Raw genomic sequence first — 55,815 nt, 5'->3', positions numbered from 1 at the left:
GCCAGTAGCGCGTCATCGACATGGATTCTGTAATTTGGGTCGATGCCGACCAAGCCGGCATCGTAGGCTCGGTGGTGGAGGCCCGTCAGCAATACTCCGTTGCTGACCTCCGCGGTACTCGCCTGATGGCTGTCGGGGATGATGTGGGCAGCCTCCAGCAACTGAGGGACAGGTAACCCCGTCATGGCACAGCGGCTGGAATAGGCTTGCATGACGCGGGCACGAAATTCCGCCTGGTGTACTCGCGTTTTGACCTCTCGGATGAGGTGGCGTTTTTCCAGCCCATCGACTCGGTAGGCGGCCGTTGGCTCAGCGACATCACGTAACACGTCAGTATGGTCATGCATGCTGACGTGACATATTTCCTGTTGGGTGTCGACGCTATCGATAATGCACGGCCACAACGGGAAATAGCGTCCAGGCGCCACTCCTATGAGGTAAATGATGGGATCTTTTCTCTCGTAGCTGATCATCAGCTGACGATTAGCGGATTTCGTCAGACCGCCAGCCTCTAGCGAGTACCAGAACCCACCCTCATCGCTAGTCCCATCGGCATAGATGTTGGTGCGGCCCTGTTTGGGCACGACCGTCTTGATGCTCAAGATGCCGTCTGGCATCTGTTTGGGCTTAAAGATGCCGATGGCGCGACTGGCAAGGTAGATAGCGCCATCATCGAAGGGCAGCGGTTCGGCAATCGCATTCCAGGACACATCACCGGACGGTGCTTGAGATATGGCCTCCAACCTCTTGAATGCGGCTTGTCGAATACGGAGATCGATATTCAGCAAGGGGGCGTCCTGAGAAGCAGAGTTAGTATCTACAAATACTAATCAAGTCCTCGTGATTTAACACTCCTCCAATAGCTGCAGCACCGGCGTCAGCTGGCTCTCGTGCAGCAGCAGCAGGCTGTCGGCTTTCTCATTCTCGCGGGGCGCCACCACGGCGAATTCGCCCTCCTCGAGGTGGAACTCGTGGATCTCACGTTGCCCCTGCGGCGTCTGGCAGCGAATCGCGCGGTAGGCATCATCTTCGCTGTAGGTGAGACGGTGGTAGACCTTGAAGAAGGTGTAGAGGGTCAGGCCCTGGCGGAAGGCGGGCCAGCGCGCGGGGATGGTGCGGGTCTCCTCGTCGAGGGCCTGGCCTTCGGCCTCGGCGGCGGCGAGGGCCCGGGCCAGGGGCTTGGCGAGCAGCTCGGTGCCGTCGCAGGGCAGCGGCTGCCCACCCTCGAAGGCCCGGCGGTAGTCGTCGGCCACCCGGCGCAGCGCGGCCAAGGAGTCCAGCCGATGGTCGCTGTGGCAGAGCTCGGCGGGCTCGAAGCTGCCGTTCTGCCAGCCGTGGATGACGCGCAGCACCAGCCGACCCTCGTGCATCGGCGCCAGGATCAGCGCCTCGGTCGCCACGCGCAGATGCAGCAGGCGCTCGGTGGCGGCGTTGTCGAAGGCGCTGTAGGGATCGACGAAGATCCCGTGCAGGCGTCCGGGGGCGTGTTCCTTGGCTTCGGTGTAGGGCATCTCGGGGCTCCGGCACGGGTGGTCGTCACGCTGGGGCGACGTTATGATGCCCCTTGATCCTGTCTCTATCGGCCGTTACGGCGCGGGCTTGAGTCGCGATCCCACAATCCATTCACTGTCGCCAGGGGAGTCTCGCTGCCGCACACGTCGGCCGGGGCTGAGAGAGCGCATGGCGCTGACCCTGGAACCTGATCCGGTTCATACCGGCGGAGGAAGTGCGACATGCCTGTCCTGACGTCTGCCGTGCTCGGCGCGGCGCTGCTGTGCTTTGCATTCCTGGGCCTCAAGGCCCGCCGGGCCGATGGCCCCCTCGACGACTACGTCACCGCGCGCAACTCCCAGAGTGCCTCGACCCTGGGGCTTTCCTTCCTGGCCTCGGGGATGGGCGCCTGGATCCTCTTCGCGCCCCCCGAGATCGGCGCCTTCGTCGGCCCGCTGGCGCTGGCCGGCTATGCCGTGGGCTCGGCGCTGCCATTCATCGTGCTGGGGCTCTATGGCCCGGCGATCCGCCGCCACCTGCCGGAAGGGCGCAGCATCGGCGAGTTCGCCGAGGCCTGCTATGGCGCCGGGGTGCGGCGCTGGGTGTCGCTGGTCTCCGTGCTCTACATGGCCTGTTTCCTGGCCGCGGAGCTGACCGCCGTCGGGGCCATCACCGCGCTGCTCTCCGAGGTGCCACCGGCGCTGGTGGTGATCGGCGTGGCGATCTCCACGCTGCTCTACACCGCAGTGGGCGGGCTGCGGGCGAGCCTTGCCACCGACCGCTGGCAGGCCTGGCTGCTGATCGCCCTGCTGGCCCTGGTCGGCGGGGTGGCGCTTGCGCGCCTGCCCGAGATGCCGGTGGCGGCGGCCCTGCCGTCGATCCCGGCGGGCGATGCGCTCTCCGTGGCGCTGACCCTGGTGATCGCGGTGACGGCGGCGAACCTCTTTCATCAGGGCTACTGGCAGCGGGTCTGGGCGGCGCGGGACGACCGTGCCCTGGGCCGCGGCGCCTGGCTCGGCGGCGGCATCACCGTGCTGGTGGTGATGGTGATCGGCGGGCTCGGCATGCTGGCCGCCATGGCCGGCGTGGCGCTTGGCGAGCCGCCGATTCCTTTCTTCGCGCTGCTTTCCGAGGCGCCGGACTGGCTGGCGCTGCCGGCGCTGGTGCTGGCGGTCACCCTGGTGGCCTCCAGCGTCGATACCCTGCAGAACGGCATCGCCTCGCTGGTGGTGGCGGGGTCCGGTCGCCGCGGCCTCTCCATCGGCGCGGCGCGCCTGGCCACCGTGGCGCTGATGGTGCCGGTGGTGATCGTGGCGCTTCAGGGGCTCTCGGTGCTGCGCCTGTTCCTGATCGCCGACCTGCTCTGCGCGGCCATCGTGGTGCCGGTGCTGCTGGGCCTGTGGTCGCGGATGAGTGCCACCGCCGCGGTGGCCGGCGGCGTGGCGGGCATGCTCGGCGCCATCCTGCCGGGCTGGGTGGCCCAGGGCAGCCTCGCCGCCGGCGTGCTGGCGGCGAGCTTCCCCGGCAGCATTCCGACCCTGCCGCCATTCCTCGGCGCGCTGCTGCTCTCCAGCCTGGTCAGCCTGCTGATCGCCGGGCTTCGGCCGGCACGGCGGGCGCGTCCGGCCTGAGACGTTGCCACTTCGCGGGCGGGCGCCCACCCTGAGAGGGTCGATCCGCGTTGTCGAGGAACCGCCCCATGCCAGTCTGGTCACCGGTGCGCCTAGGGGGGCTCGTCCTGTTCGGGCTGCTGACGGGCTGTGCCGCCGGCCCCGATTGGCGTTCGGAGATGGCCTTCCGCGACCCGTTGAACGCCCGCTGCCTGGAGCGGCTGACCGCCTTCGATGCGGTAGTGGCCGACGCCGGGGTGAGCGATGCCGGGGCGGCGCGGGTGGCCGGCTTCCCCTACCTGCGCGTCGACCGGCTGCTCGCAAGCTTCGATGACGAGCTCGACACCCCCGCGGCCTTCGCCGACTGGGTGACCCGGATGCGTGAGCTGGACGGCGAGGCGCGCGTCATCGAGGCCGCCAACCTGCCGGCATCCGACCGGCACGCGCTGTCGCCTCCCTCCGGCGCGGCCGCGGCCGTCAACGCCTGCGCCACGCGCCTGATGGAGCGTGAGCTGCTGGCCGAGCAGGGCACGGGGCTTGCCCGCGAGCGGCTGCGGGCGGCGGTCGAGGCCCCTGACCACTACCTGACCTGGCGCCGGGCGCTGGGGCTCTATCCCCTTTCCCGCCTTGGCCTGGCGGTCGGTTACAACCGCTGGAAGGCGGGCTATCTGGAGACCTTCGAGGCACCATTCGCGACGATGCCGGCCGAGGCGCCCCTGGTCCGCTATGCGCCGCCCGGCCGGCTCCGGGAGGCCGCCGTCGCCGCTCGGTGGCTGCGCGAGGCGCCGCGCAGCCCACTCGGCTTCGTCGAGCTGGATCGCGAGGCGCTGCTGCGCCTGGCAGCGCACCATGCCCCGGTGTTTCTCGTCGAGACCCGGGGGCACGACGACCGGTTCGGCGCGCCCTACTGGTTTGCCGGCCCAGAGGGCCCATTGCCGCTGGTGGACACCACCCGTCCCGTGGCCGACGTGCGATTGAGCCATACGCGCTTCGAGGGTGAGCTGCTGGCCCAGCTGGTCTACACCCTGTGGTTCCCGGCGCGAACGCGGCAGGGCGCGCTGGATCTGCTCGGCGGTCGCCTCGACGGCCTGGTGTGGCGCGTCACCCTCGATGAACGGGGACGACCGCTGATCCACGACAGCATCCATCCCTGTGGTTGCTACCACCTCTTTTTTCCCGTGCCGCCCCTCGAGCGTGTCGCGGTGGCCGCGGACGCGGACCTGCGCGAGGCGCCGCTGACGCCCACCGAGGCCCCCCGACTGGTGGCGGGGCAGCGGCTCGCGGTGCGCGTCGCCGCCGTCAGCCATTTCGTGGAGAACCTGGGGGTGGCGGAGCCCCGGGTCGACGTGGCTGAGGCGCGCCGCTACGCGCTCGAGGCGGTGTCCACACCGCCCGACCATGGTCGGCGCTCCCTGGCGCTGCCCGGTGGCGGACGACGCAGCCTCTATGGTCCCGAGGGTCTGGTGTCGCATACTGGGCGCCTCGAGCGATTCCTGCTGTGGCCATCGGGCATCCTGAGCCCCGGCGCCATGCGCCAGTGGGGGACCCATGCCACCGTTTTCGTGGGCCGACGCCATTTCGATGACCCCCGGCTGTTCGAGGCGGCCTTCGAACGGCCGGCCTCGTCCTTCGCCGCGACGAGCGACACTGCCGCACCCGACGACCACCCCCGGGGCGAATCCCCGACACTGCAAGAGGAAACCCGACCATGAGTGACACACCGGACGATCCCCGCCGCCGCCATTCCGCCCCGGTCGTGGATGGCGTCGGCAAGTCCGCCAGCCGCGCCATGCTCCGGGCGGTGGGCTTCACCGACGCCGACTTCGCCAAGCCCCAGGTGGGCATCGCCTCGACCTGGAGCAACCTCACCCCCTGCAACAGCCACATCGACGAGCTGGCACGACGGGCCAGCGACGGCGCCGATGCGGCCGGCGGCAAGGGGGTGATCTTCAACACCATCACCATCTCCGACGGCATCGCCAACGGCACCGAGGGCATGAAGTACTCGCTGGTGTCGCGGGAGGTGATCGCCGACTCCATCGAGACGGTGGCCGGCTGCGAGGGCTTCGACGGCCTGGTGGCCATCGGCGGCTGCGACAAGAACATGCCGGGCTGCCTGATGGGGCTGGCGCGGCTCGATCGCCCCAGCGTCTTCGTCTACGGCGGCACCATCCTGCCGGGCGAGGGCCACACCGACATCGTCTCGGTGTTCGAGGCCATGGGGGCCCACTCTCGGGGTGACATGGACCTGATCGAGGTGAAGCAGATCGAGGAGACGGCGATTCCCGGACCCGGCTCCTGCGGCGGCATGTACACCGCCAACACCATGGCCTCGGCCATCGAGGCGCTGGGCATGAGCCTGCCGGGCAGCTCGGCGCAGAACGCCGTCTCCCGTGACAAGCGCGACGACTGCCATGCCGCCGGCGAGGCGGTGCTCGAGCTGCTCGAGCGCGACATCAAGCCCTCGGACATCATGACGCGCCAGGCCTTCGAGAACGCCATCACCGTGGTGATCGCGCTGGGCGGCTCCACCAACGCCGTGCTGCACCTGATCGGCATGGCCAGCACCCTCGGCGTCGAGCTCTCCCTCGAGGACTTCACCGCCATCGGCAAGCGCGTGCCGGTGGTCGCCGACCTGCGCCCCAGCGGCCACTACATGATGAGCGAGCTGGTGGCGATCGGCGGCATCCAGCCGCTGATGAAGACCCTGCTCGAGGCCGGCCTGCTCCACGGCGACTGCCTGACGGTCACCGGCCGCACCCTCGCCGAGAACCTGGCCGAGGTGGCCCCCTACCCGGACGACCAGCAGATCATCGCCCCGCTGGACCGGCCCGTGAAGAGCGAGAGCCACCTGCGCATCCTCTTCGGCAACCTGGCCCCGGAAGGCTCAGTGGCCAAGATCACCGGCAAGGAGGGCACGCGCTTCTCGGGCAGTGCCCGGGTGTTCGGCTCCGAGGAAGAGGCCCAGGCGCGCATCAACGACGGCACCGTGGTGGTCGGCGACGTGGTGGTGATCCGCTACGAGGGGCCCAAGGGTGGCCCCGGCATGCGCGAGATGCTCACGCCCACCTCGGCGATCATGGGGCGCGGGCTCGGCAGCGATGTGGCGCTGATCACCGACGGGCGCTTCTCCGGCGGCAGTCACGGTTTCGTGGTCGGCCACGTCACGCCCGAGGCCTTCGATGGCGGCCCCCTGGCGCTGGTGGAAGACGGCGACCTGATCACCATCGATGCCGAGGCCGACACCATCGACGTCGCGCTCTCCGACGAGGAGCTGATGCGCCGCCGCGCCGCCTGGCGCCAGCCGGCCCCGCGCTATACCCGCGGAGTGCTGTCGAAGTACGCCCGCACGGTGAGCTCGGCCTCCACCGGCGCGGTCACCGACCTGCCGGAGTGACCTACCCCGGCCTCCGCTGCCTCCCCGCCCGCGGCCTGCGTCGTCTGGCCGCGGGGTCCCGCCAGGCATCGCGCGGCCCCGGCACCGCCGCGCAGTGCTCTCCTGTCGTCGGTTGACCTGCGGCATCGCCGGGCATCGCGCCCGGCGGCATCGACTATCCTTCGTCAAGGCAAGCTCGGGTCGGCCAGTGCCGCTGCCCGGCTGCGATGCCCGGCGACAAGGAGTCCACCATGCCTGAGCCCCCCCGGGAGGTGCCGTCTGAACCGGGCGTGTATTCCGAGACCGGCACCCTGCGCCAGGTGATCGTCTGCCGTCCGGGCCTGGCCCATCGGCGGCTGACCCCCTCCAACTGTGATGCGCTGCTCTTCGATGACGTCTTCTGGGTCAAGCAGGCCCAGAAGGATCATGACGTCTTCGCCGAGGTGATGCGGGGCAGGGGAGTGGAGGTGCTCGACGTCAACGCGCTGCTGGCCGAGACCCTCGATATCCACGAAGCCCGCGCCTGGGTGCTGGACCACCGCATCACCTGGAACCACATCGGGGTGGGCATGGTGTCGGACCTGCGCGCCTGGATGGATGAGCTGCCGAGCGGGACCCTGGCCGAGTTCCTGATCGGCGGCCTGGAGGTGGGAGATCTGCCCTTCGACCCGGTGGGGCTCTTCGGCAACCATCTCGGCCACTTCGGGTTCGTGCTGCCGCCCCTGCCCAACCTGCTGTTCACCCGCGACAGCAGCGCCTGGCTCCATGGTGGCGTCACCCTCAACCCGATGTTCTGTAGCGCCCGCAAGCCGGAAACCCTGCTGATGGCCGCCATCTATGCCTTTCATCCGGCCTTCGCGGGCCGAGTGAAGGTGCACTGGGGGGATCCCCTGGCGGACCACGGCCTCGCCACCCTCGAGGGCGGGGATGTCATGCCGGTGGGGCACGGCACGGTGCTGGTGGGCATGGGCGAGCGCTCCTCGCCCCAGGCCATCGGTCAGCTGGCGAAGGCGCTGTTCGAGGAGGCCCGGTTCGCGAAGGGCGGTGTACACCGGGTGATCGCCTGCCAGCTCCCCAAGACCCGGACGGCCATGCACCTGGACACGGTCTTCACCTTCTGTGGCGGCAACGTGGTGACCGCCTTCAAGGAGGTCGCGGACGCGGTGGCCTGCTATGACCTACGTCCCGGCGAGGGGGGCAGGACGCTGGCCTTCCGTCGGGACCCGCGCCACCTCTTCGAGCTGGTCGCCGAGGTCCTGGGGGTCGGGGCGCTGGAGGTGGTGCCCACCGGCGGCGATACCCCGGAGGAGCGCGCGCGCGAGCAGTGGAACGACGGCAACAACGTGCTGGCGCTGAGCCCCGGCGTCGTCGTGGGCTACGACCGCAACGACGACACCAATGCGGCACTGGCGGCGGCGGGCATCGAGGTGCTGGCCATTCCCGGTGCCGAGCTGGGCCGGGGGCGCGGCGGCGGGCGCTGCATGAGCTGCCCCACCCGCCGTGATCCGATCTGACGTCGACGCTCGACGGCATCCACCATGATCCATCGAGGTGATTCTCGTCGCGAGCCTGGGAGGCAGACATGCTGGTGGTGGCGGCACTGGGCGGCAACGCCCTCCTCAAGCGCGGCGAGCCGCTGACGGCCGCGGCGCAGCGCGGTAACGTGCAGGTGGCGGTCCGCGCGCTGGCCGAGATCGTGCGCGCCGGGCACCGGTTGGTGATCACCCACGGCAACGGCCCCCAGGTGGGCCTGCTGGCGCTGCAGGGCGCGGCCTATCGGCCGGACGAGGCCTACCCGCTGGACGTGCTGGGCGCCGAGACCGAGGGCATGATCGGCTACATGATCGAGCAGGAGCTGGAGAACGCGCTCGATCACGATCGCCCGGTGGCCACCCTGCTGACCCAGGTGGTGGTGGATCCCGAGGACCCGGCCTTCGGCCATCCGACCAAGTTCGTCGGGCCGGTCTACGAGCGGGACGAGGCCGAGCGTCGCGCGTCGGCGGCCGGCTGGCACATCGCCCGGGACGGCGACAGGTGGCGTCGGGTCGTGCCCTCGCCGACGCCGCTGGAGATCCCCGACCTGCGGGTATTGCAGCTGCTGCTCGCCCAGGACGTGGTGGTGGTCTGCACCGGGGGCGGCGGGATCCCGGTCCTGCGCCGGGAGGATGGCAGCATGATCGGCGTGGAGGCGGTGATCGACAAGGACGCCGCCAGCGCGCTGCTGGCGCGCCAACTGGGCGCCGACGCCCTGCTGCTGCTGACCGATGTCGACGGGGTGTACCGCGATTACGGCACGGACGCCGCGACCCCGGTCCACGCCCTGACGGTGGCCGGGGCCCGGGAGATGGCCCTGCCGGCCGGTTCCATGGGGCCGAAGCTGGCGGCCGCCTGTGACTTTGCCGAGAATGAGGGCATCAGCGGCATCGGCCGGCTGGTCGATGCCCTCGCCATACTGGAGGGAACGGCAGGCACGCGGGTGTCGGCCGACGCCTAGGACGCGCTGATGACGCAGCATGAAGCCCATGTGGAGGCCGAGCAGGCCACCGGTTCCATCGTCGCCATTCGCGGTGGCGTCGTGGACGTCAGGTTTGCCGGGCAGGTCCCCGGCATCCGGGAGCTGCTCTACGCCGGGAAGATCGGCCTGGAGGTGGCCGGCCTGGCGGACGGTGGGGTGGTGCGCTGCATGGCGCTGGGGCCGGTCAGGGGGCTGGGGCTCGGCATGCCGGTGCGGGCCACCGGCGCGCCGATCATGGTGCCGGTCGGCGACGCCGTGCTGGGACGCATGCTCAACGTGTTCGGCATGCCGATCGACCGCAAGCCCGCCCCGGCGAGCGCGGGCCGGCGCTCCATCCACCAGCCCTCGCCGCGGCTCGAGGACCGGGTCGTGCGCAGCCGGATCCTCGAGACCGGCATCAAGGCCATTGACCTGCTGTCGCCCATCGAGCGGGGCGGCAAGACCGGCCTGTTCGGGGGCGCCGGGGTGGGCAAGACGGTGCTGATCACCGAGCTGATCAACAACACGGTGCAGCAGCACAAGGGCGTGAGCCTCTTCTGCGGCATCGGCGAGCGCTCCCGCGAGGCGGAGGAGCTCTACCGCGAGATGGGCGAGGCCGGCGTGCGCGACAACACCGTGATGCTCTTCGGCCAGATGAACGAGGTGCCCGGGGTGCGCTTCCTGGTCGGCAAGACCGCGCTGACCATGGCGGAGTACTTCCGCGACGATCAGCAGCGGGACGTGCTGCTGCTGATCGACAACATCTTCCGCTTCGTGCAGGCCGGCTCCGAGGTCTCCGGGCTGATGGGCCGCATGCCCTCGCGGGTGGGCTACCAGCCGACGCTGGCCACCGAGCTGGCGGAGCTGGAGGAGCGCATCACCTCCACCCGCCAGGCCGCCATCACCTCGGTCCAGGCCGTCTACGTGCCGGCCGACGACTTCACCGACCCCGCGGCCGCGCATATCTTCTCCCACCTGTCGGGCTCGGTCGTGCTGTCGCGCAAGCGGGCCAGCGAGGGCCTGTACCCGGCCATCGATCCCCTGGCCTCCTCCTCGGTCATGCTCACGCCGTCGGTGGTGGGACAGCGGCACTACGACATCGCACGCAAGGTGCGCCGCACCCTGGCCGAGTACGAGGAGCTGCGGGACATCATCGCCATGCTGGGCATCGAGGAGCTCTCGGCCGCCGACCGGGCCACCGTCGCCCGCGCCCGCCGGCTGGAACGCTTCCTGACCCAGCCCTTCTTCACCACGGGCTCGTTCACCGGGACCGAGGGCAAGCGCGTCTCCATCGACGATACCCTCGAGGGGTGCGACACCATCCTGACCCAGACCCGATTCGAGCATGACGAGGGCGACTACTACATGATCGGGGCCCTCTCCGATCTGGAGGGGAAGACATGAGGGCGGAGACATGAAGGGGGAGGCATGAGCCTGTCGGACGAGATGCAGGTGACCCTGCGCCTGCCGACCCGGACCCTGTTCGAGGGCCCGGCGACCCGGCTGTTTGCGGAGGCGGAAAACGGGGCCTTCGGGATGCTGCCGAACCATATCGACTTCGTCACCGCGCTGGTGCCCTCCGTGCTGATCCTGACCCTGGCGGACGGCGAGGAACGGATCTTCGGCATCGACGAGGGCATCCTGGTGAAGAAGGGGCATGACGTGGACATCGCCATCCGGCGGGGCGTCCAGGGCAGCGACCTGGCCTCGCTGAGGGAGACCGTGCAGGAGAGCTTCGTCGAGATGGATGAGGACGAGCGTGTGGCCCGCTCCGCCCTGTCTCGCCTGGAGGCGGGCATCGTGCGGCGCTTTGCCGACCTGCAGCGGCCCAAGACGCCATGACCCGGAAGCGCAAGTCTCCGGTGGAGGACATCGGCCGTCGCGCCCGGCGCCGGGAGAAGGCGCGGGACGACCCCGGGAGCAGCCCGCTGCGGGGGCTCGGGGTCTTCGGCATGATCGGGTGGTCGATCGCGGTGCCCACCGTGGGCGGCGCCTTTCTCGGGCTGTGGCTCGACCGCCACCTGCCACAGGCGTTCAATTGGACCCTTGCCCTGATCCTGGGGGGCGTGGCGCTGGGCAGCTTCATTGCCTGGGCCTGGGCCAGCAAGGAAGCCAACGACAACGGGAGCGAGCATGATGACGATTGACTGGCACGCCGTGATCACCGGCTTCGGCGCCGGTATCGCCGTCAGTATCCTGTACTTCCTGGGCCTGGCCCTGAGCGTCCGGCTGGCGCTGCGACGGCCCCGGCCCGTCGTCGTCCTGCTGCCCAGCGCCGCGCTGCGGATCGGGGGGCTGCTGGCGGCCGGCTGGTGGGTGACCGACGGGGGCACCCTGGGCGGGGCCTTCGTCGGCTATGCGCTCGCCTTCTTCCTGGTGCGCTTCATCGCCACCCTGATGGCCCGGACGCCCGGGGCGAAGGAGGCAGGATGCAACTGACACCCGACCAGACGACGGTCTTCACCCTCTGGGGCCTCGGGATCAACGAGACCGTGGTCAACACCTGGATCGTCATGGCCATGCTGACCGTCGCCTCGATGCTGGTGACCCGGAAGCTGCGGCCGGACGTGCCGCCGAATCGCTGGCGAACGACCCTGGAGGTGATCGTCACCGGGATTCAGCGACAGATCGAGGACATCTCGCCGCAGTCGTCGCGCCACGTCCTCTACTTCTCGGGCACGCTGTTCCTGTTCATCGCGCTGTCCAACCTGCTGCTGGTCGTGCCGGGCTTCACGCCGCCCACCTCGTCGCTGTCGACCACGGCGGCCCTGGCCCTGTCGGTGCTGATCGCCGTGCCACTGTTCGGCATCAGCCGCCAGGGCATCGGCGGCTACCTCAAGACCTACATCCAGCCCTCCATCGTCATGCTGCCCTTCAATATCATCAGCGAATTCTCCCGGGGGATCTCGCTGGCCATCCGCCTCTACGGCAACGTGATGAGCGGGGCGGTCATCGCCGGCATCCTGCTCGGCGTGGCGCCGTTCTTCTTTCCCGTGGTGATGGACGTGCTGGGCCTGCTGACCGGCCTGATCCAGGCCTACATCTTCGCCATCCTGGCGACCGTCTATATCTCGTCGGCCACGGCACCCGTCAACAAGCCCGTCAACAAGCCCGTCAAGACGCCCGACCGCGATCTCGACCGGAATCTCGACCGCGATCTCGATAATAAGGAGCAAGAGCGATGACCGATGCAGCCTTCATTGCGGCCATTTCCATCTTCACCGCAGGCCTGACGGTGTCCTTCGGCGCGCTGGGCCCGGCGCTGGGGGAGGGGCGGGCCGCGTCCGCCGCCCTGACCGCCATCGCCCAGCAGCCGGACTCGGCCTCCACCCTGTCGCGCACCCTGTTCGTGAGCCTGGCCATGATCGAGTCCACGGCGATCTACTGCTTCGTGGTGGCGATGATCGTGCTGTTTGCCAACCCGTTCATCGACACCTTCCTGCAAGCCACCCAACCGGCGGCAGGCTGAGCCATGTCGATTGACTGGGTCACGGTCCTCGCCCAGATCGCCAACTTCCTGGTGCTGGTCTGGTTGCTGAAGCGCTTCCTCTACAAGCCGATCCTGAAGGGCATCGATTCCCGCGAGGCCGAGATCGCCGAACGCATGGGGGAGGCCAGGCGCGCCCAGGAGAAGGCGGCCGCCGCCGAGGCGGACTTCGTGGCACAGCAGCAGAAGCTGCAGGCCGACCGGGACGCCCTGGCGGAACGGGTGCGCGAGCAGGCGAAGCAGCAGCGGGACGCCCTGCTGGCCGAGGCCCACGAGAAAATGGAGCAGGAACGCCAGGACACCCTGGCGCACCTGGCCCGCGAACGGGAGCGCTTCACGTCGGAGCTCTACAAGGCGAGTGCCGAGACGCTCTACCAGCTGGCCGGCCGGGCGCTGCACGACCTGGCCGACGAGCGCCTGGAGGAGCACATCGCCCTGCATGTGATCAGCAAGCTTGAGCCGCTGTCGGACGAGCTGGCCTCGGCGGCCGAGCATGCCGAGGAAGCGGTGGCCACCACCCATGCCGCGTTGCCGGAGGGCGCCCGCCACGAGGTCGAGGCCGCCCTGGAGGCCCGGGTGCCCGGCCTTCCCCTGCGCTTTGCCACCGATGACAGCCAGTCCCCCGGCCTGGTCCTGCGCATCGGCAGCCTCCAGCTCGCCTGGACGGTCGACAGCTACACCGACGAGCTGGTCGAGCTGCTGGAGGAGCGCCTGGCCAGCGGCGAATCGGGCAGGGTGAACGCTCATGGCGGATGAGTCGCACCGGCCCGACGTGCAGGACTTCATCGACGTCCTGCTGGACAGCCCCGCCCCCTCGCCGGTTCTGGTCGAGGTGGGCACGGTCGCCGCGGTGGGCGACGGCATCGCCGTGGTCGCCGGGCTCGGGCGGGCCCTGTCGGATGAGCTGCTGGTCTTCGCCTCGGGGGTTCGCGGCGTGGTGCTGGACCTCGAGCCGGACCGGCTCGGGGTCGTGCTGCTGGGCCCCTCGGAGCGGGTGAGCGCCGGTGAGGATGTCTGGCGCACCCACAAGGTGATCAGCGTGCCGGTGGGGCCGGGCCTGGTCGGCCGGGTGGTCGACGCCACCGGCCAGCCCCGGGACGGCAAGGGCCGGGTCACCGCCGTGGCCGAACGGCCGGTGGAGGCTCGGGCTCCGGACATCCTCAGCCGCGGCGCCGTCACGCGCCCGCTGGCGACAGGCCTCAAGGCAGTGGATGCGGCGGTGCCGGTCGGCCTGGGGCAGCGGGAGCTGATCATCGGCGACCGCCAGACCGGCAAGACCTCCATTGCCCTGGATACCATCCTCAACCAGGCCCGCTCGGAGGTCCTGAGTATCTATTGCGCCATCGGGCAGCGCGGCGATGCCGTGGCCAGGGTCATCGAGGCGCTCCGGGAGAGCGGGCAGCTGGCCAACACCATCGTGGTCGTCGCCGGCGACGAGGACCCGCCGGGCCTGGCCTATGTCGCGCCCTACGCGGCGATGACCATGGCGGAATACTTCGCCGACCAGGCCCGGGACGTGCTGGTCGTCTTCGATGATCTCACCCACCATGCCCGCTCCTATCGGGAACTCTCGCTGCTGCTGCGACGACCGCCGGGGCGCGAGGCGTTTCCCGGCGACATCTTCTACGTGCATGCCAGGCTGCTCGAGCGCGCCGGGCAGTTCACCGAGGACGCCGGGGGCGGGTCCATCACCGCCCTGCCCGTGGTGGAGACCCAGGCGGAAAACCTGTCGGCCTATATCCCGACCAACCTCATCTCGATCACCGACGGCCAGATCTACCTGTCGCCGCGGCTGGTGCGCAAGAACCAGTTCCCGGCGGTGGACCTCGGGGTGTCGGTGTCGCGGGTGGGCGGCAAGGCCCAGCACCGCGCGTTCCGGGACGTCGCCGGCAACCTGCGTGTCACCCTCTCCCAGTTCGAGGAGCTGGAGGACTTTGCCCGTTTCGGCACCCGGCTGGATGACGCCACCCGGGCTCGCCTGCACCGGGGCGCGGCGGTCCGGGCGGCATTGCGCCAGCCCGAGCGGGACCCGGTACCGGCCGTGGAGCAGCTGCTGGTGCTGCTGGCGGCGATGGAGGGCATGTTCGACGGCCTGTCGGAGACCGAGGTGGTGGCCGCCATGGACACCATCCGGGCGTCGGTCGGGGACGTCCTGACGGGCGTCGCCACGCGCATCGCCCGCAACGAGCCACTGGACGAGGAGGACCGCGCCGCCATCCTCTCAGTGGCGCGGACCGCACTCGGGAAGCCGGAGGATGGCCGTGACGCAGACGCTTGAAGCCCTCTCCCGCCGCGACGAGACGCTGACCAGTATCCGCGGGATCGTGCACACCATGAAGACGATCTCGGCCATCAATGCCGTGCCCTTTGATCGTGCCGCCCGTTCCATCGAGGCCTATCACCGGACGGTGCGCAGCGGACTCGAGGCCTTCGTCGCCCGAACCGGCCCCATCGCCATGCCGGCCGTGGAGCCGGCCGAGAGCATCGTGGTGGTGTTCGGCTCCGACCATGGCCTGTGCGGCAACTACAACGAACTGCTCGCCGAGAAGGTGCAGGCGGAGCTGGTGCCGACCACGGCCGGGCGCGCCGCCCTTCGGGTGCTGTGCGTCGGCGCCCAGATGAATGACGCCCTGACGGGCCAGGGCCTCCGCCCCGAGAGCGCGCTGCTGCCGCCGGCCTCGGCGGATGGCATCGGGCGCCTGGCGGGCAGCATCGTCACCCGGCTGGACGACATCGGCGGCAGTGAACCCCACCACCGGAAGGTCACGCTGGCCTTCACCCAGCGCGCCGGACGAGGGCAGCACGAGCCGGTGCTCGTGCCGCTGCTGCCCCTCGGGCGGGAATTCCTGGCGGAACTGGCCGACCGGCCGTGGCAATCCCGCTCCCTGCCCGACTACTCGATGCCCAGCGCCGAGCTGTTTGCCGCCCTGTTGCGCAGCCATATCTTCGCCAGCGTCTTCCGGGCCTCGGCGGAGGCCATGGTCACCGAGAATGCCGCGCGGCTGGCCCTGATGCAGCAGGCCGAACAGTCGGTGGACGACCGCCTCGACGAGGTGAAGGGCCAGCTTCGATCGGTGCGCCAGGATGACATCACCACCGAGCTGCTGGATGTCATCATCGGCTTCGAGGCGCTGCGCCAGTCGCGGTGACAGACCCGAGGCCGGCGCTCATCGTGCGCAGGTGCGAAAGCCGGCCAGCACGTCGTGGCGATCCGGGGTGAAGAAGTTGCGGTAGGCGGTATGGATCAGCCGCGAGCGAGTGGCCCAGGCGCCGCCGCGCAGTACGTAGCGCCCCTCCTGGAACCAGGGGGCGGAGTAGTCGCGGTAGAGCTCGGGCGCGAAGCCCGGGAAGGGGGCGAAGGGCGAGGCCGTCCACTCCCAGACGTTGCCGAGCATCTGGCGACATCCGAAGGCGCTGTCGCCCTCGGGCAGCGCGGCCACGTCAACAGGGCCCAGCCGCCAGCCGTCCAGGTTGGCGAGGCCGGCATCCGGCGTCGCCTCGCCCCAGGGGAAGCGTCGCTTGCCGGGCGCCAGAGACCGTCCGTCGTTGCTGGGCGCGCGGCTGGCGGCCACTTCCCATTCCGCTTCGCTGGGCAGGCGTCGCCCGGCCCAGCGGCACCAGGCCTCGGCCTCGTGCCAGCTGACGTGCACCACCGGCTGGTGAGGGGGCAACGGCTGCCAGCGGTCGAAGCGGCGGGTCTCCCAGCGGCCCCGGGCGTCCCGGCGCCAGTAGACGGGCGCCTCCAGTCCCTGACCCTCTCGCCATTGCCAGCCGGCCTCGCTCCAGCATTCGCGCCGTGCGTAGCCGCCGTCGTCGACGAAGGCGGCGAACGCGGCGTTGGTGACCGGCGCCCGGGCGATCGAGAAGGGCGCCACCTCGACCTCCATGGGCGGCTTCTCGTTGTCGAAGCGGAAGGGCAGGGTCTCCTCGCCGCCCAGCCGGTGGCGCCCGCCGGGAATGGCGACGTCGCCGGGCAGGGCGCCGGTTGCGGCCTCGCCGGGCGCCTGGCCCGGCGGCGGCGTGCCGAGTGCTGGGGCCGGGTCGCCCAGCGTCTGGCGGGTGTAGAGGAAGGCCTCGCCGTGCATGTCCTCGTGCAGGGTGGTGAGCTGGTAGACATAGCTCTGGGCGGCGCCGGCCTCCCCCACGGGCAGGCGTGCGAGCATCGCCTCCTGCACCCGCCACAGGTAGTCCAGGGTCTCGTCCCGGGTGGGCAGCGGTAGCGCCCAACGGTCGTCATGGGCGATGCTGCCGGAATCGAACAGCCGCTCGGCGCCGGCGAGCCGGTAGTCGGGCAGGCCGAAGAGGCCCCGCAGCGCGAAGTGGTCGTGGAAGAAGCCCAGGTGGCCGAGCTCCCACAGCGGCGGGTTGACGATCGCCAGCCGCGGGCCGAGCTCGCGGATATCGAGGGTATCGTGCATCAGCGCCAGGCTGCGCTGGCGGGTATCGACCAGCATGTCCGCCAGCTCGGAGGCGGCCCGCGGTGGCGTTGGCGGTGTGCTGAGTGTGGTGGAGTGCATGCCGACCTCGTTGAGGAGAATCCCTGTTGTTGACACTAGCCCTGATCACCCCGGCGGGTCGAGGCTCCCACGCCGGCAACCGCGCCACGGCGACCCGTTGGGCGGGCCTGCTGCGCGAACTGGGCTGCCGCGTGAAGGTTGTCGGCCCGGAGGAGGCCCCGGAGGGCTGCCGTTTCGACGGCAAGCCCCCCGACCTGGTGATGGCGCTGCACGCCTGGCGCAGCCACGCGGCCATCCTCGCCTGCCGCCGGGCCTTTCCCGGATGCCCCCTGGCCGTTGTGCTGACCGGTACCGACGTCTATCGCTTCCAGCACAGCCATCCCGAGACGTTCGGGGAGAGCCTCGCGGCGGCGGACGTCCTGGTCGGCCTGCATGATGACCTGGCCGAGGATCTGCCCGCGTCCGTGCTGCCGCGCCTGCGCATCGTCCACCAGTCGGCGCTGCCGCTGCCGCCCGGTGCCCCGCGGCCGGGCCGGCGGCATCTGGATGTGCTGGTGGTGGGCCACCTGCGCGAGGAGAAGGATCCGCTGCGCGCGGCCCTCGCGGTGCGTGACCTGCCGCCGGGCTCGCGGCTGCGGATCATCCAGCTGGGCGGCGCCCATGACGAGGCCTGGGCCAAGGCGGCCTTTGAGGAGATGGCGGTCAATCCGCGCTATCGCTGGCTCGGCGACCTGCCCCGCTGGCGGGTGCGCCAGTGGATGGCGCGCGCCCGACTGATGGTGATCAGCTCGCGCATGGAGGGGGGCGCCAACGTGGTCAGCGAGGCCTGCGTGGCGGGCCTGCCGGTGCTGGCCTCGGCTATCCCGGGCAACCGCGGCCTGCTGGGCCGCGACTATGCCGGCTATTTCCCGGTGGCCGATACCGCGGCGCTGGGTGACCTGCTGCGTCGCGCCGAGGCGCAGCCGGCCTTCGTCGAGGCGCTGCGCCGCCAGGTATCGGCCCGGGCGCCGTGGTTCACGCCCGCGGCCGAGCGCGAGGCGCTGGCCCGGGTGATCACCGCCTGCGGGCTGGACGCCTGACACCTCTGCATGGTGAGTAGGCGCAGGGGCAGGTCCCGGCGAAGTTCATTCGACCGCCTTCATCCCTTGAGATGGATGGGCTCCAGCGCCTCGCCGGCGGGGGTGATGCGGCCGATGATCGCGGCGTGGGCATAGCCCAGGGCGTGCAGGGCCGCGAGGCACGCCTCGGCGCGCTCGACGGGCACCCCGGCGAGCAGCCCCCCGGCGGTCTGGGGGTCGAAGAGCAGCGGGTAGCGGGGGTGCTCGACCCAGGCCGCCTGATCGCGGATGGCGCGGCGCAGGCGCACGTTGGCGGGCTGCAGAGAGCTCAGGATGCCGGCGGCGACGGTCTCCTCGGCGCCCTCGAGCAGCGGCAGGGCCGTGAGGTCGAGCTCGGCATCCACCCCCGAGGGGCGCGTCATCTCCACCAGGTGCCCGAGCAGGCCGAAGCCGGTGAGGTCGGTGCAGGCGCTGGCGCCGTGCTCGTGCAGGCAGGCCGCCCCCGCGCGGTTGGACTGGACCATGCTCGCGAGCGCCGCATCGATCCAGCGCCCCCGGGCGGCGAGCCTCGCGTGGGCGGCGAACAGCGTGCCGGTGCCGATGGGCTTGGTGAGGATCAGCACCTGGCCGGGGCGCAGGCCGCCCTTGGTCATCAGGGCGGTGCCGGCGCGGCCGTCGTCCTCAGGTCTTTCTCCCTTGCTTGCGCTGTCGATCAGGCCGTTGACGGCGAAGCCCAGCGCCAGCTCGCTGCCCTCGCCGGTGTGCCCGCCCACCAGGGCGCAGTCGGCGGCGTTGAGCACCTCCACCGCGCCGCTCATCATCTGGAAGACAGTGTCCTCGACCTTGGCCTCGAGCCCCTGGGGCACCGTGGCCACGGCGGTGGCGGTCTGCGCCTCGGCGCCCATGGCGAAGATGTCGCCGAGCGCATGGTTGGCGGCGATCTTGCCGAACACGTAGGGGTCGTCGATGAAGGCGCGGAAGAAGTCCACGGTGTGCACCATGTCCTTGCCGGGCGGCACCCGCACCACGGCGGCGTCGTCCGGGGCATGCAGGCCGACCAGCACTTCCTCGCGCGCGACCGGCTCAAGCGTCGAGAGCGCCCGGGAGAGGGTGGTGGCCCCCACCTTGGCCCCGCAGCCGCCGCAGCGCATGGCGAGCGCCGAGATCGCCTGAGCGCTCTCCTCCTCATCCAGCGCCACCCGACTGCGGGCCGGGGCCTTCATGGCGTCCTGGGTCATGGGCGGCAGGTCGTTGAAGCGGGACATGAAGCGCCGGTCGATCCAGTCCTTCCAGCGCCAGGCCCAGTCGCCGGCGAGATAGAGCCCGCCGCGGGAGGCCACGGCGTGGCGGTCGCCGGTGCTGATCAGCGCCAGCCAGTCGCGCTGCGGGCGATAGGGCGACAGCGGTCGGCCGGTCACGGCGGCGCGCAGGTTGTCGGCCAGCGGACGGCCCTGGCGCACGGCGAAGACCCCGGCCTTCTCGCGGGGGTGGTCGACCTGGTGGGCGATGTCGCCGGCGGCGAAGACCCGCGGGTCCGAGAGCGACTGCAGGGTCTCGCCGACCTCGATGAAGCCGTCGTCATCGAGCGCCAGCCGGGTGCCCTTGAGCCAGTCGGCCCCGCCGGCGTTGGTCACCCAGACGATCTCGTCGGCGCCGTGCCAGGTGCCGTCGTCGCTCTGCAGCCGGCCCTCCTCGACGGCGACCACCTCGGTACCGGTATGCACCTCGACGCCCCGGCGGCGCAGCGTGGCCTCGAAGTGCCGGCGCACCCGGGCGTTATGGGTCGGCAGGATCCGCTCGCCGCGGGTGAAGAGCGTAAAGACGAGCTCGGCCGGATCGCGTCCCCGGGCGGCCAACTCGCGGCCCAGCCGGTACTGCATGGCCAGCAGCAGCTCGACCCCGCCGGCGCCGCCGCCGACCACCGCCACCCGGGTGGTGCCGGGGTGCGCCTCGATGCGCGCAAGCAGCTTAAGCCAGCGGTCGTTGAAGCGGTGGATCGGCTTGACCGGCACGGCATGGGCGTCGGCGCCGCTGACCGTACCGACGCGGGGCGTCGAGCCGATGTTGATCGACAGCCAGTCGTAGGGCACCGGAGGGCGCGAGCGGCAGAGCACCTTGCGCTCGTCGTGGTCGATGCCGATGGCCTCGTCGCCGAAGAAGCGCGCCCCGGCGTATTCCGCCAGCCGGCGCAGGTCGATATGCACGTCGTCATAGCCGTAGTGCCCGGCAACGTAGCCCGGCAGCATGCCCGAGTAGGGGGTGTGGGTGTCGCGGCAGATCAGGGTGAGCCGCACGCCCGGTTCGGGGCGCATGGCGAAGCGCTTCAGCACGCCGACGTGGGTATGGCCGCCGCCGACCAGCACGATATCGCGTAACGCCTGTAACCCCGGGGGCTGCTGCGGTTGCTGCATGAGGGGGCTCGCTCTAGATTGGTGAGAGGGTGGCGCGAGGGATCCAGGGCTCGCGCCGCCGCCCAGTCTAGCCGGATTCCGGCGCGGGAATCTCCCCGGCGTCGCCGCCCGTCGTTCGTGAGGGATCTCGATGACCATCGCCGTGCACGTCCACGATCAGCACGTCGGGCAGGCGCCAGACGCCTTTCGCGACGACGTCATCGACGGCCTTCGCGCCGCGCCGAAGGCGCTTTCGCCCAAGCACTTCTACGACGCGCGGGGCTCGCGGCTCTTCGAGGCCATCTGCGCGCAGCCCGAGTACTACCTGACCCGCACCGAGGAGGGCATCCTCGCCGCGGCCGCCGATGAGATCGCGGCGCTGGTGGGGCCGAATACCCTGCTGGTCGAGCTCGGCAGCGGCGCCAGCCGCAAGGTGCGGCGGTTGCTGGAGGCGCTGCGCCCCAGCCGCTACCTGGGCGTGGACATTTCCCGGGACTTCCTGCTGCAGAGCACGCGCCGCCTGGCGGCCGACTACCCCTGGCTCGAGGTGCATGCCGCCTGGGGCGATTTCTCCGCCAGCGTGCGGCTGCCGCCGAGCCTTGCGGGGCGCCGCGCGGTGGCCTTCTTCCCGGGCTCGAGCATCGGCAACTTCACGCCGGCCGAGGCCGAGGCCTTCCTCGCCCGCCTGCGCCGGGCGCTGCCGCCGGGCAGCGGGGTGCTGATCGGCGTCGATCTCGTAAAGTCCCGCGACCGGCTGGAGGCGGCCTACAACGACGCCGCCGGGGTCACCGCGGCCTTCAACCTCAATCTGCTCGAACGCATGCGCCGCGAGCTGGGCGCCGAGGTCGATCTCGCGGCCTTCGGCCACCGCGCCGTCTTCAACGAGGCGGCCTCGCGCATCGAGATGCACCTGGTCAGTCGGCGGCGCCAGGCCATCGTGCTCGACGGGCGGCGCTTCGCCTTCGAGGCGGGCGAGACGCTGCATACCGAGAACTCCTGCAAGTACCGCCTGGAGGAGTTCCAGGCGCTGGCCGCGCGGGCCGGGTACCGGTCCGGCGCCGTCTGGCTCGATGACCAGGCGCTGTTCAGCGTGCACTATCTCGTCGATCGCTGACCCCGGCTCGTCGATCACTGATCCAGGTTTCCCGATCACGGCTCTCGTCGATCACTGGCGCCGGATCCCCATTATCGTCGCCGCACAAAAAACGCCCCGCCGGGAAGGCGGGGCGTAGGTGCGCGTCGGCGTGGCGGCCGCTCAGGCCTCGACGCGGGTGACCCGGATCGGCAGCCCCTGACGCACGGCGGCGCCGCTGATGGGCTCGAGCCAGGTGCCGGCCACCCGACGGGTCGGGTCGGCGAAGCCCAGGTCGTTGATGTTGATGCCGGCGCGCAGCCACTCGAGGTCCGGCTGGGACTCACCGTCGATCACGTGGGGCGTGGCGCCCAGGTCGCGGTGGCCGTAGCCGTGCTCGATGGCCAGCGCTCCCGGTGCGACGCCCTCGCCGACCAGCGCCAGCGCGGTCACGCTGCCGCCGGGGCTCTCGATGCGAATCACGTCGCCGTGAGCGATGCCGAAGCGCTCGGCGTCCTCACGATGCAGCATCACCGGGTTGTAGGGCTTGATCATGCGCAGCCGCTCGAGGCCGATGGCGTAGGAGTTCATCAGGTTCGACTTGAACGAGAACGCCAGCAGTGGCCACTCCTCCTCGGTGAACACCTCGCGCATGGCGCGGCCATCGGCCAGGGACGGCAGGCCGTGGCAGGGCACGCCGCGGTTGGGCACGCCGGTCTGGGTGTTGATGCTGGTGCCGACCCGCTCGTTGTAGACGCACAGGGTGCGCTTCCAGGCGCTGGTGAGGTTCTCGCCCTTGAAGTGATCCGAGAAGTCCTCGAAGCGCCCGCCGCGGGCGTAGAGGTAGGCCACCGGGCCGTGCTCCTCGGGCGGCAGGGTGCGCACGAGCTTGGGTATCAGCGGCGCCAGGCCGGCGTGGTCGATGTCGCTCTGTTCGGCGGCCGGCAGCGGCTCGCCCTGGAAGGCGACGTTGGCCGCGGCGCGCAGGAAGAAGTCCTCGGCGCGATTCAGCGGGTGCAGGGTGCCGTCGGCGGCGGGGATGGCGCCCTCGCCGAAGCCCGGCAGGCCCAGGCGCTTGGCCACGGCGATGAAGAAGCTCTCCATGGAGACCGGCTCGCCCTCGTCGGTCTTCTCCTGGCGCGGTTCCACCACCGGCCAGCAGGCGGTGGTCATCTTGCCCAGGGTGCCCCGCCAGGCGCCGGTGAAGCCCCACACCTCGTACATCACCGAGTCCGGCACGATGTAGTCGGCGTAGCGGTTGGTCTCGTTGATGAAGCCGTCCACCGCCACGTAGAGACCCAGGCGCTTGGGATCCTTGAGCTTGTCGGCGATCAGCCCCTCGAGGCCGGCCTGGCCGTAGATGGGGTTGGCCATGCAGCCGATCACCGCCTTGATGGGGTAGGGGTAGCCGTCCAGGGCCGAGGGCAGGTGCTCGGTGAGGGCGGGCGGCGCCAGCGAGCGCCACGGCGCCCGGGCCGGGTAGGGGGCCTCGCCGGCGGCCACCTTGCGCCGGTACTCGGAGGACTTCTCGTAGGGGAAGCGCGAGCGGGAGAGGAAGATGCCCTTCGGGCCGCGCTTGCCGGGGAAGTTGGCCAGGTCGTAGCGCGGACCCTGGCCCACGCCGTTGAACTGGCCGCCGCCCGGGGCGCTGCCGCCCTTGCGGTTGTGGTTGCCGGCCAGCAGGTTGAGCATCTGCACGGCGAAGGCCGAGTAGAAGCCGTTGCCGGACATCATGCCGCCGTGGCAGTTGACCACCGCGCGGCGGCCGTGACGGGCGTAGCGCTCGGCCAGCTCGACGATGGTCGCCTCGGGAATGCCGCAGTGCGCGGCGTAGTCGGCGAGGCTCTGCTCGTGGGCCGCCTCGCGCAGCAGGGTCAGGCTGCTCTTGACGCGCACGCGCTCGCCGCTGCCGTCCTGGGCGGCGCCGAGCTCCACCTCGCGGTCGACGAAGAGCTCGGCGGCCATCACCGACTCGCCGTCGACCAGCTCGCCGTCGGCGATCACCAGCGGCGCGTCGTCCTCGGCGCCGGCCTCGGCCTCGGCCCGGCCCAGGTCGCTGGCGCGCAGGAAGTGGCCGCGGCGCGGGTGGCCCTCGCTGTCGATCACCAGATGGGTGGCGTTGGAGTGGGTGGCCTCGCCGGCGGCGTCGGCGGCGGCCTGGCCGGGCATCTCGAGGAACTCGCTGGCGTAGCCCTCATGATCGAGCAGCCAGCGGATCAGCGCCATGGCGAAGGCGCTGTCGGTGCCCGGGCGGATCGGCACCCAGCGGTTGTGGTCGGCGGCGTGGGAGGACGAGGCGTTGAGCGCCGGGTCAACCACCACGTACTCCAGGGTGCCGGCGGCGCGTGCCTGGGCGATCAGCCGGCCCTGGCGCTTGAAGGGGTTGCCGGCCTGGCTGGGCGCACAGCCGATGTACATGATGAAGCGCGCGTTCTGGATGTCCGGTTTGACGTGGGCGAACTTCTTCATGTCGTTCATCACGGCACCGGAGCCCATGCGGAAGGCCAGCCCGCAGTAAGAGCCGTGATGGCCGTAGTTGCGGGTGCCGTAGGCGTTGAAGGCGAAGCGCTTGAGGATGGCCGAGCGGCCGTAGTCGGTGGCCTCCATCAGCATCAGCTGGTTGGCCTTGGGGCCGTACTCGGGGTTCGCCGGGTCGATCGGGGTCTCGACGTCGTGGATGGCGCGCAGGCCCTCCACCTGGCCCTCGCCGAACAGGTCGCCGCCCTCGCAGATCTCCTCGATCACCTGGGAGAAGGGCACCCTCTGCCACTCGCGGCCGCCGCGTCCCCCGACCCGCTTGAGGCAGTGCGTCACCCGGAAGGGGCTGTCGATCTGGCTCATCATGGCGTTGCCGCGGGCGCAGGCGGTGGAGCGGTTCTGCTGGCCCTGGTCGCCGTAGGCGCTGAGGCCGCGCAGGGCCTCCGCCACCGGCGTGCGCATCGGCAGGTGCTCGTCGGCGGAGAGCGGGTGGTAGGGGTTGCCGGCGACGCGCAGCACCTGGTCGCTGTCGTTGTCGATCCGCACCCGCACGCCGCACTTGGTGGTGCAGCCATAGCAGACGGTGAAGGCTAGGCGCTGGTCGGGATTCAGGGTCAGCTCGCCGCTGGCCGGGTCGACCCTGTATTCCGGGGCCAGGGAGTTGCCGTGGATGCGGTGCTCGGGCGTCTCGCCGGCGCTGCCGGTGAGGCCCTTGCCCATCTTGAGCAGCGGGTCGGCGTAGCCGGCGGCGAAGGTGGCGGCGCCGCCGGCGGCGACGGCGCCCTTCATGAAGCGACGGCGTGACGGATCTGCGGACGACTTAGCCATGATGGGGCGCTCCTTCGGGGGCATGATCGTGAGAGGAGTCGGGTGAGGAACCGCTGGCGGGCGTGGGGGAGACATCATCGGCACGGCCGCCCTGGCACGCCTGGCGCCACGGCACGAAGAGCTCGATCAGCATGAGGGCGGCGAGCCACAGGCCGAAGGTGCCGACGATGCCGAGCACGCCGGAGGAGCCGGCGGGGATGCCGTAGTGGTGGAAGCCGGCGCTGTGGCGGGCCACGGTCTGCACGTCCATCAGCACCACCCAGCGGAACATCCAGCCGACGTGCAGGGCGACCAGGCCCAGCAGCCAGGCCCAGGCGTAGAGCGCCGGACGTCGCGCGGCGGGACGGGTGAGCAGGAAGAGCACGGCGCCGAACAGCAGCACGCCGGTGAGCGCGCCCCACTGCGCGGTGCGCCGCCACTCGGGGCTGCCGCGCACCGATTCCAGGGCCGCGGCCACCGAGCCGACGTGGGCGTTGATGCCGTCGAGGAACCAGCTGCCGGCGACCAGGCCCGCCGCCAGGCAGGCGACCAGCATCACCCAGAGCAGCTGGCCGACCACGCTGGCGTCACGCAGGCCGCTGGCGCGATTGAGCACCAGCAGCAGGCCCGCCGCGGCGATGAAGCCGGTGGCCACGAACATCGGCGGCAGCCAGACGGTATGCCACAGCGGGCGAGCCTTGACGATGGCCACCTCGGCGCCGGTGTAGAGCATGATGCCGGTGGAGAGCGCGAGGGCGACGAGGCCCACCACCACCGGCAGCGCTCGCGGGGTCGGCGACGCGCCCAGCGATGCCCAGCGGGCGATGAAGCCCGAGAGGCCGGGTGCCTGACGGTTTGCCTGCAGTGCCGGGCGCCAGGCCAGCCAGGTCAGCACGATCACGGCGACCACGTAGAGCGGCAGGATCAGGCTGCCCACCGACATCCAGGAGTGGCCGTTGGCGTAGGCGTAGAAGTGCCAGAAGCGCAGCGGCTGATGGAGATCGGCGAGCAACGCCACCGGCGCCACCAGGGTGGTGGTCAGGCAGGCCAGCAGTGCCAGGCGCGCGGTGGGCAGCCAGCGCGACTTGCCGAACACCAGTGCCGGAGCGGCCAGCCACAGGCTGGCGTAGGAGAGGGCGATCATGAAGAAGTACTGCACCGCCCAGGGGTACCAGGCGATGTCGTAGCGCGGGGCGAGCAGCTCAATGGCCGAATTCATAGCCCATCTCCTTGCCGTGAGGGTCGAGGACGTCCAGGGCCACCGGCTCGGCCTCGGGACGCGTGACGAAGCGTTCGTCCATGCCGAGGTAGAAGACCTGGGGCAGGGTGTTCTTCTCGGGCTGCAGCACCATCAGCGCATCGTGGTGCTCGTCGAGCATGCGGCTGATCTGGCTGTCCGGGTCGCGCATGTCGCCGATGATCCGGGCGCCGCCCACGCAGCTCTCGACGCAGGCCGGCAGCAGGCCGGCTTCCAGGCGATGGGCGCAGAAGGTGCACTTGTCGGCGGTCTGGGTGCGCTCGTTGATGAAGCGGGCATCGTAGGGGCAGGCGTTGACGCAGTAGGCGCAGCCCACGCAGCGGTCGCTGTCCACCACCACGATGCCGTCCTGGCGCTGGTAGGTGGCCTCCACCGGGCAGACCGGCACGCAGGCCGGGTTCTCGCAGTGGTTGCAGAGCCTCGGCAGCATGAAGGTGGCGACCTCGCCGGTCTCCTGGTGCGCCACCTCGTACTGGGAGACGGTGGTGCGAAAGCTGCCCAGCGGGGCGGCGTTCTCGATATGGCACGACACCGTGCAGGCCTGGCAGCCGATGCACTGGCGCAGGTCGATGAGCATGCCGTAACGCTTGCTGGGATCGCCTTCACGGCGGGGCGGCTGCTGGTTGATGCCGGCGCGGGCGACGCTCGAGAGCGGCACCATGGCGGCGCCCGCGCTGAGGCGGGCCAGCTGGCCGAGAAGGGAGCGGCGAATGGGGTCCATGGCGCCTCCGGTGGCCTGGATGGGGCGGGATCTTCCGCACACTGGCGGAAGGAGCTTTCCGGAAGGCTACCCGTGACCCGAGGCGCGCCACTTGACGTCGATCAAGGGTTAATTAGCAAGCTCTTAATGTTGGCGTAATGTTGGCGCAGGTCGTTGAAATAAATAGAGATTAAGCAGGCGGTCCAGGCAACAAAAAACGCCCCGCCGGTGGGCGGAGCGTTCGCTGTTCGTGGCCGGGGCGGTAGCCCGAGGCGGTCATCGATCAGGGCGGCGTGGGTGTCCCGCTCGTGTCGATGCTGTGATAGACCAGGCGCAGCTCGTCCACCGAGAGATGTTCCAGCTTCCCCGAGAGGAGGTCGCTGATCTTCTGCATCGGCAGGCCGGCGCGGCGAGCGATCTCGCGGCTGCCCAGGTCAGACACGGCGATCAGCCGTGTGATGATACGCATGAGACGCGTACGTTTTTCCAGATCCCTGACATCGAGGCCAGGGCTACTTCGAGGAGGGTCGGTCGGTTCCGCGTAGGCGGGAAGACGTGCCGTGCTCATGATGCTCCAGTTGGCAATTGCGACAAGCACACTATGGCGGCTGAAGAACGTTTTTGCCAGTGTCCATTCGGGGAATTTTCGGGGAAAAAGCGTCCAGGCGGCAGGACCCGGCGAGGCGCCGGTCGTGTGGAATATCGAACGTTCCCGGGCGGCCGTCGCTTGGCCCCTCGCACGGCGGTTCCTTCGTGTGGCGAATTTCTAACCATCTGTATTAAAGAGATTTATTCCATTTTCTTCCCGACCTTCCTGTGGCGGGGCGCCGCCGGTCGCGACAAATGTCTAGGTCGATGGCGTTTCATATCCCTTGAACGTTTTTCTATCGTTTACTACTTTGTAGACGTTTTTAGGAAAAATCGTAAATTACCATAACGACAAACGACGACGAGGCAGACATGAACAACGAGACGTCGCATGAGACGCATCTGAAGCGAGTGCTGGCGCGCAAGGACGTGCTGGCGCTGGCCTTCGGCGCGATGATCGGCTGGGGCTGGATCGTGCTGACCGGCAGCTGGATCCAGTCGGCCGGCAGCCTGGGCGCGATCACCGCCTTCCTGATCGGCGGGCTGATCATCGTGCTGGTCGGGCTGACCTACGCGGAGCTCGCCTCGGCGATGCCCCAGGTCGGGGGCGAGCACGTCTACAGCTACCGGGCGATGGGGCACTTCGCCTCCTTCCTCTGCACCTGGGCCATCACCCTGGGCTACGTGAGCGTGGTGGCCTTCGAGGCCGTGGCGCTGCCCACCGTGGTGGAGCATCTCTTCCCGAACTATGCCGTGGGCCAGATGTGGAACATCGCCGGCTGGGACGTGAAGGCCACCTGGGTCGCCGTCGGCGTGGCCGGCTCGGTGCTGATGATGGCGATCAACTACATCGGCGTGCGCACCGCCGCCCTGGTGCAGAAGGTCGTGACCCTGCTGATCCTGGCGGTCGGCGTGATGTTCATCACCGGCGCCCTCTTCCAGGGCAGCACCGAGACCATGCAGCCGCTGTTCAGCGTCGAGGAGGGCGTGATGGGCGGCATCATGATGGTGATCATCATGGTCCCCTTCATGTTCGTCGGCTTCGACGTGATCCCCCAGGCGGCCGAGGAGATCGACCTGCCGTTCAAGGAGATCGGCCGAGTGCTGATGATCTCGGTGATCCTGGCGGTGTTCTGGTACTCCTTCATCATCCTCGGCACCGCGCTGATGCTCGACCCCGAGGCGCTGGGCGCGAGTTCGCTGGCGGTGCCGGATGCCATGCAGGCGGCCTTCCAGGCGCCCTGGGCCGGCAACCTGATGATCCTGGCCGGCATCGCGGGCATCATCACCAGCTGGAACGCCTTCTACATCGGCGGCTCGCGGGCCATCTACGCCCTGGCGCACTCCGGCATGTTGCCGGCCTTCCTGGCCAAGCTGCACCCCAAGCATCGCACCCCGACCAACGCCATCCTGCTGATGGGCCTGCTCTCCTCCCTCGCGCCCTTCTTCGGCCGGCAGGCGCTGGTGTGGCTGGTGGTCGCCGGGGGCCTGGGCATCGTCATCGCCTACCTCTTCGTGGCGCTCTCCTTCGTGGCACTGCGTCGCAACGAGCCCGAGATGGCGCGTCCGTTCCGGGTCCGTCGCGGCAAGACCGTGGGGGCGCTGTCGGTGATCCTCTCGGTGGCGCTGATCGGCATGTACCTGCCGGGCAGTCCCTCGGCGCTCTCCACCATCGAGTGGATCATCTTCGCCGGCTGGATGCTGATCGGCCTGTCGCTCTACGCCTGGTCACGCCGCCGCTATGGCGTCGCCTACAGCGACACCGTGATGCGCCGCGAGCTGGCCGGCGCCGATCCCTACCCCGGTCGCTGAACGGCATCGCCGCCCCGCGTGTCGCGGGGCGGCGATGCCGGGTGCCCGAACGAGGACAGTCCACGGCTGTCCTTTATTTTTGACAAAAATTAAAAATGTAGATATTTTTACTTTATATCAATACAAGACATGGAGCCCCGACATGACCGTACTGACCCAGCTGCCCGAGACCGCCATGCCCCTGCCGGCCGAACTTCGCGGCTTCACCCTGGCGCCTTCCGCCCAGTCGCCGCGGCTGCTGCAGCTCACCGTCGGCCGCGAGGTGGTCGCGGCCTTCCTGGAGGCCGTCGCCGAGTGGCCGGTGCAGGCGCTCGAGTACAAGTCCATGCTGCGCTTCCGGGTGGCAAAGATCCTCGACGACCTGTGCGACAACACCCTGCAGCCGGTGCTGATCAACACCCTGGTGGATCGCGCCACCGGCGGCCTGCAGGTCACGCCCGAGGGGCTGGACGACGTCGAGCAGGCCGAGGAGATGGTCAAGTTCGCCACCGCCGTGGCGCACCTGATGGGGCGCTCCAACTTCGACGCCATGAGCGGCCAGTACTACGCGCGCTTCGTGGTGAAGAACGTCGACGAGTCCGACAGCTACCTGCGCCAGCCGCACCGGGTGATGGAGCTGCACAACGACGGCACCTTCGTCGAGCAGGACACCGACTACGTGCTGATGATGAAGATCGACGAGCAACACATGCAGGGCGGCGACTCGCTGCTGCTGCACCTGGACGACTGGGAAGGGCTTGCGCGCTTCTACCACCATCCGCTGGCGCGCCGCGAGCTGCGCTGGACCGCGCCGCCCAGCAAGAACGTCGCCCGGGACGTCTATCATGCGATCTTCGACGTGGATGCCGAGGGCCTGCCGATCATGTCCTACATCGATCAGTTCGTGCAGCCCAAGGACTTCGAGGAGGGCAACTGGCTGACCGACCTGTCCGAGTCGCTGGAGCAAAGCCCGGCGATCCTCTCGGTACCCAACCCGGTGGGCAGCTTCCTCTTGATCAACAACCACTTCTGGCTGCACGGCCGGGATCGCTTCACGCCGCACCCGGAGCTGCGCCGCGAGCTGATGCGCCAGCGCGGCTACTTCACCCACGCCAAGACCCTGCGCAACCCGCGCCAGTCTTGAGCAGAGTGAGCTGAGGCGCATCGCCGCGATCGAGGCGTTACCCTGACGAGGCCACGCCGTCCCCTGGCGTGGCTGTCGCATTATTAGAAGAACGAGGACGGCATGTACGATTTCATCATCATCGGCGGCGGCATCCTGGGGATGTCCACCGCCATGCAGCTCCAACAGGCCTGGCCCGATCGCCGCATGCTGGTGGTGGAGAAGGAGCGCGAGGCGGCCTGCCACCAGACCGGCCATAACAGCGGGGTCATCCACGCCGGGGTCTACTACACCCCGGGCAGCCTCAAGGCGCGCTTCTGCCTGGAGGGCAACCGGGCCACCAAGGCCTTCTGCGACGCCCACGGCATCGCCTACGACACCTGCGGCAAGCTGCTGGTGGCCACCAACGCGCAGGAGAAGCAGCGCATGGAGGCGCTGTGGGAGCGCACCGCGGCCAACGGCCTGGAGCGCGAGTGGCTCTCCGGTGAGGCGCTCGCCGAGCGCGAGCCGAACATCACCGGCATCGCCGGCATCTTCGTGCCCTCCAGCGGCATCGTCGACTATGCCGAGGTCACTCGGGCGATGGCCGCCGAATTCGAGCGCCTGGGCGGCGAGATCCGCTACGGGGCCGAGGTCACCGCCCTGGAGGAGCGGCGCCAGGAGGTGGTGGTCACCACCACCACGGGCGAGATCCAGGGCCGCTACCTGGTGTCGTGCTCCGGCCTGATGGCCGATCGCGTGGTGCGCATGCTCGGCCGCGACCCCGGCTTCAGCATCTGCCCGTTCCGCGGTGAGTACTACCTGCTGCCCGAGCAGCACAACGCCATCGTCAACCACCTGATCTACCCCATCCCGGACCCGTCCATGCCGTTTCTGGGTGTGCACCTGACGCGCATGATCGACGGCACCGTGACCGTGGGGCCCAACGCCGTGCTGGCGCTGGCCCGCGAGGGCTATCGCAAGAGGGACGTCTCGCTTGGCGACATGGCGAGGATGTTCAGCGACCCGGGCATCCTCAGGGTGCTGGGCAAGAACCTGCGGCCGGGGCTTGTCGAGATGAAGAACTCGCTGCACAAGCGCGGCTACCTGGAGCTGGTGCGCAAGTACTGCCCGAGCCTGACCCTCGAGGACCTGACGCCCTATCCGGCCGGGGTGCGCGCCCAGGCGGTGACCCGCGACGGCAAGCTGGTGGACGACTTCCTGTTCGTCAACACGCGGCGCACCGTGAACGTCGGCAACGCCCCGTCCCCGGCGGCCACCTCGGCGCTGCCCATCGGCGCGCATATCGTCGACAAGGTGAAGGAGCTGGTCGAGGCGTGAGCCGTCATCGACCTAAGGGGGATTGCCGAAAATATCAGGGAACGTAGAAATAGTGGCATGGTGACTCACGCTCGCCCCTGCTAGCGTTGCCTGAGGCGTCGCGACCCGACGCCGAACCATTCATAACAATCGTTCACGACAACCTGGTTCCAGGACCGGAGGAATGCCATGCGACTCCTGAAGTACGCCGCCACCGCCACGCTGCTGGCCACGGCCCCGCTGGCCGCCGCCCAGCAGCTCTCCATCGCCACCGGCGGGACCGGCGGCACCTACTACCCCTACGGGGGCGGTCTTGCCGAGCTGATCGGCAACCACATCGAGGGGGCCGATGCCGTCGCCGAGGTCACCGGCGCCTCGGTGGAGAACATGGGGCTGGTGTGGCGCGGCGACTCCGACCTGGCCCTGGCGCTGGCCGACACCGTCTACCAGGCCTATAACGGCACCGGCGACTTCGAGGGCCGCCAGCTCGAGAACATCCGTGCGCTGGCCTCGATCTACCCCAACGCCGTGCAGATCGTCACCCTCGCCGATTCCGACATCGATTCGCTCTCCGACCTCGAGGGCAAGACGGTCTCCGTGGGCGCCCCGGGCAGCGGCACCGAGATCAACGCCCAGACCCTGCTCGAGGCCAACGGCATCACCTATGACGACCTCGACGCGCGTCGCCTGAACTTCAACGAGACCGCCGATGCCATCCGCGACGGCGACATCGACGCCGGCTTCTGGAGCGTGGGCCCGCCGACCAGCTCGATCATGAACCTGGCCACTACCCGCGACATCCGCCTGGTCGGGCTGACCGACGAGGAGATCGCCAACGCCAAGAAAGCCGAGCCCGTGTTCGCGGCCTACCAGCTCAAGGCGGGCCTCTACGAGGGCATGGAAGAGCCGGTGCAGAGCATCGGCGTGCCCAACGTGCTCGCCGTGAGCAGCGAGATGGACGAGGAGATGGCCTACCAGATCACCAAGGTGCTCTTCGAGTACACCGACGAGCTGATCGCCATCCACCCGGCGGCCAACGACACCACCGTCGCGTTCAGCGTGGAGTCCACGCCGATCGGCTTCCACCCGGGCGCGCTGCGCTATTACGAGGAAGTGGGCGCCGAGATCAGTGATCATCAGCGTCCCTGACGCCCGATGCACGCATCACGCCTGATCGCGGGGCGGGCCTGGCTGCCCGCCCTGCTGCTGTGTGTGGGCCTGGCGGCCGGCGTTCCGGCGGCCGGCGCTCCCGCGGTCGACAAGCCTCGGCTGGAAGTGCTGGACGCCGACGGCGAGCGCCTGGTGAGCCTGCCCATGCCCGAGGGCGAGGGCTGGTGCCTGGAGTGGAACCACTCGGTCGAGGGCTTTGCGGTGCTCGACTGCTACCGCCACCGCGACGGGCGCATGGTGCTTGAGCGCAGCCACCTGCCCGACTTCGCCGCGGGGCTCGACCACATCCCCGGGCGCGGCCGTCAGGTCTCCGACGGCGAGGGTGGCTACTGGATCGAGGCGATCGACGAACCCGTGCCGGGCAACGCCTATCGGCTGCGGGTGGGGGCGATGCGCGTCGACCATCGCCTGGTGGTCGACGGCGTGCGCACGAGCCTGAGCCGCCTGGCGGAAAACGAGCGGGTGACGATCCGGCTGGCGCTGCCGGCCGGCATCCCCGACTGAACCACAACCCTGCGGACACTCCCGCGAGAGGATCACGATGAGCGATTCGGGCACCTCCCCCGTCATCCCCGGCAGCCAGGCGAACCATTCGCGCCAGGTGCTGTGGCTGATCACCCTGGTGGCAGTGGGGCTGTCGCTGTTCCAGCTCTACTCCGCCGGCATCCAGCCGCTGGGGCTCTTCTACCAGCGCAGCATCCACCTGATGCTGATCATGATGCTGGCCTTCCTGATGTTCCCCCTGCTGGGGGCCAGGCATGATCGCGGGCTTCTCAGCGGCCTGGTCGATGCGGTCTTTCTCGGCGGGGCGCTGATCACCGGCGGCTACCTGGTGGTGTATCTTGATGACATCATCAATCGCGCCGGCTTCTGGAGCCAGACCGATATCGTCGTCGGCTGTATCGCCACCGTCACCGTGCTGGAGGCGGCCCGGCGAGCGGTGGGGCTCGGCATGACGATCATCGGCCTGATCGCCATCCTCTACGCCTTCGCCGGTCCTCGCGGCGAGCTGCCTTGGCTCGGCCAGTTCCTGCCCGGCATCCTCGAGCACCGCGGCTACAACCTGGATCGCCTGGTCGGCCAGCTCTACCTGGGGCAGGAGGGCATCTTCGGCCTGCCGATGGGCGTGGCGGCCACCTACATCTTCATCTTCGTGCTGTTCGGCGCCTTCCTCGAGATCACCGGCGCCGGCAAGTTCTTCATCGACCTGGCCTACGCCGCCACCGGCCGCCAGCGCGGCGGGCCGGCCAAGGCGGCGGTGATTGCCTCGGCGGGCATGGGCTCGATCTCCGGCAGCGCCATCGCCAACGTGGTCACCACCGGCGCCTTCACCATCCCGCTGATGAAGCGCCTGGGCTACAAGCCCCACCAGGCGGGCGGCATCGAGGCGGCGGCCTCCACCGGCGGGCAGATCATGCCGCCGCTGATGGGCGCCGGGGCCTTCCTGATCGCCGAGTACACGCGCATGCCCTACCTCGACGTGGTCAAGGTGAGCATCCTGCCGGCGATCATGTACTTCGCCACCGTCTACCTCTTCGTGCACATCATCGCGCTGAAGCAGGGGATGCAGGGCATGGCCAAGAGCGAGCTGCCGCAGCTGCGCGACGTCATGGGCGCCGGCTGGCACTTCCTGCTGCCGCTGGCGGTGCTGGTGTGGCTGCTGGTGATGAACATGTCGCCGATGCGGGTGGGCTACTACGCCATCCTCACCATGCTGGTGGTAGCGGTGGCGCGCTTCGCGGTGTGGTTCCTGTTCATCGCCCCGCGCGAGGGCGACAAGGTGACCGCCGCCACCCTCACGGAGGCGGTGAAGCGCGGGCTGCTCAAGCTGGTCGGCGGCCTGGAACTGGGGGCCCGCAACGCCGTGGCGGTCTCCATGGCCTGCGCCGTGGCCGGGATCATCGTCGGCGTGGTGGGGCTGACGGGCCTGGGCCTGAAGTTCTCCTCGATGATGATGGCCTTCTCCGGCGGCAACCTGCTGCTGGCGCTGGTCATGGTGCTGCTGGCAAGCCTGGTGCTGGGCATGGGCCTGCCGGTGACCGCCAGCTACATCGTGCTGATCGTGCTGGTGGGCCCGGCGCTGACCGCCGAGTTCGGCGTGCCGCTGCTGATCGCCCACCTGGTGGTGTTCTGGTACTCCCAGGACTCCAACGTCACGCCGCCGATCGCCCTGGCCGGCTTCGCCGGGGCGGCGATCGCCGGGGCCAAGCCCATGGATACCGGCTTCCAGGCCTGGAAGTTCGCCAAGGGGCTCTACCTGATCCCGCTGTTCATGGTCTACAACCCGGAGATCATCATGGGGGGACCCGTGCCGCTGCTGGTGTGGACCGCCTTCACCGGCTTCCTGGCGCTGGGCGCCTTCGCCGCGGCCCTGGAGGGGTATCTGTTCACGCGCATGGGCTGGCCCTCGCGAGCGCTGCTGCTGCCGGGGATCGTCGCGGTCTTCTATCCGAATCTCGCGGTGGAGGCCGTCGGGGCGACGCTCATGGTGCTCGTCCTGGTCGGCAACTGGCTGGTCAGCCGGCGCTCCAGCGTGCCGGCCTGACGCAAGAGGCCCCGCCCGAGGCGACTCGGGCGGGGCCTTGAGCGTGAGGTCACGGATCAGTAGGTCGTGTCGTTCTCGGCGTCGACGGCCTCTTCGGCCTCATTCATCGCCTCATCGGCCGCCTCTTCGGTGGCGTCCATGGCGTCCTCGACCTCGTTCATCGCCTCGTCGGCCGCTTCCTCGGTGGCCTCTCCGGCGGCCTCCATGGCGTCTCCGGCCTCGCTCGCGGCCTCCTCGGCGGCGGCGTCCACGGTGTCAGCCGTGTCCTCGGCGGCCTGCTCGGCCTCCGCGGCGGCGTCGTCCATGGCCTCGCCCGTCTCCTCGGCGGCCTCCTGCATCTCCTGCTCGATCTGCGCCTCGGTCTCGGCGGCCTCTTCGGCGGCGGTGTCGCTGCCGTCGTCGCAGCCGGCGAGCATCAGGGTACCGGCCAGGGCCGCGATCAGGATCAGTGGCTGTTTCATGGGTCTCTCCGTCGTTGGGTGAATCCGCTGGAACGTGGTCCTTTCGCTCCTCACCCATTGACCCTAGCAGCCAATCTGGCACTCAGGGTGAAAGTGTTGTCGCGCGGTGGCGACGGCCGCGTCTCGGGTGAGGAAGCCCGCGCCGTGCTCTGCTAGAATAGCGGCCTTCCATTCTTGACCGTGCTGCGTGGTGCCTGCCCCGTGGCCCTTTCGTCGTTCGTTTTTGCCAGGAGTCGCAGATGTCGTCATCGAAGCAGTCGCCGAAGGTCGGCGTGATCATGGGGTCGAAGTCGGACTGGCCCGTCATGGAGCATGCCGTGGCGATGCTCGAGCGCCTGGGCGTGCCCTGTGAGACCCGCGTGGTCTCCGCCCACCGCACCCCGGACCTGCTATTCGACTACGCCAAGGAGGCCGCCGGGCGCGGCCTCTCGGTGATCATCGCCGGTGCCGGCGGCGCCGCCCACCTGCCCGGCATGGTGGCCTCCCAGACGGCGCTGCCGGTGTTCGGCGTGCCGGTGGAGTCCAAGGCGCTCAAGGGCCTGGATTCGCTGCTCTCCATCGTGCAGATGCCCGGCGGCGTGGCCGTGGGCACGCTGGCCATCGGCAAGGCCGGCGCGACCAACGCCGGGCTGCTGGCCGCCCAGGTCGTCGGCCTGCAGGATGCCGAGGTGCGCGGCGCCGTCGAGGCCTTCCGCGCCGAGCAGACGCAGACCGTGCTCGACAACCCCGACCCGCGCCCCGCGACCGAGTGACAGGAGACACCCCATGAACATCGGCGTACTGGGAGCCGGCCAGCTGGGGCGCATGCTCGCCCTGGCGGGCTACCCGCTGGCCAACCGCTTCACCTTCCTCGACACCACCGGCCATCCCAGTGCCGGGATCGGCGAGGTGATTATCGATACGGATCAGAAGCACCTGGCGAGCTTTCTCGAGCAGGTGGATCTGGTCACCTACGAGTTCGAGCACCTGCCGGTGCCGCTGGTCCAGGCCATCGAGGAGCACCGGCCGGTACACCCCTCCAGCGAGGCGATCCGGGTCTGCCAGAATCGCGCCGAGGAGAAGGCGCTGTTCGACCGCCTGGCGATCCCCACGCCGGCCTATCGCCTGGTGGAGAGCGCCGAGGAACTCGAGGCGGCGGCCCGGGAGCTGGGCACGCCGGTGGTCGCCAAGTCGGTCACCGAGGGCTACGACGGCAAGGGCCAGGCGGTGCTGAAGGACCCGAGCGAGGCCGTCGAGGCCTGGCGCACGATCAACCACCCGCGGCTGATCGTCGAGGCCTTCGTCGACTTCGTGCGCGAGGTGTCGATCATCGCCGTGCGCGGCCGCGACGGCGAGGTGGCCTTCTACCCGATGGCCGAGAACCAGCACGTGGACGGCATCCTGCGCTACTCCATCGCGCCCATGCCGGATCTGGACGACAGCGTGCAGCAGACCGCCGACGGCTATATCCGTGCGCTGCTCGATGAGCTCGACTACGTGGGCGTGCTGACCCTGGAGCTGTTCCAGGCCCGCGACGGCGCGCTGCTGGCCAACGAGATGGCCCCCAGGGTGCACAACTCCGGCCACTGGACCATGGACGGCGCGGTGACCAGCCAGTTCGAGAACCACCTGCGCGCCATCCAGGGCCTGCCGCTGGGCGACACCGCGGCGCGCATGCCCACCTGCATGGTCAACGTGATCGGTCGGGAAGGGGAGGCGGCCAAGCTTCTCGCCCTGCCGGATGTCCACCTGCACCGCTACGACAAGGCCGAGCGGCCCGGGCGCAAGCTGGCCCACGTCAACCTGCTGGCGCCGACCCACGAGGCGCTGCTCGAGCGGGTTCGGGCCTGCGCGGCCCTGTTGCCCGACGCGCCTGAGCCTCGCTTCAGCTTCGAGTAGTCAGGCCACTCCCGCCAACAACGCATAAGGCCCCGCATGTGCGGGGCCTTCTGTCGTTCAGGGGGTGTCGGATGGAGAATCAGCCGGCCGCGCGGCGCCCCTTGAGCCCAAGGGCCGCGCAGGCCGCCCCGATGAGCACCATCACGGCGATCACCCACAGCGGGCTGTAGAAGGTGGTGTAGACCTCCCAGCCCATCAGCCCGAGCATCTCGGAGAATGCCGTCGGCGCGCCGACCAGGTGGCCGCCCAGGGTGCCGGCGGCGGCGAAGAAGAGCCCGCCGATCAAGGCGAGGAGCACCAGCACCCAGCGCCGCGCGCCGTCGAAGGCGGCGGCCCCGGCTCGCCAGACGAGCACGCTGAGCATGGTGAAGATGCCCAGCGACCACAGCGACATCAGCAGGTGGTTGCGTCCCAGGGGGCTGTGGGTATGGGCCGCCAGCGGCCAGACCAGGAACCCCGAGACAACGGCGGCCAGGCCGCCGAGCAGGCCGAGGATCAGCACCGGCAGCAGGGCGGCGCGGCTCAGTTCGGCCATCCGCCCGGGGAGCAGGGCACCGACCAGGATCATCAGGGTCGCGAGGGCCCAGAATCCCAGGGGGAAGTGCACGAGCATATGGTGAATGCCGGTCATGAGCGGTCTCCTTGACGAGTCGAGCGGAAGCCGGGGAGCAGGGCCAGGGTCACGCCGAGCATGGCGATCAGACCGGCCACCAGGATCATCCACCAGCGCGTGGTGATGGCGTCGTTGAATTCCATTTCCACCCCGTAGCGCGCCAGTTGCTCCTCGCTGTGACGGGCGCGCACCGGGGTGCCCTGGGCGATGTCCTCGGCGCCGGCGTGGGCCTGGCTGATCAGCAGCGGCCAGTCCACCTGACCGGGGTAGAACAGGGTGATGTCGAACCAGGCGTCGTCCCACTCGGGGGCGCTGCCGGTGAAGGCGGTGGCCTGGAAGTCCGCCTCCCGGCCCAGCCCCAGACTGTAGGGGAGGGAGACATAGTGCCAGCGGCTGCCGGTGGCGTTGCGATACACGGCGATGCCGACGTCGTAGACCCCCTGGTCCTCGAGGATCTTGTCATCCAGCGGGCTGTCGGTGTCCAGGTCGCGCACCAGGGTCACGTCCCAGTAGCCGTCCTCCCATCGGGCCTGGCCGTGCACGGCGATGCTGCCCCGCGAGCCATCGGGGGTGCGCAGCAGGCGCCGGGGGATCACGTCGCCGTTCTGCCAGTCGTGGTCGGGATCGAACGCGGTGCGGTTGTCCTCGGAGAGGTAGTAGACGCCGTCGAAGTCGACTTCGCCGGACACCACGTCCTCCCAGCGCAGGGCCCGCTGACCGACCTGCTCGGGATCGAGCATCCACTGCGGGCGGTCGTTATCCTTGTCCCAGTTGGTGGTGTAGGGGCCCGTGCCGGCATCGCTGTTGCGATACTCGCCGACCCACTGGTCGTCGGAGGCGCCGATGGGGTTGGAGCGCCCGGCGCGCCAGTGCCAGAGATCCAGGAAGTAGCCGGCCTCGCGCTGCGCGGCGAGCACCTCGGCATCTTCGACGCTGCGCCAGTCGTTCTGGTCGCGGCGGGTGGCCGGCAGGTACTTGCGCACGTCGCTCTTGCCCATCTCCTGGCCGAGCCGGGGATGCTCGGCGACCTCGGCGGGGCTTGCCGAGTCGCTGAAGAAGCGCATCCGGTCGCCGGCGGTGATGTAGCCGCCGTAGCGACCGAACTCGGGCACGCCGCCGTCGTCCACCAGCATGGCGACCCGATCCTCGTAGGTGCCGTCGGGGCTGGGGCCCGGGATGGATCTGCCGTGGCGGATCCACTCGCCGTCCTCGTAGCGCAGCATGTCGTGATAGACATGGGCCTGCTCGGCGGGCCAGCGATAGCGGAAGAAGATCCGCTCGTCGTTGTACGCGGCCTGGACCTGCAGCGGCATGGTCAGCGTGTCGGGAATGACGATGTTGCGCTCGGGGTCGTTGCCGACCACGCCGCTGCCCTGGGTGACCCACGCGAGCCCTAGGGCGGCGGGGAGTCCCAGGACCAGCCAGGGCGTGACTGCCTTGTCGTGACGCGCCATATGACCTCCTGAATCGGCGGTAAGGACCGATGCGGCCCACCCTCAGTGTGGACCGGGATCGCCGAGAGGGATTGATGCAGGTCAAGCAATCGCCGGGCGGAGGCACGGCCGTCGCAGCGAGCGTCCCCGCCGTGGCATGCTAGGCGGCGACGTCAGCGGGCGAGACGGCCACGGGGAGCGGGAGAGGGTGATGGAAATGGAGAGCGGCGTGCAGGCCTGGCTGCCGGTGGCGATATCGCCCAGTGCGACGGCGCTGATCCTGCTGGGGGTGATCCTCTCCTCGAGCATCTTCGCCGACGCCGTGGCGCGGCGCACCCGGCTGCCGCGCATCTCGCTGCTGGTGATGGTCGGCGTGGGCGTGGCCGTCATCCAGCAGTGGGTGCTCGGGGCGCCGGAGCCTCGCCCCCTGGACGGCCTCGGCGAGCCGCTGATCCAGGTGGCGCTGGTGATGGTGGCCTTCCTGCTCGGCGGCGAGCTGACCCGCGAGCGCCTGCAGAGCATCGGCCCGCTGCTGCTGATCCTGTCGCTCTCGGTGATCGGGGTGGGCGCCCTGGCCGTCGGCGTCGGCCTGCTGGCGCTGGGCTTCCCGCTGGTGGTGGCGGTGTCGCTGGCGGCGATCTCGGTGGCCACCGATCCGGCGGCCGTCCAGGAGACGGTGCACGCCAGCGGCGACAGCCGGCTGCGCGCGCGGCTGCTGTTGGGAATCGTGGCCATCGACGACGGCTGGGGCATCGTGGTCTTCGGCCTGGCCATGGCGGGGCTGGGCTGGGGGCTCTCCGGCGCCGGGGGTGGCGAGCGGGCCCTGCTGGAGGCCGGCTGGGAGCTCGGTGGCGCGCTGCTGCTGGGCGCCGCGGTGGGCCTGCCCGCCGCCTGGCTGACCGGACGGCTACGGCCCGGCGAGCCGACCCAGGTCGAGGCCCTGGCGCTGATCCTGCTGCTGGCCGGGCTCTCGGCGTGGCTCGGGGTCTCGTCGCTGCTGGCGGCGATGATCACCGGGGCGCTGGTCGCCAACCTCTCCACCCACCACACCCGCTCCTTCAACGAGATCGAGCACATCGAGTGGCCCTTCCTGGTGTTCTTCTTCGTGCTCTCCGGGGCCAGCGTCGATCTCTACCACCTGGACGACGCCCTCGGCCTGACCCTGGCCTACATCCTGCTGCGCCTGCTGGGGCGCTACCTGGGCGGGATGCTGGGGGTGCGCCTGGCGCGGGAGCGTCAGGCGGAGCTGCCGCGCAACATCGGCCTGGCCCTGACGCCCCAGGCGGGGGTGGCGATGGGCATGGCGCTGCTCGCCGCCGAGCAGTTTCCCGCCCACGGGACCCTGCTGCTCTCCGCGGTGGTGGGCTCGACGGTGGTCTTCGAGATCCTCGGGCCCGTGCTGGTCCGGCGGGTGCTGACGTGACGCACACGAAAACGGCCGACACGCGTGTCGGCCGTTTCGGTCTGCGACAGGCCAAGCCCGCGGCCGAGTCGCTCAGCCCATCAGCAGGCGGCGGCTGGCCAGGAAGTGGCTAGCTTCATGACCCTCCTCGCTCTTCGCCTGGAAGAGTGGTCGGATGACCTCGTCAATGTTTCGTCAGGTGGGGCGGGCGATGCTCGCCCCTGTTTCCATAGTATACATTAGTGTAGTTTTTTGTATTTATCTATGTCGCATGATGCATGCCCTGATTGACCACTGTTGTATACAGTTGCTAGCTTTTACATGCAGTTCCCCTGAAATACCACAATCGACAACAACTCGAGGCCCGATTCCTATGCATCTTCCCGAATGGACGAGAACCGCGCTGGCCGTTGCCACCGTGTCACCACTGCTGCTGGGCTCCGCCGGTATCATGGCGAGCGACGATAGCCTGGACGTCGCCATGCTGATTCCTGGCGAGATTGACGATAACGGTTTCATGGAAGCCGGTTATGAGGGTCTGCTTCAAATCGAGAGCGAGCTGGGAGCGACGATCACCTATCGTGACCGAGTGCCGCCTGAGTCCCAGGCCCTTGAACAGGCCCTGGCAGCGCTCGCCGCCGAAGGCCCCGACCTGATCATCGCCCATGGGGGGCAGAATGCGGAGGCAGTGCTGGCCGTCGCCGATGATTACCCTGATGTCCAGTTCTCCGTCACTCAGGGAGGCGTGACTGCCGATAACGTATCGAGCTATGAGGTACTCCAGGAGGAGTCGGCCTGGCTGGCCGGGGCCGCTGCGGGACTGATGACCGAGAGCAACGTGGTGGGACACATCTCGGGTATCCGCGTGACGCCGGGGCTGAAGGGTCGAGGTGGCTTCTACCACGGGCTGATGCATACCAACCCCGAGGCCGAGTTTCTGACCATCTTCGCCGGCGACCAGGACGATACCGAATTGGCCCGTCGGGTGACCGACGCCGAGGCAGAGGCGGGTGCCGATCTGATCTTCACCATGCTCAATGCGGGTCGTCAGGGGGCGATCGAGGCGATGCAGGCGCGCGGCGACGTTCATCAATTTGGTAACGTGCGGGAATGGCATGAAGAGTATCCCGACGTATTCGTCGGCTCAGCCGTCGCCGATGTCAGCATGGCGGGCTTCCTGGCCGCGAAGGCCATGCAGGACGGTAGCTGGCAGCCCGGCGAAATCGTCAGTATCGGGCTCGAGAACCCCGATGCCGTGCGTCTGTCCCTCGCGCCCTCGGTCTCGGCCGAGGTGCGTGAGCGAGTCGCCACCCTGACCGAGGATATTGCGGCCGGGCGTATCGAGGTCCACACCGACTATGAGGGTCCTGAATTCGTAGTGGAGTGAGCTACATCGAAACGTTCAGTTCGACTCGGATGACGCCGCGCCCCCTGGGGCGCGGCGTCATCGTTTATGGCCGAGTCGCTCAGCCCATCAGCAGGCGGCTGGCCAGGAAGCCCCCGGTGAGCAGCATCACGAACAGCGTCAGGGCCAGGATGAAGGGCCGCAGGCCGAGGCTTTTCAGCTTCTCCAGCCGAGTCTCGTAGCCCAGCGCCGCCATGGCCATGGTCAGCGCCAGCTGGCCGACCAGCACCAGGCCGTCATGCAGGGGGGCGGGCAGGCTGACCAGGCTGTTGACGACCACCATGGCCATGAAGCCGAAGGCGAACCAGGGGATCACCAGGCCGCCGCCGGCCGCCTGTGCCTCGCCGCCCTCACCACGGCGCATCCACCACTGGCCGACGATCAGCAGGAAGGGCACCAGCAGCATCACCCGCACCAGCTTGACGATCACCGCGTTGGCCAGGGCGTCCGGGCCCACCGCCTCGCCGGCGGCCACCACCTGGGCGACCTCATGGACGGTAGCGCCGATATAGATGCCGTAGAGGCCCTCGTCCATGCCCAGCAGCGGATAGAGCAGAGGATAGACCAGCATCGCCAGCGAGCCGAACAGCACCACCGTGGCCACCGCCATCGAGGTGGCCGCCGGGCGCGAGCGGATGGTCGATTCGGTGGCCAGCACCGCGGCGGCGCCGCAGATGGCGCTGCCGGCGCTGGTCAGCAGGGTGGTCTCGCGGTCCATGCCCAGCACCCGGGTGCCGATGAAATAGCCGGCGATCAGTACGCTTGCGATGATCAGCACGTCGAGCAGCAGCACCCTGGGGCCCAGCGCGGCGACCTGCTGCAGGGTCAGCGAGAGGCCGAACAGCACGATGCCGCTGCGCAGCAGCCAGCGAGTGGCGAACTTGAGTCCGGGCGCGGTGTGGCGCAGGCGGCCGGCCAGCCGGGTATTGCCGACCGCAATGCCCAGCAGCAGCGCCACCACCAGCGGGCTGATGCCGGCGTTGGCCAGCGGGGGGAGTTGCGCCAGACCGAAGCCGGCGGCGGTCAGGGTGATGCAGACGACCAGGCCTTGCCACATGATGATGTCCTCTCGACGGGGTTCGCGGGACTATCCTAGGCGCGGCTCAGCTCGTATGGTTATCAGTTAATAACGAACTGGCTATTCGGAAAAACCGATATGACACCCACGGTGAGTTTTCGACAGCTGCAGGTCTTCGCCGCGGTGGCGCGCCTCGGCACGGTGAGCGCGGCCGCCGTCGAGCTCAGCCTCTCCCAGTCGGCGACCAGCCAGGCGCTCTCGGACCTCGAGCGGCACCTGGGTATCGCGCTCTTCGAGCGGCTGGGGCGCCGCCTGCACCTCAACGACCTGGGACGCCGGCTGCTGCCCCGGGCCGAGGAGCTGCTGGACGGCGTCGCCGGCTTCGTAGCCGAGGCCACCGAGCCCGAGGGGCGCTTGCAGGGCGTGCTCAGCGTGTCGGCCAGCGCCACCGTGGGCACCTACCTGCTGCCGGCCCTGGCCGGCCGCTTCAGCGAGGCGCACCCGGCGGCGGACCTGCGGCTCAAGCTGCGCAACACCTTCGAGGTGATTACCGACGTGCTGCGCCTGGAGGCGGACCTGGGGCTGATCGAGGGGGAGTGTCGCGAGCCGGCACTGGCCAGCGAACCCTGGTGCGAGGATCGCATGGTGGTGGTGGCCGCACCCAGCCATGCACTGGCCCGGCGCGGGCGGCTCGACGAGGCGGCGCTGGCCGAGGCGGACTGGATCCTGCGCGAGACCGGCTCGGGCACCCGCAGCGTCTTCGAACAGGCCATGCGCGCCCGCGGCGCGCCGCCCAAGGTGCGCATGGAGCTTGGCCAGCACGAGGCCATCAAGCAGGCGGTGCGGGCAGGCCTGGGGCTTGGCTGCCTGTCGCGGCTGAGCGTGGCCGGCGAGCTCAAGCGCGGCGAGCTCATCGCTCTAAACACGCCGCTGCGGCTGCGCCGCACCTTCTCGCTGGTGTGGCACCCGCAGCGCTATCGCAGCCCGCTGTGGCAGGCCTTCAAGGTGTTTCTCATCGAGGCCCGAACCTCAGGCCAGACCGCCGGCGAGCCATAGCCACAGGGCGATGGCGGCGAAGTGCCCGGGGTACCAGCCGAGCCACAGCCGTCGCGGCATGCCAAGCGGCACGCTCGGCATCAGGCGGTGGGCGCCGGCGGCCAGCAGCAGGATCGAAAGGCAGGTGGCGACGGTGAACGACTTGGCCATGTCGGAGCTGTTCATCAGGCCGGCCACGATGAGCACCGGCAGGGCCATGGCGGTGGCCGCGAGGCGCTCACCGAGACCCTCACCGGCGCCGTGGAGGGCCTGCAGGGCGACCATGTAGAGCGGGATCATCAGCAGGCCCAGATGGCTATACTCGACCCAGAGACCGGCCGTGGCCCAGACGGCGATGGCTAGGCCGACCTCGGCGACCAGGCGGGGGACGCCGAGCGCGCCGCGCTCGAGGCGCTCGCTCAGGGCCTGCAGCCAGGCACCGCCGGTCAGGCCGAGGGAGAGCGTGAAGCAGATATTGAGGATCAGGCCATCCGCTGCGCGGGGCATCAGCATGTAGGGCAGCTGGGCCACCAGGCCGATCACCAGGATGCGCCGGGCATAGCGCAGCGGGTTGCGGGTGTTGAAGAGCCCGTGCCAGGCCACCATGGCCGCGAACAGGGGGAAGGCGATGCGGCCGATGGAGGAGTCGGCCCAGCCCAGCCCCCAGCTGTCCGGCACCACGTAACGTGACAGATGGTCCACCGTCATGGTGACCAGGGCCAGCCACTGGCCCCAGCCGGTCCAGGTGGACGAGGGGCGAGCCAGGCCTCCCGTGGCATCGACGGGAGGGGTTACCTGCAGGGGCATCGGAACCTCACAAAGTGACGATGTGGAACGCATGGACCGGCGGCGCGCGGAGGAGTTCCGGGTCGCGATTCGGCGACAGGCGCGGCCTCTGCAGCGTTGCCGACGACGAACGGTAACGGATGGCGGTCGCCCCGCAACGCCGCCGCGGTGAAGGAGGAAGGCAGGAGATGGTGATCGGACTGCTGCAGTGTGACGACGTGGCACCCGAGCTGCGCGAGGCCCACGGCAACTATCCCGAGATGTTCGCGCGACTCTTCCAGCGGGTCGACCCGACCCTCGAGTTTCGCGTCTGGCGCTGCCTCGATGGCGAGATCCCCGATGACCTCGAGGCGGTGGATGCCTGGATGACCACGGGATCGAAGTTCGGCGTCAACGACGACCGGCCCTGGATCGCCGCGCTGGAGACCTTCGTGCGCGAACTTTGGGCGGCGGGAAAGCCGCTGATCGGCATCTGCTTCGGCCACCAGCTGATGGCGAAGGCTCTGGGCGGCGAGGTGGCGAAGAGCGACCGGGGCTGGGGCGTGGGTCTCTCGTTCAACCGGATCACCCAGCGCGCCGACTGGATGGTGCCCTGGCAGCCCGGCCTCGACCTGCTGGTCAGCCATCAGGATCAGGTGGAGCGACTGCCCCCCGCGGCGCGGGTGCTGGGCGGCAGCGACTTCTGCCCCTGCTACCTGATGCAGCTCGGCGAGCACTTCCTCGGCGTGCAGGGCCACCCCGAGTTTACCAAGGCCTACTCCCGGGACCTGATGGCCCTGCGCGCCGACCTGGTCGGCCACTCTCGGGTGCGCCGGGGCGAGGCGTCCCTCTCGGCCGCGGTGGACGATACATTGATGGTGCGCTGGATCCTGGCCTTCGTGCGCCGGGCGATCGCGATGCGCCAGTGACGCCTGCCCGAGAGCCGTGGCGCTGTTGGCATCCACGACCGGCTCCAGCGTGCCCGACCAAACCTCCTTTCCACACACACGACCGGGGCCCCTGAGGGCCCCGGTCGCTTGCTGACGGTCGATCGTGGCGAGTGTGGCGTCAGCGCTTCATGCCGCCTCAAGCGACGCGCCCGACGCCAGCGGGCTCACTCCGCGCCAAAATAGGTCGCGTGGATCTCGTCGTAGGTGCCGTCGGACTTGAGCGTCGCCAGCGCCTCGTTGAAGGCGGCGGCCAGCTCCTTGTCGCGCTGACGGAAGGCGATGCCGAAGCCTTCGCCGAAGTACTCCTTGGGCTCGGTGATCTTCTCGCCGACCACCTTGTAGTCGCCGGCTCCGCTCTCGAGCAGGGTGGACTTGCCGATCGGGAAGTCGAGGAAGGCGGCGTCGAGGCGACCCGAATCCATGTCCAGCACCATGTCGTCGGCGGTGGCGTAGCGGTTCACGTCGGCCACGTCGCCGTACATGTCGGTGACGTAGTTGTCCTGCAGGGTGCCGCGTTGCACGCCGAGGGTCAGGCCCTCGAGGGTCTCGTCGGACGGGGTGCCGATCTCGACGTCGCTGGGGGCGAACCAGGCCGACGGCGGGGTGATGTAGGGGTCGGAGAACAGCACCTGCTCGCGACGCTGCTCGTTGATGGTCATGGAGGACATGATGGCGTCGTACTTGCGCGCCTGCAGGCCGGGGATGATGCCGTCCCAGCCCTGCACGACCCACTCGCACTGGATGCCGATCTCGGCACACAGGGCGTTGCCCAGGTCGATGTCGAAGCCGGTCAGCTCGCCCTCGGGCGTGCGGAACTCCATGGGCTCGTAGGGCACGTCGACGCCGATGCGGATGTCGCGGACCTCGGCGTTGGCGCTGCCGGCGACCAGGGTGGCGCCGATGACGCCGAGACTCAGGAGGTGGTTCATTTTCATGGGGGTTGTCCCTGTTGTTGGTGCGTTCACCTTGTGGGTGCTGACTCGATCACGATATTCGATGATCGAGTCCATCGGAAGGGGCGAGCGCTGGATTCGAGCGCTCGCTTCCAACGCTTGTTTGACGCTCCTTGTCGTCGACGGTCAGCCGCTGGCCGGCTTGAGGTGCGCCAGCAGCCGCCTTTCCAGGTAGCGGAACAGGTAGAGGATCGCGAAGGTGAGGCAGAGATAGATCGCCGCCACGAACAGGAAGGCATCGAAGGGCGCGTAGAAGCGCGCGTAGACGAAGCGCGCCGCGCCGGTGAGGTCCATGATGGTGACCACGCTTGCTATGGCGCTGGCGTGGAGCATGAAGATCACCTCGTTGCCGTAGGCCGGCAGGGCCCGACGAAAGGCGCTGGGCAGCACGATGCGCCGGAGCATCAGCCCCTTGGACATGCCGTAGGCCCGCGCCGCCTCGATCTCGCCGCGATCCGTGGACTTGATGGCGCCGCGGAAGATCTCGGTGGTATAGGCCGCGGTGTTGAGGGTGAAGGCGATCAGCGCCGGCACGAAGGGCTTCTCGAGGATCACCCACAGCCAGGTCTCCTGGATGCCGTCGACGAAGACCACGCCGTAGTAGATCAGGTAGAGCTGCACCAGCAGCGGCGTGCCGCGAAACACGTAGCAGTAGAGGAAGATCGGCAGGCTCAACCAGCGGTGCTTCGAACCGCGGCCGATGGCCAGCGGCACCGCCAGCACCAGGCCGATGATCAGCGACAGCACCACCAGCTGCACGGTGGTGACCAGGCCCTCGCCATAGTAGCCGAGGGTCTGCAGGGTGAAGATGCTGTTGTCGGCCAGCTGGGCCTCCAGCCAGGTCATCAGGGCGTCCATCAGTCTGCCTCCCGGTAGCCGACGTTATAGCGTTTCTGCAGCCGCGCGAAGCCCCACTCCGAGACGCTGGCGATCAGCAGGTAGATGGCGGCCACGATGATCATGAAGGTGAACGGCTCGCGGGTCGCCTTGGAGGCCTCGGCGGCCACGCGGACCATGTCCGAGAGGCCGATCACCGAGACCAGGGCGGTGGTCTTGAGCAGCACCATCCAGTTGTTGGAGAGCCCCGGGATGGCATGACGCATCATCTGCGGGAAGCGGATGCGCCGGAACACCAGCCAGTGGTTCATGCCGTAGGCGCGGCCCGCCTCGATCTGGCCGCTGTCCACGGCCAGGAAGGCGCCGCGGAACGTCTCGCCCATGTAGGCGCCGAAGATCAGGCCGATGGTGATCACCCCCGCCACGAACTCGTTGACGTTGATGAAGATGTCGATGCCGAAGTGGTTGTAGAGGGCATCGGTGATCTGGTTGATGCCGATCTGGCCACCGAAGAACAGCAGCATCATCAGCACCAGGTCGGGCACGCCGCGGATGATGGTGGTGTAGAGGGTGCCGATGCGGTGGGCCACCCAGCTGCGCGACATCTTGGCGCTGGCGGTCAGCAGGCCGAGTATCACCGACAGGATCAGCGACAGCACCCCCAGCTGCAGGGTGATCAGGGCGCCTTCCAGGAGGCGCGGGCCGTAGCCATGCAGGTCGATCATGTCTCTCTCCTTGTCCCGGGCCGGCCCATCAGTGCTTGGGCGCCAGGAACTGCTTGAGGCGCTCGGAGGTGGGATTGCCGAGCACCTCGTCGGGCGGCCCGGCCTCCTCGACCTGCCCCTGGTGCAGGTAGATCACCTGGGTGGAGACGTCGCGGGCGAAGGCCATCTCGTGGGTGACCACGATCATGGTGCGCCCCTCCTGGGCGAGGTCGCGCATCACCTTGAGGACGTCGCCGACCAGCTCCGGGTCCAGCGCCGAGGTGGGCTCGTCGAACAGCATCACCTCCGGGTCCATGGCCAGCGCCCGGGCGATGGCGCCGCGCTGCTGCTGGCCACCGGACATCTGGGCCGGGTAGTAGTCGGCGCGCTCGGCCAGGCCCACGCGCTCGAGCAGCTCGCGGGCGTGGGCGATCGCTTCCTTCTTGGACTTGCCGAGCACGTGGACCGGTGCCTCGATGATGTTCTCGAGCAGGGTCATGTGGGCCCAGAGGTTGAAGCTCTGGAAGACCATGGAGAGCTTGGCCCGCATGTTGACGACCTGCTTCCAGTCGGCCGGCTCGCGGCCATGCTTGGTCTCCTTGAAGCGGATCTGCTCGCCGTGGACGATCAGGTCGCCCTCGTTGGGCTGCTCGAGCAGGTTCATGCAGCGCAGGAAGGTACTCTTGCCGGAGCCGGAGGCTCCGATCAGGGTGATCACATCGCCCTTGTGGGCCTTCAGGGAGAGGCCCTTGAGGACTTCGGTATCGCCGAAGCGCTTGGTGATATTGCGCACTTCCAGCGGAATCGGGGTATCGGCCATGAAACGGGCTCCAGATCGTGGGTGGTCCGCCGCATCGAGGGTCGGCCGGCGCGGGGCTGCGATCAACGTAGGTCTATGACCAGCATACTTCCGTGATCAACATAGGTCCTTGATCAACGCAGGTCCGTGATCCAGCTGGGCCTGTGATCAACGTAGGTCCGTGATCTACCTGGGTCTGCGATCAACGGGTCTGCGATCAAAAAGGGGGCGATTCTAACAGGCCGGAGCCATTCCGGAAGGGGGCCATGACGTCTCGGCGAGTCTGGCGTGATCCTGGGTGCACGGGGCATGGGTCATGGGGGCGTCTCCTGTCTGTTGTTATTGTCCGTGATGAGGGTCGGGCATGGCCCCCGATCGGGGCCTTGCCATCAGGTCGGCGGCGGGCTCGGGACCACCAGCAGCGCCGCCCGGGCGCCGATCTCGACGTCGGCATTGGGGAAGACCACCGACAGTGGCGTCTCGCCGACGTCGAAGGCGCCGGCGCTGGCATCCTCGGCGAGCCGAGTGCCCGGCGCGAATTCGGTGAAGTTCGGCGTGTCGTCGGGGAAGCAGAGCCGGAAGTCCGGGTCGCGGCGCATCAGCTCGTGCTCGGCGCGGAAGAAGGCCATGCCGGCCGGATCGCCGCCGGCGGGGGCTCGGCCCTCGACCAGCGCCTCGAGCAGCCGGCCCATGGGCGCCAGCGGGGCCAGGTCGTTGGCGCCGAAGGGCAGGGCGCGCCCCAGCTCCAGGGTGAAGGCCGCCGCGCCGTGGTAGTGCTTCGAGTAGTGCGAGAAGGTCCAGCTGTGCCGATGCTGGTGGAGCACCGCCTGGATGTCGGCACCGGCCAGCCAGCGCCACTGCGCCGGCGGCGTCGGCGTCTCGCCGAAGGGCTCGACCACGAAGCGCGGGAAGCGGCTATCGCGGATCGCCGTGTGCAGGTCGTAGTGCAGCGGGGAAAGCGACCCATGACGGCCATAGAAGGCGTCCACCTCGGCCATCAGCGCCCGGGCCCGGTCGGGCTCGTCACCCGCCTCGTCGAGGTCGCGCCGGAACAGCCGGTTGAGGTTGGTCGTGACGAAACGTTCGCCGCGCCGGATCGCCGCCGGGTTACCGAGCATCACCAGTAGCGGCGCGCCGAGGCGCAACAGGCCCGCTTCGAGGCGCGCGAGCACCGCCCCCAGCAGCTCGATGGGCGCGGTCTCGTTGCCGTGGATGCCCACCGAGAGCACGCCGGCCCGGGCGTCGGCGGCGCAGACGTCCGGGACCAGCTCGAGCACCCCGGGTGCGAGCAGCCGGAAGCGTCCGCCGGGCAGGCGCCCCTCGCGCGGGGCGGAGGCGCGCCCGTCCAGCGCCTGGTCCAGCCACTCAGACAGCATGTTCGCGGCGCACGTCGGTGGATTCGAAGATCCGGTCGGCGCTGGCGGCGACGAAGCCCTGGTAGAGACGGCCTTCGGCGTCGGGATAGCGGCGGGCGAACTCGTAGTAGCAGGTGGGGATCTCCTCGACCCGGCCACCGGCGAAGGTGAAGGGCATGCGGTCGGCCAGCGTCGAGGACTGCTCCAGCAGCACCTCGGATGAGCCCTTGATGCGCCCGCCGGAGGTGTTGATGGAAAGCCCCAGCGACTCGACCTTCTCCAGCAGCGACGCCAGGGTGGGGGTGTGGCGCAGCTGGTTGACGCTGATGGTGAAGTGGTTGGCCCGCAGCCCGATGATCGACAGCCAGGCGGCGTACTCGCTCTCCTCGGCCAGGGTGTTGTAGGCCTCCCAGCTCGGCGCCTCCCAGAGGCGGCCGGCCCACATTACCTCGGGCGAGGCGATCCGGGCGGGGTCGATCTGGGCCACCAGGTCATCGATGATCGCCTGGGCGGGGGCGGAGAGCTCATCGCACTTTAGCTCCGAGAGGAAGACGCGCGGCTGGTCGTCGCGGGGCGGCAGGTAGCCCCAGGCGCGCAGCTTCTTGGCCTCGAAGTCGTAGGGCTCCAGGCGCGTGTAGCCCAGCGCCAGCAAATGGGGCTCCAGGTCGGCCAGGCGGATCGGCCCGCGGTCGAAGGTGCGAAAGGCCACGTGGTCGTTGACGATGGTCTCGCCGTCGGCGACCAGGGCATCGTGGATGCGGCTCGCCTGGGGCGTCATGGCGGTATAGTCGTCCCAGAGGCGGGCGAAGAACTGCTCGAGGCTCATCTCGGAGGGCATTCAGGCACCTGTTGTTGGCATGATGGTGATGGTCGACACCTTCCCGTCCGCGCCCCATGGACTCAAGGCCCCGCGTCGGTCGGATGAAAGTGGCGGGGCCCAGAGTGAAATTTCCGTCAGCGCCAGGCGGCGCAGGCTTCGCCCTGTTCCACCTCGATCAGCGCCCCCACCGGGAAGTCGAGGTCCCGGGCGCGTTCGACCAGCGTCTGGTAGGCGGCGGGCTCGAGCTCGGGCGTGCGCGAGAGGATCCAAAGGTAGTCGCGATCGGGGCCGGCCACCAGGGCCCAGTCGTATGCCTCGTCCAGCGCGAGCACGTTGTAGCCGGCGTAGAAGGGGCCGAAGAAGCTCACCTTCAGCCGGCCCTGACCCGGCTCGCCGATCGGGTAGGCCTTGCCCTCGGCAACGCTCACCTCGCCGGCGGCGAGATCCACGCCGCGGTTGATCACCCGCACGCCGCTCTCCTCGCGCCGCGAGTAGTCGGCGGTCACGCAGTCCAGCCCCTCCTCGAAGGAGTGATCCAGGCGGGCGATCTCGTACCACTGGCCGAGGTAGCGGTCGAGCTCGAAGCCGCTGACGGCGCGGGTGCCCTCGGGCAGGCCGGTGCAGCCGGCGAGGCCGAGCCCCAGCAGGGCCGTGGTTAGCAGCGGTCGGGACATCGCGGGTGACTCCTTGTCGAGACATGGTCGAGTGGTGCCGGCCACGGCGACGGCTGTGACCTTTGCACGATGGGGGGCTAGGGCCCTTGGCGGATAGACTGGCACCGCCCCTACTTGCCAGGACGCCGCCATGATCGACCCCGTGGATCGCTTCGCCGCCCGCCCCCTCGTTGCCCATTATGATGCGCCCCACGCCGCCGGCGGGCAAAGCCTGCCGGCCCGGCTGCGCGAGGCCTTTCGCGCGGCGGGGTGCGATCCAAAGCGGCTGACTCTCGACGAGATCGCCGGCATCGATCAGCTGCATCTGGGCGGGCGGCGGGCCAGCCGCTCGCTGGCGGCCCTGGGCGAGCTCGCGCCCGGCGAGCGGGTGCTCGACGTGGGGTGCGGCACCGGCGGGGCGAGCCGCCTGCTGGCCGCGGAGGTCGGCTGTGAGGTGACGGGGCTCGACATCACCCCCGCCTTCGTCGAGGTGGCCGCCTGGCTGAGCCGCGCCACCGGGCTCGCTGAGCGCACGCGCTTCCTGTGCGCCGATGCCGCGCGGGTGCCGCTGCCGGAAGCCAGTCTGGAGGTCGTCTGGTGCCAGCACGCGCTGATGAACATGCCCGACGCGGCGGCGGTGCTGGCCGAATGGCACCGGCTGCTGGTGCCGGGCGGCCGGGTGCTGCTGCATGAGGTGGTGGCCGGCGAGGAGGACTCGCCCCTGCGGCTGCCGGTGCCCTGGGCACGCGATGCCGCGACCAGCCACCTGCGTACCCGCGAGGCCCTTGCGGCGCTGCTCGCCGAGGGCGGCTTCGCCCCGGTGGCGGTGCACGACGTCACCGAGGCGGCGCTTGGCTGGCGGCGCAAGCACAGCCGCCGGGAGGCGGTCGAGGCGGCCCCGGGGGCCTCACCTCAGGCGCCCGCCCTGCCGGGGCCGTCGCTGATCTTCGGCGAGGCCTTCGCGGCAATGGGGCGCAACCTGCGCGACAACCTGGCCGCCGATCGGGTTCGCATCCTGGAAGGGGTGTGGCGCAAGGCCTGAGGCCTGGCCGAGCCTCGATCCACGGGCCGGTCCCACCGGCCTGCCCGTTGGCGACGGCGTCCGGTCGTCAGCCGGCGATGCGCGCGGCGATGGCGCGGCCGAGGGTCTCGGTGGTGCCCTGGCCGCCGACGTCCGGCGTCAGCACCGCCGGGTCACCCTCGCTGAGCACCGCCTCGAAGGCGTCGACGATGGCCCGGCCGGCGTCCGGGTGGCCCAGGTGCTCGAGCATCATGGCGGCCGACCAGACCTGACCGATGGGGTTGGCGATGCCGCGCCCGGCGATGTCCGGGGCGCTGCCGTGCACCGGCTCGAAGAGGCTCGGGAAGCTGCCGTCCGGGTTGATGTTGGCCGAGGGCGCCACGCCGATGGTGCCGGTGCAGGCCGGCCCCAGGTCGGAGAGGATGTCGCCGAACAGGTTGCTCGCCACCACCACGTCGAACCAGTCGGGGTGCATGACGAAGTTGGCCGCCAGGATATCGATGTGGAACGCCTGCACCGATACCTCGGGGTAGCGCTCACCCACCGCCTTCACCCGCTCGTCCCACCAGGGCATGGTGATGGCGATACCATTGGACTTGGTGGCCGAGGTGAGCTGCTTCCTGGGGCGGCTGGCCGCGAGTTCATAGGCGTACTTCAACACCCGGTCGACCCCGGTGCGGGTCATCACCGTCTCCTGGATCACCACCTCGCGCTCGGTGCCCTCGAACATCCGGCCGCCGACGCTGGAGTACTCGCCCTCGGTGTTCTCGCGCACCACGTAGAAGTCGATATCGCCGGGCTCACGGCCGGCCAGCGGGCTCTTCACCCCCGGCAGCAGCTTGCAGGGGCGCAGGTTGACGTACTGGTCGAAGCGGCGGCGGAACTGCAGCAGCGAGCCCCATAGCGAGATGTGGTCGGGCACCATCTCCGGCCAGCCCACCGCGCCGTAGAAGATGGCGTCATGGTCCTTGAGCGTCTCGAACCAGTCGTCGGGCAGCATCTGGCCGTGCTCGAGGTAGTAGTCGCAGCTGGCGAAGTCGAAGGGCTCGAGGGCGAGGTCGATGCCGAAACGCGCGGCGGCGGCCTCGAGGGCGCGCAGCCCCTCTGGCATCACCTCCTTGCCGATGCCGTCACCGGGGATGACCGCGATGCGGTGGGTCATGAATCTGCTCCTGGCTCCATGGATGATCTCGCCAGTCTACTGCCTCGTGCGGCAAAGCCCATCCCGTCGGACGTCAACGCCCTTGTTCTTGTGAGCCATCGTCCTTGCGCAGCGATTGGGCTCAAGCGCCAGGGTCCGACGGGCATCCGGGCCCCCGTCGCCTATCTTGAACAGGAGATGGTCAGCCGCGTGCCTTGCCTTCAGAATGTCGCCACTGCCAGTCGAGGAGCCACGTCCCCGTGAATGTGCTGATGTTCACCAACACCTACCTGCCCATCGTCGGCGGGGTCAGCGAGTCGGTTCAGCGACTCAAGCGCCAGCTGCAGGCCGCCGGCCACCGGGTGCTGGTGGTGGCGCCGCGCCTGGAGGGACAGCCCCGCGACGAGGATGACGTGGTGCGGGTGGTGGCCATGCAGCACTTCAACGGCAGCGACTTCTCGCTGCCGGTGCCGATTCCCGGCCAGCTCCACGAGGCGATCGAGGCCTTCGAGCCGGACATCGTCCACGCCCACCACCCCTTCCTGCTCGGCGATACCGCCGCCCGGGCGGCCGAGACCTACGGCCTGCCGCTGATCTTCACCCACCACACCCTCTACGAGCACTACACCCACTACGTGCCCGGCGATTCGCCGCGCATGCAGCGCTTCGCCGTGGCGCTGGCCACCCAGTACACCTGGCTGTGCGACGAGGTGATCGCCCCCAGCGAGAGCATCCGCGACCTGCTGCGCCGGCGCGAGGCCAACCCCGCCATCAGCGTGGTGCCGAGCGGAGTGGACACCGCGCGCTTCGCCCTGGGCGATGGCCGCGCCTGGCGCGCACGGCTGGGCATCCCCGAGGCGGCCTACGTGATGGGCCACCTGGGGCGGCTGGCGCGGGAGAAGAACCTGGCGTTCCTGGCCGAGGCGCTGGCCGGGGCGCTGGTGGCGCGGCCCGAGGCGCACTGCCTGGTGGTGGGCGAGGGCGAGGCGCGGCGCGACATCGAGGCGGTGATGGCGGCACGCGGCGTGGCGGATCGCCTGCACTTCACCGGCCGCCTCCAGGGCCAGGCGCTGATCGACGCCTACCACGCCATGGACGTCTTCGCCTTCGCCTCCCACAGCGAGACCCAGGGTATGGTGGTGGCCGAGGCCATGGCGGCCGGATTGCCGGTGGTGGCCGTCGACGCCCCCGGGGTGCGCGAGGTGGTGGTCGAGGGCCGCAACGGCCGGCTGATTGCCGGTGATGACCTCGACGCCATGGCCCAGGCGCTCGCCGCGCTGGCCGTGCGTGAGACGCGCTTGCCGCTGGCCGAGGCGGCCCTCGCCACGGCCGCCGGCTATGACGAGGCGTGCTGCGCCGCGCGCTGCCTGGCCGTCTA

Annotated in this window: 51 protein-coding genes and 1 riboswitch (2 of these 52 only partly in view); of the genes, 30 read left to right on the top strand and 21 right to left on the bottom strand. The window is 69.5% G+C overall.

Going from position 1 to position 55,815, the window contains the following annotated elements; genetic code table 11:
- Positions 1 to 788, bottom strand: the 5' portion of a protein-coding gene (locus ABE957_RS10005; protein ID WP_349758535.1) for an HNH endonuclease. 133 nt of this gene lie to the left of the window's left edge; 788 of the gene's 921 nt are visible here — the first part of the coding sequence; its start codon is at positions 786 to 788; its stop codon lies beyond the left edge, outside the window.
- A gap of 57 nt (positions 789 to 845) precedes the next feature.
- Positions 846 to 1,511, bottom strand: coding sequence for a hypothetical protein (locus tag ABE957_RS10000; protein ID WP_349758533.1), 666 nt, complete (start codon positions 1,509 to 1,511; stop codon positions 846 to 848).
- 113 nt (positions 1,512 to 1,624) lie between these two features.
- Positions 1,625 to 1,744, top strand: a riboswitch (TPP riboswitch).
- Between ABE957_RS10000 and ABE957_RS09995 the strand changes: the two genes are divergently transcribed.
- The 14 genes from ABE957_RS09995 to ABE957_RS09930 all read left to right on the top strand — a co-directional run bounded on the left by ABE957_RS09995 (position 1,734) and on the right by ABE957_RS09930 (position 15,607).
- Positions 1,734 to 3,122 carry an SLC5/6 family protein gene (locus ABE957_RS09995; RefSeq protein WP_349758532.1) on the top strand — a complete coding sequence of 463 codons (1,389 nt, stop codon included), beginning with the start codon at positions 1,734 to 1,736 and terminating at the stop codon, positions 3,120 to 3,122. Its footprint overlaps the riboswitch before it by 11 nt.
- 68 nt (positions 3,123 to 3,190) lie before the next feature.
- Entirely contained in the window at positions 3,191 to 4,813 is a 1,623-nt protein-coding gene (locus ABE957_RS09990) for a hypothetical protein (protein WP_349758531.1), read from the top strand.
- Positions 4,810 to 6,498, top strand: a complete 1,689-nt coding sequence (gene ilvD / locus ABE957_RS09985; protein ID WP_349758529.1) for a dihydroxy-acid dehydratase — start codon at positions 4,810 to 4,812, stop codon at positions 6,496 to 6,498. The genes ABE957_RS09990 and ilvD overlap by 4 nt, the downstream gene beginning before the upstream one ends.
- Before the next feature lie 230 nt (positions 6,499 to 6,728).
- A complete protein-coding gene (locus tag ABE957_RS09980) occupies positions 6,729 to 7,991 on the top strand; it encodes an arginine deiminase (protein WP_349758528.1) in 1,263 nt (420 codons plus the stop codon).
- Positions 7,992 to 8,059: 68 nt separating this feature from the next.
- The gene (arcC, locus tag ABE957_RS09975; RefSeq protein ID WP_349758527.1) at positions 8,060 to 8,971 is read left to right on the top strand and encodes a carbamate kinase; all 912 of its coding nucleotides are present in this window, start codon (positions 8,060 to 8,062) and stop codon (positions 8,969 to 8,971) included.
- 9 nt (positions 8,972 to 8,980) lie between these two features.
- Positions 8,981 to 10,375, top strand: a complete 1,395-nt coding sequence (gene atpD, locus ABE957_RS09970; protein ID WP_349758526.1) for a F0F1 ATP synthase subunit beta — start codon at positions 8,981 to 8,983, stop codon at positions 10,373 to 10,375.
- A 24-nt stretch (positions 10,376 to 10,399) separates the two neighbouring features.
- Positions 10,400 to 10,813 (top strand): F0F1 ATP synthase subunit epsilon, encoded by a 414-nt coding sequence (locus tag ABE957_RS09965; protein ID WP_349758525.1) that lies wholly within the window; start codon positions 10,400 to 10,402, stop codon positions 10,811 to 10,813.
- Complete coding sequence (locus ABE957_RS09960) at positions 10,810 to 11,118, top strand: AtpZ/AtpI family protein (RefSeq protein ID WP_349758524.1); 309 nt, start codon at positions 10,810 to 10,812, stop codon at positions 11,116 to 11,118. The genes ABE957_RS09965 and ABE957_RS09960 overlap by 4 nt, the downstream gene beginning before the upstream one ends.
- Entirely contained in the window at positions 11,105 to 11,410 is a 306-nt protein-coding gene (locus tag ABE957_RS09955) for an N-ATPase subunit AtpR (protein ID WP_349758523.1), read from the top strand. Before ABE957_RS09960 ends, ABE957_RS09955 begins: the two co-directional genes overlap by 14 nt.
- Complete coding sequence (locus ABE957_RS09950) at positions 11,401 to 12,156, top strand: F0F1 ATP synthase subunit A (RefSeq protein ID WP_349758522.1); 756 nt, start codon at positions 11,401 to 11,403, stop codon at positions 12,154 to 12,156. Before ABE957_RS09955 ends, ABE957_RS09950 begins: the two co-directional genes overlap by 10 nt.
- The gene (locus ABE957_RS09945; protein WP_349758521.1) at positions 12,153 to 12,440 is read left to right on the top strand and encodes a F0F1 ATP synthase subunit C; all 288 of its coding nucleotides are present in this window, start codon (positions 12,153 to 12,155) and stop codon (positions 12,438 to 12,440) included. Before ABE957_RS09950 ends, ABE957_RS09945 begins: the two co-directional genes overlap by 4 nt.
- 3 nt (positions 12,441 to 12,443) lie before the next feature.
- Positions 12,444 to 13,214, top strand: a complete 771-nt coding sequence (locus tag ABE957_RS09940; protein ID WP_349758520.1) for a F0F1 ATP synthase subunit B family protein — start codon at positions 12,444 to 12,446, stop codon at positions 13,212 to 13,214.
- Entirely contained in the window at positions 13,204 to 14,736 is a 1,533-nt protein-coding gene (locus tag ABE957_RS09935) for a F0F1 ATP synthase subunit alpha (RefSeq protein WP_349758519.1), read from the top strand. Before ABE957_RS09940 ends, ABE957_RS09935 begins: the two co-directional genes overlap by 11 nt.
- Positions 14,720 to 15,607 (top strand): F0F1 ATP synthase subunit gamma, encoded by an 888-nt coding sequence (locus ABE957_RS09930; RefSeq protein WP_349758518.1) that lies wholly within the window; start codon positions 14,720 to 14,722, stop codon positions 15,605 to 15,607. The genes ABE957_RS09935 and ABE957_RS09930 overlap by 17 nt, the downstream gene beginning before the upstream one ends.
- 18 nt (positions 15,608 to 15,625) lie before the next feature.
- Here the strand turns inward: ABE957_RS09930 and senA are convergent, their stop codons facing one another.
- Positions 15,626 to 16,975, bottom strand: coding sequence for a selenoneine synthase SenA (gene senA / locus ABE957_RS09925; RefSeq protein ID WP_349758517.1), 1,350 nt, complete (start codon positions 16,973 to 16,975; stop codon positions 15,626 to 15,628).
- Between the two features lie 26 nt (positions 16,976 to 17,001).
- Between senA and senB the strand changes: the two genes are divergently transcribed.
- A complete protein-coding gene (senB, locus tag ABE957_RS09920) occupies positions 17,002 to 17,994 on the top strand; it encodes a selenoneine biosynthesis selenosugar synthase SenB (RefSeq protein WP_349758516.1) in 993 nt (330 codons plus the stop codon).
- Between the two features lie 59 nt (positions 17,995 to 18,053).
- On the opposite strand, the gene selD is transcribed toward senB, so the two are convergent.
- Positions 18,054 to 20,384: a selenide, water dikinase SelD gene (gene selD, locus ABE957_RS09915; protein ID WP_349758515.1), complete on the bottom strand. Its 2,331-nt coding sequence runs from the start codon at positions 20,382 to 20,384 to the stop codon at positions 18,054 to 18,056.
- Positions 20,385 to 20,514: 130 nt separating this feature from the next.
- Here selD and egtD point away from each other — a divergent pair, with 130 nt between their 5' ends.
- Positions 20,515 to 21,477 carry an L-histidine N(alpha)-methyltransferase gene (egtD, locus tag ABE957_RS09910; RefSeq protein WP_349758514.1) on the top strand — a complete coding sequence of 321 codons (963 nt, stop codon included), beginning with the start codon at positions 20,515 to 20,517 and terminating at the stop codon, positions 21,475 to 21,477.
- A gap of 141 nt (positions 21,478 to 21,618) precedes the next feature.
- Here the strand turns inward: egtD and ABE957_RS09905 are convergent, their stop codons facing one another.
- The 4 genes from ABE957_RS09905 to ABE957_RS09890 form a co-directional block, all read right to left on the bottom strand.
- Positions 21,619 to 24,741, bottom strand: a complete 3,123-nt coding sequence (locus tag ABE957_RS09905; RefSeq protein WP_349758513.1) for a molybdopterin dinucleotide binding domain-containing protein — start codon at positions 24,739 to 24,741, stop codon at positions 21,619 to 21,621.
- Entirely contained in the window at positions 24,734 to 25,939 is a 1,206-nt protein-coding gene (gene nrfD, locus ABE957_RS09900) for an NrfD/PsrC family molybdoenzyme membrane anchor subunit (protein ID WP_349758512.1), read from the bottom strand. Before nrfD ends, ABE957_RS09905 begins: the two co-directional genes overlap by 8 nt.
- Complete coding sequence (gene dsrO / locus ABE957_RS09895) at positions 25,923 to 26,699, bottom strand: sulfate reduction electron transfer complex DsrMKJOP subunit DsrO (RefSeq protein WP_349758511.1); 777 nt, start codon at positions 26,697 to 26,699, stop codon at positions 25,923 to 25,925. The genes nrfD and dsrO overlap by 17 nt, the downstream gene beginning before the upstream one ends.
- Before the next feature lie 262 nt (positions 26,700 to 26,961).
- Positions 26,962 to 27,246, bottom strand: coding sequence for an XRE family transcriptional regulator (locus tag ABE957_RS09890; RefSeq protein ID WP_349758510.1), 285 nt, complete (start codon positions 27,244 to 27,246; stop codon positions 26,962 to 26,964).
- 392 nt (positions 27,247 to 27,638) lie between these two features.
- Here ABE957_RS09890 and ABE957_RS09885 point away from each other — a divergent pair, with 392 nt between their 5' ends.
- The 6 genes from ABE957_RS09885 (at position 27,639) to ABE957_RS09860 (ending at position 35,194) form a co-directional block, all read left to right on the top strand.
- Complete coding sequence (locus ABE957_RS09885; RefSeq protein ID WP_349758509.1) at positions 27,639 to 29,078, top strand: APC family permease; 1,440 nt, start codon at positions 27,639 to 27,641, stop codon at positions 29,076 to 29,078.
- A gap of 142 nt (positions 29,079 to 29,220) precedes the next feature.
- Positions 29,221 to 30,201: a glutarate dioxygenase GlaH gene (glaH, locus tag ABE957_RS09880; RefSeq protein ID WP_349758508.1), complete on the top strand. Its 981-nt coding sequence runs from the start codon at positions 29,221 to 29,223 to the stop codon at positions 30,199 to 30,201.
- 102 nt (positions 30,202 to 30,303) lie between these two features.
- Positions 30,304 to 31,500 carry an L-2-hydroxyglutarate oxidase gene (gene lhgO, locus ABE957_RS09875; protein WP_349758507.1) on the top strand — a complete coding sequence of 399 codons (1,197 nt, stop codon included), beginning with the start codon at positions 30,304 to 30,306 and terminating at the stop codon, positions 31,498 to 31,500.
- A gap of 168 nt (positions 31,501 to 31,668) precedes the next feature.
- Complete coding sequence (locus ABE957_RS09870) at positions 31,669 to 32,628, top strand: TAXI family TRAP transporter solute-binding subunit (RefSeq protein WP_349758506.1); 960 nt, start codon at positions 31,669 to 31,671, stop codon at positions 32,626 to 32,628.
- A 6-nt stretch (positions 32,629 to 32,634) separates the two neighbouring features.
- The gene (locus tag ABE957_RS09865) at positions 32,635 to 33,153 is read left to right on the top strand and encodes a DUF1850 domain-containing protein (RefSeq protein ID WP_349758505.1); all 519 of its coding nucleotides are present in this window, start codon (positions 32,635 to 32,637) and stop codon (positions 33,151 to 33,153) included.
- A 37-nt stretch (positions 33,154 to 33,190) separates the two neighbouring features.
- On the top strand, positions 33,191 to 35,194 hold the full coding sequence (locus ABE957_RS09860) for a TRAP transporter permease (RefSeq protein WP_349758504.1): 2,004 nt from the start codon (positions 33,191 to 33,193) through the stop codon (positions 35,192 to 35,194).
- Between the two features lie 56 nt (positions 35,195 to 35,250).
- On the opposite strand, the gene ABE957_RS09855 is transcribed toward ABE957_RS09860, so the two are convergent.
- Positions 35,251 to 35,655 (bottom strand): hypothetical protein, encoded by a 405-nt coding sequence (locus tag ABE957_RS09855; protein ID WP_349758503.1) that lies wholly within the window; start codon positions 35,653 to 35,655, stop codon positions 35,251 to 35,253.
- Between the two features lie 239 nt (positions 35,656 to 35,894).
- On the opposite strand from ABE957_RS09855, the gene purE reads away from it, so the two are divergent.
- Positions 35,895 to 36,407: a 5-(carboxyamino)imidazole ribonucleotide mutase gene (gene purE / locus ABE957_RS09850; RefSeq protein ID WP_349758502.1), complete on the top strand. Its 513-nt coding sequence runs from the start codon at positions 35,895 to 35,897 to the stop codon at positions 36,405 to 36,407.
- 13 nt (positions 36,408 to 36,420) lie between these two features.
- The gene (locus tag ABE957_RS09845; RefSeq protein ID WP_349758501.1) at positions 36,421 to 37,533 is read left to right on the top strand and encodes a 5-(carboxyamino)imidazole ribonucleotide synthase; all 1,113 of its coding nucleotides are present in this window, start codon (positions 36,421 to 36,423) and stop codon (positions 37,531 to 37,533) included.
- Positions 37,534 to 37,612: 79 nt separating this feature from the next.
- Here ABE957_RS09845 and ABE957_RS09840 read toward each other — a convergent pair whose 3' ends face one another.
- Together ABE957_RS09840 and ABE957_RS09835 are read right to left on the bottom strand one after the other, a co-directional pair.
- The gene (locus tag ABE957_RS09840; RefSeq protein ID WP_349758500.1) at positions 37,613 to 38,164 is read right to left on the bottom strand and encodes a DUF2231 domain-containing protein; all 552 of its coding nucleotides are present in this window, start codon (positions 38,162 to 38,164) and stop codon (positions 37,613 to 37,615) included.
- Positions 38,161 to 39,600: an ethylbenzene dehydrogenase-related protein gene (locus tag ABE957_RS09835; protein WP_349758499.1), complete on the bottom strand. Its 1,440-nt coding sequence runs from the start codon at positions 39,598 to 39,600 to the stop codon at positions 38,161 to 38,163. The genes ABE957_RS09840 and ABE957_RS09835 overlap by 4 nt, the downstream gene beginning before the upstream one ends.
- Positions 39,601 to 39,790: 190 nt before the next feature.
- On the opposite strand from ABE957_RS09835, the gene ABE957_RS09830 reads away from it, so the two are divergent.
- Complete coding sequence (locus ABE957_RS09830) at positions 39,791 to 41,002, top strand: cation:proton antiporter (protein WP_349758498.1); 1,212 nt, start codon at positions 39,791 to 39,793, stop codon at positions 41,000 to 41,002.
- A 352-nt stretch (positions 41,003 to 41,354) separates the two neighbouring features.
- The gene (locus tag ABE957_RS09825) at positions 41,355 to 42,368 is read left to right on the top strand and encodes a BMP family protein (protein WP_349758497.1); all 1,014 of its coding nucleotides are present in this window, start codon (positions 41,355 to 41,357) and stop codon (positions 42,366 to 42,368) included.
- Positions 42,369 to 42,447: 79 nt separating this feature from the next.
- On the opposite strand, the gene ABE957_RS09820 is transcribed toward ABE957_RS09825, so the two are convergent.
- Positions 42,448 to 43,443 carry a YeiH family protein gene (locus ABE957_RS09820; protein WP_349758496.1) on the bottom strand — a complete coding sequence of 332 codons (996 nt, stop codon included), beginning with the start codon at positions 43,441 to 43,443 and terminating at the stop codon, positions 42,448 to 42,450.
- A 111-nt stretch (positions 43,444 to 43,554) separates the two neighbouring features.
- Between ABE957_RS09820 and ABE957_RS09815 the strand changes: the two genes are divergently transcribed.
- Complete coding sequence (locus ABE957_RS09815) at positions 43,555 to 44,460, top strand: LysR substrate-binding domain-containing protein (protein ID WP_349758495.1); 906 nt, start codon at positions 43,555 to 43,557, stop codon at positions 44,458 to 44,460.
- Here the strand turns inward: ABE957_RS09815 and ABE957_RS09810 are convergent.
- Positions 44,434 to 45,246 carry a TraX family protein gene (locus ABE957_RS09810; RefSeq protein WP_349758494.1) on the bottom strand — a complete coding sequence of 271 codons (813 nt, stop codon included), beginning with the start codon at positions 45,244 to 45,246 and terminating at the stop codon, positions 44,434 to 44,436. The two genes, ABE957_RS09815 and ABE957_RS09810, sit on opposite strands and share 27 nt — an antisense overlap.
- A gap of 167 nt (positions 45,247 to 45,413) precedes the next feature.
- Between ABE957_RS09810 and ABE957_RS09805 the strand changes: the two genes are divergently transcribed.
- Entirely contained in the window at positions 45,414 to 46,133 is a 720-nt protein-coding gene (locus tag ABE957_RS09805; RefSeq protein WP_349758493.1) for a glutamine amidotransferase-related protein, read from the top strand.
- Between the two features lie 185 nt (positions 46,134 to 46,318).
- On the opposite strand, the gene ABE957_RS09800 is transcribed toward ABE957_RS09805, so the two are convergent.
- The 7 genes from ABE957_RS09800 to ABE957_RS09770 all read right to left on the bottom strand — a co-directional run bounded on the left by ABE957_RS09800 (position 46,319) and on the right by ABE957_RS09770 (position 52,296).
- Entirely contained in the window at positions 46,319 to 47,083 is a 765-nt protein-coding gene (locus ABE957_RS09800) for a transporter substrate-binding domain-containing protein (protein ID WP_349758563.1), read from the bottom strand.
- 150 nt (positions 47,084 to 47,233) lie between these two features.
- Entirely contained in the window at positions 47,234 to 47,965 is a 732-nt protein-coding gene (locus tag ABE957_RS09795) for an ABC transporter permease (RefSeq protein WP_349758492.1), read from the bottom strand.
- Positions 47,965 to 48,669 (bottom strand): ABC transporter permease, encoded by a 705-nt coding sequence (locus ABE957_RS09790; RefSeq protein WP_349758491.1) that lies wholly within the window; start codon positions 48,667 to 48,669, stop codon positions 47,965 to 47,967. Before ABE957_RS09790 ends, ABE957_RS09795 begins: the two co-directional genes overlap by 1 nt.
- Positions 48,670 to 48,697: 28 nt before the next feature.
- A complete protein-coding gene (locus ABE957_RS09785; protein ID WP_349758490.1) occupies positions 48,698 to 49,468 on the bottom strand; it encodes an ABC transporter ATP-binding protein in 771 nt (256 codons plus the stop codon).
- Between the two features lie 368 nt (positions 49,469 to 49,836).
- Positions 49,837 to 50,823 carry a succinylglutamate desuccinylase gene (locus tag ABE957_RS09780; protein ID WP_349758489.1) on the bottom strand — a complete coding sequence of 329 codons (987 nt, stop codon included), beginning with the start codon at positions 50,821 to 50,823 and terminating at the stop codon, positions 49,837 to 49,839.
- The gene (locus ABE957_RS09775) at positions 50,813 to 51,640 is read right to left on the bottom strand and encodes a DUF1338 domain-containing protein (RefSeq protein WP_349758488.1); all 828 of its coding nucleotides are present in this window, start codon (positions 51,638 to 51,640) and stop codon (positions 50,813 to 50,815) included. The genes ABE957_RS09780 and ABE957_RS09775 overlap by 11 nt, the downstream gene beginning before the upstream one ends.
- Before the next feature lie 116 nt (positions 51,641 to 51,756).
- The gene (locus tag ABE957_RS09770; RefSeq protein WP_349758487.1) at positions 51,757 to 52,296 is read right to left on the bottom strand and encodes a lipocalin family protein; all 540 of its coding nucleotides are present in this window, start codon (positions 52,294 to 52,296) and stop codon (positions 51,757 to 51,759) included.
- A gap of 130 nt (positions 52,297 to 52,426) precedes the next feature.
- On the opposite strand from ABE957_RS09770, the gene ABE957_RS09765 reads away from it, so the two are divergent.
- Complete coding sequence (locus tag ABE957_RS09765; RefSeq protein ID WP_349758486.1) at positions 52,427 to 53,317, top strand: class I SAM-dependent methyltransferase; 891 nt, start codon at positions 52,427 to 52,429, stop codon at positions 53,315 to 53,317.
- 67 nt (positions 53,318 to 53,384) lie between these two features.
- Here ABE957_RS09765 and ABE957_RS09760 read toward each other — a convergent pair whose 3' ends face one another.
- Positions 53,385 to 54,458 (bottom strand): tartrate dehydrogenase, encoded by a 1,074-nt coding sequence (locus tag ABE957_RS09760; RefSeq protein WP_349758485.1) that lies wholly within the window; start codon positions 54,456 to 54,458, stop codon positions 53,385 to 53,387.
- Positions 54,459 to 54,697: 239 nt separating this feature from the next.
- Between ABE957_RS09760 and ABE957_RS09755 the strand changes: the two genes are divergently transcribed.
- A protein-coding gene (locus tag ABE957_RS09755; RefSeq protein WP_349758484.1) for a glycosyltransferase crosses the window boundary here: on the top strand, positions 54,698 to 55,815 show its 5' portion. Its footprint extends 211 nt past the window's final position; the window shows 1,118 of its 1,329 coding nt (coding positions 1-1,118); its start codon is at positions 54,698 to 54,700; its stop codon lies beyond the right edge, outside the window.

The organism is Halomonas pelophila (assembly GCF_040196315.1).
Taxonomy (GTDB): domain Bacteria; phylum Pseudomonadota; class Gammaproteobacteria; order Pseudomonadales; family Halomonadaceae; genus Halomonas; species Halomonas pelophila.
Note: the sequence above shows the minus strand (reverse complement) of the source record. Positions and strands in the feature narration are given on the sequence as shown.

Bases quoted from the DNA above. Each gene is read 5' to 3' on its own strand.
- ABE957_RS10000 (WP_349758533.1), bottom strand. From the start codon at position 1,511: ATGCCCTACACCGAAGCCAAGGAACACGCCCCCGGACGCCTGCACGGG.
- ABE957_RS09995 (WP_349758532.1), top strand. From the start codon at position 1,734: ATGCCTGTCCTGACGTCTGCCGTGCTCGGCGCGGCGCTGCTGTGCTTT.
- ABE957_RS09990 (WP_349758531.1), top strand. From the start codon at position 3,191: ATGCCAGTCTGGTCACCGGTGCGCCTAGGGGGGCTCGTCCTGTTCGGG.
- ilvD (WP_349758529.1), top strand. From the start codon at position 4,810: ATGAGTGACACACCGGACGATCCCCGCCGCCGCCATTCCGCCCCGGTC.
- ABE957_RS09980 (WP_349758528.1), top strand. From the start codon at position 6,729: ATGCCTGAGCCCCCCCGGGAGGTGCCGTCTGAACCGGGCGTGTATTCC.
- arcC (WP_349758527.1), top strand. From the start codon at position 8,060: ATGCTGGTGGTGGCGGCACTGGGCGGCAACGCCCTCCTCAAGCGCGGC.
- atpD (WP_349758526.1), top strand. From the start codon at position 8,981: ATGACGCAGCATGAAGCCCATGTGGAGGCCGAGCAGGCCACCGGTTCC.
- ABE957_RS09965 (WP_349758525.1), top strand. From the start codon at position 10,400: ATGAGCCTGTCGGACGAGATGCAGGTGACCCTGCGCCTGCCGACCCGG.
- ABE957_RS09960 (WP_349758524.1), top strand. From the start codon at position 10,810: ATGACCCGGAAGCGCAAGTCTCCGGTGGAGGACATCGGCCGTCGCGCC.
- ABE957_RS09955 (WP_349758523.1), top strand. From the start codon at position 11,105: ATGATGACGATTGACTGGCACGCCGTGATCACCGGCTTCGGCGCCGGT.
- ABE957_RS09950 (WP_349758522.1), top strand. From the start codon at position 11,401: ATGCAACTGACACCCGACCAGACGACGGTCTTCACCCTCTGGGGCCTC.
- ABE957_RS09945 (WP_349758521.1), top strand. From the start codon at position 12,153: ATGACCGATGCAGCCTTCATTGCGGCCATTTCCATCTTCACCGCAGGC.
- ABE957_RS09940 (WP_349758520.1), top strand. From the start codon at position 12,444: ATGTCGATTGACTGGGTCACGGTCCTCGCCCAGATCGCCAACTTCCTG.
- ABE957_RS09935 (WP_349758519.1), top strand. From the start codon at position 13,204: ATGGCGGATGAGTCGCACCGGCCCGACGTGCAGGACTTCATCGACGTC.
- senA (WP_349758517.1), bottom strand. From the start codon at position 16,975: ATGCACTCCACCACACTCAGCACACCGCCAACGCCACCGCGGGCCGCC.
- selD (WP_349758515.1), bottom strand. From the start codon at position 20,384: ATGCAGCAACCGCAGCAGCCCCCGGGGTTACAGGCGTTACGCGATATC.
- egtD (WP_349758514.1), top strand. From the start codon at position 20,515: ATGACCATCGCCGTGCACGTCCACGATCAGCACGTCGGGCAGGCGCCA.
- ABE957_RS09905 (WP_349758513.1), bottom strand. From the start codon at position 24,741: ATGGCTAAGTCGTCCGCAGATCCGTCACGCCGTCGCTTCATGAAGGGC.
- nrfD (WP_349758512.1), bottom strand. From the start codon at position 25,939: ATGAATTCGGCCATTGAGCTGCTCGCCCCGCGCTACGACATCGCCTGG.
- dsrO (WP_349758511.1), bottom strand. From the start codon at position 26,699: ATGGACCCCATTCGCCGCTCCCTTCTCGGCCAGCTGGCCCGCCTCAGC.
- ABE957_RS09890 (WP_349758510.1), bottom strand. From the start codon at position 27,246: ATGAGCACGGCACGTCTTCCCGCCTACGCGGAACCGACCGACCCTCCT.
- ABE957_RS09885 (WP_349758509.1), top strand. From the start codon at position 27,639: ATGAACAACGAGACGTCGCATGAGACGCATCTGAAGCGAGTGCTGGCG.
- glaH (WP_349758508.1), top strand. From the start codon at position 29,221: ATGACCGTACTGACCCAGCTGCCCGAGACCGCCATGCCCCTGCCGGCC.
- lhgO (WP_349758507.1), top strand. From the start codon at position 30,304: ATGTACGATTTCATCATCATCGGCGGCGGCATCCTGGGGATGTCCACC.
- ABE957_RS09870 (WP_349758506.1), top strand. From the start codon at position 31,669: ATGCGACTCCTGAAGTACGCCGCCACCGCCACGCTGCTGGCCACGGCC.
- ABE957_RS09865 (WP_349758505.1), top strand. From the start codon at position 32,635: ATGCACGCATCACGCCTGATCGCGGGGCGGGCCTGGCTGCCCGCCCTG.
- ABE957_RS09860 (WP_349758504.1), top strand. From the start codon at position 33,191: ATGAGCGATTCGGGCACCTCCCCCGTCATCCCCGGCAGCCAGGCGAAC.
- ABE957_RS09855 (WP_349758503.1), bottom strand. From the start codon at position 35,655: ATGAAACAGCCACTGATCCTGATCGCGGCCCTGGCCGGTACCCTGATG.
- purE (WP_349758502.1), top strand. From the start codon at position 35,895: ATGTCGTCATCGAAGCAGTCGCCGAAGGTCGGCGTGATCATGGGGTCG.
- ABE957_RS09845 (WP_349758501.1), top strand. From the start codon at position 36,421: ATGAACATCGGCGTACTGGGAGCCGGCCAGCTGGGGCGCATGCTCGCC.
- ABE957_RS09840 (WP_349758500.1), bottom strand. From the start codon at position 38,164: ATGACCGGCATTCACCATATGCTCGTGCACTTCCCCCTGGGATTCTGG.
- ABE957_RS09835 (WP_349758499.1), bottom strand. From the start codon at position 39,600: ATGGCGCGTCACGACAAGGCAGTCACGCCCTGGCTGGTCCTGGGACTC.
- ABE957_RS09830 (WP_349758498.1), top strand. From the start codon at position 39,791: ATGGAAATGGAGAGCGGCGTGCAGGCCTGGCTGCCGGTGGCGATATCG.
- ABE957_RS09825 (WP_349758497.1), top strand. From the start codon at position 41,355: ATGCATCTTCCCGAATGGACGAGAACCGCGCTGGCCGTTGCCACCGTG.
- ABE957_RS09820 (WP_349758496.1), bottom strand. From the start codon at position 43,443: ATGTGGCAAGGCCTGGTCGTCTGCATCACCCTGACCGCCGCCGGCTTC.
- ABE957_RS09810 (WP_349758494.1), bottom strand. From the start codon at position 45,246: ATGCCCCTGCAGGTAACCCCTCCCGTCGATGCCACGGGAGGCCTGGCT.
- ABE957_RS09805 (WP_349758493.1), top strand. From the start codon at position 45,414: ATGGTGATCGGACTGCTGCAGTGTGACGACGTGGCACCCGAGCTGCGC.
- ABE957_RS09800 (WP_349758563.1), bottom strand. From the start codon at position 47,083: ATGAACCACCTCCTGAGTCTCGGCGTCATCGGCGCCACCCTGGTCGCC.
- ABE957_RS09795 (WP_349758492.1), bottom strand. From the start codon at position 47,965: ATGGACGCCCTGATGACCTGGCTGGAGGCCCAGCTGGCCGACAACAGC.
- ABE957_RS09790 (WP_349758491.1), bottom strand. From the start codon at position 48,669: ATGATCGACCTGCATGGCTACGGCCCGCGCCTCCTGGAAGGCGCCCTG.
- ABE957_RS09785 (WP_349758490.1), bottom strand. From the start codon at position 49,468: ATGGCCGATACCCCGATTCCGCTGGAAGTGCGCAATATCACCAAGCGC.
- ABE957_RS09780 (WP_349758489.1), bottom strand. From the start codon at position 50,823: ATGCTGTCTGAGTGGCTGGACCAGGCGCTGGACGGGCGCGCCTCCGCC.
- ABE957_RS09775 (WP_349758488.1), bottom strand. From the start codon at position 51,640: ATGCCCTCCGAGATGAGCCTCGAGCAGTTCTTCGCCCGCCTCTGGGAC.
- ABE957_RS09770 (WP_349758487.1), bottom strand. From the start codon at position 52,296: ATGTCCCGACCGCTGCTAACCACGGCCCTGCTGGGGCTCGGCCTCGCC.
- ABE957_RS09765 (WP_349758486.1), top strand. From the start codon at position 52,427: ATGATCGACCCCGTGGATCGCTTCGCCGCCCGCCCCCTCGTTGCCCAT.
- ABE957_RS09760 (WP_349758485.1), bottom strand. From the start codon at position 54,458: ATGACCCACCGCATCGCGGTCATCCCCGGTGACGGCATCGGCAAGGAG.